A 57,671-nucleotide genomic window follows, 5' to 3' on the forward strand; every position below is an offset into this window, starting at 1 on the left:
TTGACGCTTTTAAAAGCCAAAGTGGGTGCGGATAAGGTGGCTATTTCATCAGCTTTCATCGGTCAGCATCCATCTACTTTTGCCGTAAGCCCTATCTATTTGTACAATGCGGGGCCACATGAGGCCTCTCTACAAGTTGCTTTAACGGATTTGAAAGGTAGTGCCGACGATTTGAAAGATGAGCTCCGTCAATATTACAAAAAGGAAATGCCTGAATTGCATATCGCTTTTGAACCGATTGAATTGACAGAGAAGATTCTTAGCCAAGGTGCTAACAGCCCTATCGAAGTACGTATTTCGGGCATGATGAAGAAGATGAACCGCATGTATGCCCATAAGCTGCTCGCGAAGTTGAAGGAAATCGATTACCTGCGTGATCAGCAGATTCCCCAATCTATGGACTATCCGGCGATGCAAATTACCATCGACCGTACCCGTGCGGCCCAGTTGGGACTCGACGCGCAAGATATTGCGAAGTCTTTGGTGGCAGCTACAGCATCAACACGCTATACAAACAAGAACTTCTGGGTCGGCGGTATGATGGGCATCGCCTACGATGTGCAGGTGCAAGTTCCGGCAATGAACCTGCGTAGTCAGGAAGAGCTGGCAAACCTGCCGTTGGCGAAGCATACAGACCGCCCTGTATTGGGCGATGTAGCTACTATTATGCCAACGAAAGAGCTGGGAGAGAGCTACAACCTCGGTACGATGGGCTATACGACGGTTACGGCTAATGTACATAAGCAAGATTTAGCGCAGGCAACGAAAGATGTTAAGGTGGCAATTGCCGCATTGGGAGAACTGCCTAAAGGGGTAAACATTGAATTAGCGGGTATGGCGCCCGTATTGGATGATACCCTGACTAATTTGGCCTTAGGTCTACTTATCGCCGTCTTTGTTATCTTTTTGATGCTGGCGGCTACTTTCCAGTCATTCGCAGTTTCTACGGTGATCCTTTCTACAGTTCCTTTTGTGGTGGTGGGCTCTTTACTGCTTTTAAAGCTTTGCGGGTCGACATTAAATCTGCAATCCTATATGGGCTTGATTATGTCTATTGGCGTATCGATTGCGAATGCCGTTTTGTTGGTGAGCAAGGCAGAGACAATACGCCTTTCGGGTGCTACAGCGCTGGATGCCGCCATAGCGGCCGCGAAATTGCGTATTCGCCCCATCATCATGACGACCCTCGCTATGGCGGCAGGTATGCTGCCTATGGCTATTGGTTTTGGTGAGGGAGGCGATCAGGTGTCGCCCCTAGGAAGAGCTGTTATTGGCGGGTTAATCTTTTCGACCCTGTCAGTATTGCTCATGCTGCCTATGGTTTTTGCTTTGGTGCAGCATAAGGCTAGCCGACAATCACGCTCTTTACATCCAGAAGATGAACACAGTATCCACTATGTACCTACAAAAGATTAAAAACATGAACACAAAAATAATCCTACTGGGCGCTGTTGCCCTTATAGCGGTGGCTTGTAGCCCAGCCGCAAAAGAAGAAAAACAAGAAACTAAGAAAGCGGAAGGGATGGCGGGAATGGCAATGGGGATGGGAGATCCCAAGGAAACCATCACTTTAACGCGTTCGAATCCAGCGGTTCAGCTGCAATTGGCTGGCGAGATTAAACCCGAGCAGCATACGGAGCTCTTTGCTAAGGTCAACAGTTATGTGAAAACCGTAGCTGTTGAAATAGGAGACCAAGTGCAAGCAGGGCAGGTTTTACTGCGTCTAGAGGCTCCGGAGATACAATCGCAGCTACGGAGCGCTAAAGCTAAATTAGCGGCGCAGGAGGCTTTATATGAAGCGACAAAGGCAACCTATGCGCGCATGATACAGGCGGATGAAACAAAAGGCGCTATCGCGAAGGATGCTTTGAGCCAGTTGAAGTCTCGTAAGGATGCCGATGAAGCCCAGCTACAGGCAGCACGCGCCGCCTATAATGAAATTAAGGATATGGATAGCTACCTGCTTATTCGTGCTCCGTTTAGCGGTACGATTACAGCTCGCCAGGTGGATGTTGGTGCTTATGTTGGCCCCATGAATAAAGAGCCTCTACTGGTGCTGGAGAACAATCAAAAGTTACGGTTGGCGCTAGCCATTCCCGAGGCCAGTACGGATTATATTCAGCTCGGTGATACCATTCATTTCTACGTGCGTTCACAACCTCAGGAGCGCTATGTAGCGCGCGTGAGCCGAAAGTCGGGTAGTCTCGATACACGCTTGCGAAGCGAACGTATTGAGGCTGATTTCAGCAATGTACATAAAGCATTGAAGCCACATATGATTGCGGAATCTACGCTAGCCTTGAAAGGACGAACGTCCACTTTCTTTGTTCCTAAAATGGCAATTGTTGAAAGTCCTATGGGGATGTATGTGATACGATTGGAAGAAGGGAAAACAAAGTTTGTACCAGTACGGAAGGGACGTTCCTTGCCGATGCAAGTAGAAATTTTTGGCGAATTGAAGGAGGGAGATCAGGTTCTTAAAATGGCGAATGAAGAAGTTCAAGAAGGAATTAATTTTTTATAATATTTTAATAATCAGGTTTTAAATTAATTTATATTATGTTTTTATTTAATAGTTTAAAGGTAGGGTTATTTATCCTTGGTAGTGTTCTGTGGCTAGGTTGCCAAAGTCCAAAAGCAGAAAATCCAGTAGCGACAGGCAGGGTAGAAAGTACGACAGCAGTTACAACGGGGAGTCCACAAAAGGGGGAGCAGGTGCCCAATCGTTTGGTCTGTATGGTCAATGACATGTATATGGGGAAAGAACAATTAGCAGTGCCTTTTGAAGGGAAGACGTACTACGGTTGTTGCGCTATGTGTCAAGAGCGTATTCCTAAGGATAAGTCAGTGCGCTATGCTATTGATCCTTTCAGCATGAAATCTATCAGTAAAGCAGATGCTTACATCGTATTGATTGGTAATGAAGGGGAGGTCGCTTATTTTGAAAATGAAAGTCATTATAGAGACTTTCTTAAAATGAATAGCCCTACTTAATCGTCGCGTATCATTATCCTATGAATCGGGTCAGTCGGAAGATTGACCCGTTTTTATGTTTAACCATTGTTTTGGAGCAGGTAGCGCATCAAGATACGTTTGGTGTCTTTGTTCGCTATTTTTGCTTCAATATAGGCTAATCTCTTTTTTGCTGGGGTCTTTATCGGGCAAAATCCAAAGCCTTTATAGCTCCCATTTTCAATATAAACTAATCCTTTTTCGTCCTCATTCCTGCCTGGGATTTCAATGAGTTGTGTGATTTTATGACTGGTGAATGGATTTATAAAACTTTCTACACGAGTGTTGTATGTTGCTGTATCTTCAGCTTGAATGCAAGCGCCTAAGCACTGTTTTATTTGATATTGAAAGCAAGGACCATTTGTCTTGTAGAGGCCATTAATCTTTTGGCACAGCTGATATTTCTCTGTGATACGGAACAAGGCTTCTTTACCTTCTCCTAGCGAGGAAAAGGTAGTTATCTCTTCTTTGTCTTTCTGAATCTTTTGGACGGTTAAACCTATGTAACCATTTACCAAATGCGTATACAGACCGTACTGAAAGAGGGTACGTCGCTGGGATCTATTGTAAAGCGGCTGGTACTGTTTTATGAGGTCCGACTCGTGCAATAGGGCAATAAGCTCGCTGCCCATCGGCTCGTAGCCTATAGTTTTTATGAACTGCTGAATCTTGAGCGATTTACGGTCTTTGCCAGCGAAGTGCTGAAGTACTCTTTTTTTGATATGGTTGCTCTTTCCGATATAACGAAGTTGGTCTTTTTCATCATAGAAGAAGTAAACGCCAGGTAGATTAGGCAGTTTGTTAATTTCCGTAAGGGGGATTTTCTCTTGGTGCATATGCCCTTTTCGTGCTTTTATAGCTTGTTAGCGTTCGTATGTTTTTGTTGTCTGACTTACTTGAATTTGCATATGTAAAATGCAAAAGATGAACCAAAATTACTAAAGAATCCTTATTTTGTGTAAAACAGATAATTGTAATGGGAGACTTTACTCCCTTTAAAAATGGTTTACTATGTTTAGAAAAAAGCTTTTACCCCTTGTAGCGGTTGTCCTTTGTTTGTCAATCACGCATGTTAATGCGCAGGCCAAGAATGATTTGCGCGAAGCGCTAAAAGAAGTGCTTGCCGACAAAAATGCGACCGTAGGCATTGCTATTAGCCGCGTTGATGGCACGGATACATTGAGCATACAGGGTGATGGCCATTTTCCAATGCAGAGTGTTTTTAAATTTCATATTGCCTTAGTGATGCTTGATGCTGTCGATCAGGGGAAGTTTACCCTGGATCAAAATATTGTTATTCCTAAGGCAAGAATGCAGAACGATTTATGGAGCCCTATTCGGGAGGAATATCCAGATGGTGTAGAATTAAAGCTATCGGAGATTATCGAGTATACGGTAGCGTTGAGTGATAATGTGGGCTGTGATGTTCTTTTAGAGCTTTTAGGTGGGCCAGCGCAGGTGGAAGGGTATCTGCACAAGAAAGGCTTTAATGATATTTCAATTAAGATTAATGAGGAGACGATGCAAAGTGCTTGGGACTTGCAGTTTCAAAACTGGACGACTCCTAAATGTGCTATTCAGGTGTTAAAAGCATTTTACAACAATGATAATAAACTACTCTCATCAGCTAGCTATGATTTTCTTTTAACGGTCATGAAAGGGACGCAGACAGGCAGGCAACAGTTGAAAGGGCTATTGCCAGAAGGTACGGTTGTCGCTCATAAAACAGGGAACTCTGGTAAAAATAAAAAGACGGGAGTTACCGCTGCGTTAAACGATATCGGGTTGGTTTTCCCGCCACAAGGACAGCCTTATAGTATTAGCGTTTTTGTAAGCCAGTCTAAGGAAGATACAAAAATCAATGAACGTATTATCGCAGAATTATCCAAACTTGTTTGGGATTATTATACGAAAAATCCTTAACCGTTTGGTTAAGGATTTGTTTATATTGTCTATTTTATTTTCTGGATACAAGTAGTTTATCGCAAACAGCATAACTGAGCATTTCCTTTTTTCGACCGTTATAGTTTACTTCCATCGATCGGTCATAAGGTTCTACCGTATCTATTTGAATGGCTGTTCCTAGAAGCAGCTCTCGGCTGTTTAGGAACTTCAAAAGATCTTCTGATGAAGGCTGTACAGCCATAAAAGTAACCTGGTCTCCCGCTTTACAATCACTCAATTTAATGAAGTCGTCTTTGGCGATATTACCATCAGCGTCCGGAATTGGTGAGCCGTGTGGGTCTACCGTTGGAAAGCCCAAAAGCTCGTCCATTTTGGCGAAAAATGCTGGCGATTGAATATGCTCAATTTGCTCGGCAATGGCATGTACCTCTTCCCATCCAAATCCCATTTTTTCAACCAAGTACATCTCTGTTAAGCGGTGCTTACGGATGATTAACGACGCTTCTTTTAAACCTTTGCTGGTTAGCTTTACGGGTTTATACGTCTCATAAACAACAAATTCCTTTTCAGAAAGACGTTTAATCATGCTATTTACGGTCGACATTTTAATGCCCAACTCTTTACTGAGTTCGTTGACCGTGGCTTCACCTTTGGCATTAGCCAATTTGAAAAGCGCCTTTAAATAGTTTTCTTCCGTTTGTGAGATCATGTACCAAATTTACCAATATTTCAGGATTTTGGATAATTGTCTGTTGAATTATTTTGTTAGATGGTTCTAACTTTGTAAATTTGAAGAACTAACTTTTGTTGGTGATTAAATAATTCTATAGTAAATTTAAGATAAGGAGAAACGGATGGATTATGTTTTACAGGTGTTAGAACAAGAGAAAAATACGCTAGAGAAAAAGATGCGCACGACAGATTTGATGCGTAAGGATATGCAGCAAGCGAGTGTCTGCATGAAGCATATCCATGAGCTGAAGCGTGCTATAAAGATGTTGAAAGGTAAAGGTCGCGATTAGCCAATAGGGGTTCATTAGCTTATGGAAAGGATAAAAATATGGTTGAAGTACAGGTTCAGGAAGGTTTGTGGAAAGATTTGATTGTTAGTGCTAATTCATTTTTTGAATCTAGCGATTGGCCTGCTGCATTGCAGGGCTATAAAAAGGCATTAGGACAGGCAGAGCGCCTAAATACGATGCAGGTAGCCTGTGAAAAAGAGAATATCCCATATGTGCAAATTTACATTGTCTCTTGTATGAATCTTGCTCATACCTACATGGAGCTGGCCGATTTTGAATCTGCCGAAAAGATGTTGAGACGTATTATTTACTACCTGCTACACCTACTCGAGGTCGGCTCTTTTTCGGATGTTAGCCTACTACAGGAGTTGAAACGTGCGACGCTCATTTTGATGAGTTTTCTTGCAAAACAAGGTAAGGCTGATGCGCAAGAGCTGCTCTTGCAGGAGTTGCCAGAGCAGCTCTCTACCCAGTTTAAGGCTAAGCCTCCTTTTTAATATTTTCCCGTTTATGTTGATGTATGAAATTCGCTAAATCTTGTGTTAGGGTTGCCGTTTCAGGTACGAAGCCTCCCATATGGAAGAATCCATGCGTCATGCCGAGGTACTCTTTACGTTCAACTTTTACCCCCTTGCTTTCTAGCTTATCAGCATAGTGGAGCGCTTCATCGCGTAGTGGATCATATTGCGCGACTGCGATAAAAGAAGGAGGTAGGTTATGGAGTTCCTCCGCTAAAAGCGGTATAGCATCTACATTGTTGCGATCTGCTTGGTTTGGAAGATACCAGTTCCAAGCTTGAATGCCACTTTCCAGGGTGATGAGTGGCCCTTCTTTATACGTTTCCCAAGAGGTCGTATCTAATGAATTGTCCGTTACAGGATAGATAAGCAGCTGACTAGCAATGTTTGCACGAAACTTACGTGTTAATGTAGCCACTAAGGCGGCTCCAGCGCTGTCGCCAGCGAGGCTAATTCGCTCTGGGTTGATTCCTAGATTTTTAGAGTTCGCAAGGATATAGGCTACGGCCGCTTCGGCATCCTCAAGACCCGCAGGAAAGGGATTTTCTGGCGCTAGTCGGTAATCTACCGAAATGATTATCGCTTGTGCACAATTGCTTAATTGGCGTAGTGGCTTATCATGGGTCTCTAGACTTCCAGCATTGAACCATCCGCCATGGAAATATAGTAATGCAGGCAGCTCCTCAGCGTCGTTAGGACGATATATACGTAGTTTGATAGCCTGCTCCTTGCTGGGAATGATTTTATCTTCTATTTGGTAGACAGGTTCCTCAGGACCGCTTAAAGCGGTGAATTTTTCGTAGAATGCTCTTCCTGTATCCCAAGCGGAAGCTTGGTTCTCTACTTCAATATGCTGGATATAGTGTAGCGCCTTTTGTATTCCTTCTGTCAGTTTCATCCGTATTCACTTTTATTTATGCGCAAATCTAAGGGGGAGTTTCTACTTTTGTGGTCTACTGTTTTAATTGTACGGTACATACAAAAAAGTAAGTTATGACAAATCGGAAGGAAAGCTCCACAAATCGTAAAAATGAACAATATATCACCAGTTGTGATCTTTCTTATGCGGTGTGTAAGATGGGAGGGCGCTGGAAGTTGCTTATCCTCTGTAAATTGGAGGATGGTAAACTCCGCTTTAGTGAGCTGCGTGATCGCATAGAGGGGATTACCGAAAGAATGCTTACCCTACAGTTGCGTGAGCTAGAAAAAGATGGCTTATTGAAGCGTACCGTATATGCGGAGGTACCACCCCGTGTAGATTACGAGCTAACGCCTATTGCTACAGAGCTTATTCCCATTTGGCGACAGCTGGAAGATTGGGGAGGTAAACTTAGGAAGTTGATAAGCGTAGAGGAGGAGGTGTAGGCTAAACGTTTTTTTAATCGTGTTTTGCAAAAGCTTATCGCTTTAGAAGCATAAGCTTTTGCAAAAGGCTGTGCTAGACTACATTAAAGCAGAACGATTGTTTATTTCTAGGATATCGTAAATTGTCTTTAGATGATATTTAACGGTATTCTCCGAGATAAACAGTTCAGCACCGATTTCTTTATTCGTTTTTCCCTCACGGATTAACTCCACTATTTTTAAGTGTCGAGGCTTTAGTTTTGATAAATCAATAGCGCACAGTATTTCTTCATTTTCTTCGCTTGACGACTTCGTGCCTTCATGCAGTAAGCGGAAGCGTAGAAGTCCGAGTTCTTTCTCTATGGATAGACGACGTAGCTTGTTTACTTTGTTTAAGCGCATAAGCGTGATGATTAATCCCGTTAGTAAGACGATGATGCTGATGTAGAGAATGATGAACTTTCCTTGTATTGCACTTTGCGCTGAATTACGCTTTTGCAATAGTTCATTTTCCAAGGCGTTTAATTGTCCACTACGATTCGCCGCGTCATATTGTCGACGTTCTTCACTTACCTTTTTTTGAACCTCATAAGCATTCTTATAATCGTTATTATCTACATAAAAGAAAATCATGCTTTCTAATAGCGATATTTTGTAAATATCTATCCCATATCGAGTGGCATAGTGCATCCCTTGATTAAAGGCCTCGAGTACCTTTTCTTTGTCCTTTAGCTTATTGTATAGCTGTATTTTAGCTTTATATAATACCGGTAGATGTTTCGGGTTATCATTTTGTAGCAGCTTTATACCTTCATCAAAATAGCGCTCCGCACCTAAATCATTATTCTTCTTAAGCTCTAAATGACCAAGGATACAGCTATAGAAAGCACGTGTCTCTTTATTAATGTAGTGAAGATTTTTTTGATCAACACGTTTTAATGATTCTGAAAGTTCCTTTTCATTTTTAAGGTCAAAATGGATAAATATACGCTCGATAAGCACACGTGTTGCTGCTTCCTCTTTATGCTTGCTGATTTGTCCTTCTTTATCAGCATTCTCTAAGTTCAATAAGGCACCCGTGTAGTTGTATAGCTGTTTGTAGGTAAGTGACTTTGCTAAATAGGCGTGATACTTATCATAAGCTGTAGACTTAGGGTTATTGATAATTTCCTCCAGCTTGATAAGCGATTTCTCGTTCTGATTTTGATCGTTCAGTTCGGAAATTTCTTCGTGGAGCTTAACATGGTCTATGGTCTGTCCAAGAAGTGGCTCCCCTAAAAGCGTTAAAAAGCTTAGGATAATAATAAATAGACAACGTAAAAACATGTTTTATTGTTCTTCGGTAAATGTGTTGTTAAGAAAGTTAATAAATTTGGTTCTACAAAGATAGATAAAACCATTTAATAACATCTTCAAGATTACCGTTTTTTATATTATTTAATCTTTAAGTCTTGTGTTTTGTTTAGTTATTTGTCTTTAAAGGAGCATTTGTTTTTTGTAGTTATTCTTAAATATAGCTGTCTTTTTGCTGTTTTATTTGGTTATAAATTAATGTTTTGTGGTTTTAATGTGCCAATGTTTCTTCATTTTGCCCCTTTTATAATCCATTTTTCTAGTTAACCGATGGTATTTATTGGAGAATGTCAATTTCTATATTTTATAACGTCTATAATTTTGTATTTTAGCTATCCGAAAATAATGCTAGCCTAATTACCATGTTTAAAGACAAAATCGCCTCTACCTTTAAAAAGTATTTTTCTGAATTTTTATTGATTTTTATTAGTGTTGTTCTTGCTTTTAGTTTAACGGAGTGGAGCAGCAATCAGAGTAGTAAAATCTCTGAAGTTAAGATTCTTACCGAAATTAGAAATGGTCTTGCCTCGGATACTAAAGATCTGCAAGCTAACGAAGATAACCATAAGATAAGTTTACGTGCCGTGTATCTGCTACGTGATTGGACTAATGGGAAGGCTATTCCGCAGGATTCTATTGCTTTGTTTTATTATGCTGTTTTTAGAAATTATACGCCTATTATTAATAAAACGGGCTATGAGTCGCTGAAGTCTAGTGGACTGAAAACGATCACAAACGATTCATTGCGTTTTCATATCATATCCCTTTATGAATTTGATTACAACATCATCCAAAAGTTGGAAGATGCTAATGAGGAAATGCAGGACTTTAAGAACTTCTTTGCTCCAGTAAATGCGCTGGTATCTCCTTTTCTTCAGTTTGATGAGGCAGGGAAGGTGGTTGCGCTTGAACCTGCAAAAAACCTTTCCAGCATACAGCGTAAAGAGTTACTTAGCTACCTGTGGCGCATGGAGCGCAATAAGCTCTTCAAAATTATGCGCTATGAGGGTGTCTTGAAGAAAATAGTTCTTTTAAAGGACGATTTGGAAAAGGGTATTAAGGAAATTGAATAAGCTAATTATTGTGTTTTGCATATAAGAAATGGATCTTTAGCCGATTTACGGCAAATCAAGGAGCTCGCTATCGCTGTGTGGACACAATTTAAAGATGAGCTAACACCCGAAAACTGGACTATTTTGCATAGCACATTAGTAAACGAGGGGACATATGTAGATTTACTAATGCAATCAGATTGTTTTGTTTGTGTAACTGACCAAAATGAAGTGATTGGTTTCGCTTTCTTGGTTGCAAGTGGGAACCCGACGGATATTTACAGCGATGAACAGGCTTATATCCGATTTGTAACGGTTTCAAAAAATCACGGTAAAAGACAGGTCGGTCAACGCTTAACGGAGCAATGTATACGCAAAGCTAGGGAGAATGGTGAGAAAATCTTGGCTTTACATACCTCCGAAATGATGCTTGCAGCACGGCATATTTATGCAAAATTAGAATTCCAGATTGTTCGTGAACTAGAACCTAGACTAGGGAAAAGATATTGGCTTTATGAATTGGTATTGTAGTTTTCAAGTAATTGATGATGTAGCTTCATTTTATCTGTTAGACAGATAGCTCCTCTATTTATGAGCATATCAAAAACCTCTGTAAGCGCATTGAGTTCTTTGGGCTTGTTTTGATACTTCTTGAAGTCCTTTTTAAATTGACTAGAGTAGGTTAATTTATAGTTGGCTATTATTCACTCACTAAATCGTTCAGTAAGCTTTGTGTGTTATCAAAATCTTTTTAAAGCTGACCTTTCTTCTTGGGCTACGTTTATCGCTTTTTCAGTCTCTTTGTTTGGGGCATAGAAACCTATCGCATTTGCCAGAACCGTCTCTATAAAATTATTAACGCTTCGATTTTCTTTTTTTACCATTTTTTCAATACATGCGTATAGGTCTTTATCAAGACGTAAGGATGTTGATTTTTTGATAGCAATTGTATTCATAATGATATCACTTTAAATACAAACATAACGTTCTTATATTGAGTTGTTTGTTGTTTTTTTTTTCTACATACGACCCCGCTGGGGTCGATTTACCTCATGTTTTATTGGCTATATAGATGTTACCCCTCCGGGGTAATGCCTTTATGCTTTAAATAGGGTTTTAAACAGGCTATTTGATATTTTTTCAATAGAATCAATCCGTGGGATTGACATCTGTAAAGCTTTAATGGTTGTAATAGATTTTACCCCTCCGGGGTAATGCCTTTATGCTTTAAATAGGGTTTTAAACAGGCTATTGGCTATTTTTTCAATACAATCAATCCGTGGGATTGACATCTGTAAAGCTTTAATGGTTAAACCCTCCGGGGTAATGCTTTTATCTTTTAAATAAGGTTTTAAACAGGCTATTGGCTATTTTTTCAAGACAATCAATCAGGAGGATTGACATATATGTATCGCTGAAAGGGGTTTAAGTATTCGACCCCAGCGGGGTCGTATGTTTATTCGTAAAGGTTTAATCCTTTTATCTTTTGAATTCAGCTAATTGGTGTGTTTTCATATTTCAACCTTACCAAAAAAGTCTTCATAAGTCTTTAGAAGGTCTAAATTCATTGCGTCGCAAAAGGATATAACTTCATAGGCCGTAGCTCTATTAGTTTGCGGATTTTTAAGTTTAGATATCTTGTTTTTAGGCATTCCAATGCTTTCTTCAAGCTTTTGTTTGGGTTGTGTGTACATAAAAAACAGTCTAGCACTAGGAGAAAGGTCCTTGAATTGACTCAATATTCCACCTTTCTTTCTGAAAGGAAAGATTGCGGAGATTGTTTCATCAAATTGTTCTAGCGGAATTCCGGCATAGCGATTCGCTAAATACAGAATAGGAAAGAGCTCATCCGCATAGGGTTTAGCTGTGTCATCGTTGCATAAATCATTCATTCTAGGAGCTTTTATATGAGCAACGCTAGCAATTTTTGATTTATTAGCCTTTATTTTATTTAAATACTCACCAAGAGGTGTCGCCATGAATTTTGTTTTTATTGATTTATGGTTGATATATTTCCATAAGTCATTTTTATTTTATATACTTGTATTATATTATCGAGTTGATACAGTAGGTTTTATAGAAGCTGTAGCGACATAACCTATTTAAAAAGACGATTCCTATTTTTATTTTAAATCTTTACCTAATCTTTTAAGACGATTATCCCTACTTTTTTTAGTATACAGATAGTACTTATCGCCCCAATAAAATAGAAAAGGATAACTAAGTAGGGGCATCTTGCAAGTTTTTGGCAAGTGTGTTTTACATCTAGAACATAGAACACGCGCTTCACGGAGTATCCTTACCGACCGCAGTATTAAGGCAGCGTTATAGCCATGAAAGGGTATAGACGAAGGTTAATAGACAGGTAGACATTTTTATTCTTAAGCAGCTTAAAAATAGCAAACTTTTCGATGACCAGCAAATTGTATCTACTAATGTGTGAAATGCTTATTGGTATTTGTGGTCGGTTATTTTATAAAAATAAGTAGTGAGCCATCTAGAGAGGAGTAGCAAGTATTAACGTGTAATTTCTCTAATTTTATATACGACCCCGCTGGGGTTGATTTACCTCATGTTTTATTGGCTATATGGATGTTACCCCTCCGGGGTAATGCTTTTATGCTTTAAATAGGCTATTTGATATTTTTTCAATACAATCAATCCGAAAGATTTACATATATGTATAGCTTAAAGGGTTTTGAAAATTCGACTCCAGCGGGGTTGAATGTTTATTTGTAAAGGTTTAATGGTTATCATAGACGTTACTACCCCCGGGGTAATGCTTTTATGCTTTAAATAGGGTTTTAAACAGGCTATTGGATATTTTTTCAATAGAATCAATCCGGAGGATTGACATCTGTATAGCTTAAAGGTTTTTAAGTATTCGACCCCAGCAGGGTCGAATGTCTGTTACACAAGAGAAAAGAAGTGTTTATACAAGAAGAGGGCGCCGTCCCTTGCGCCCTCTTTTATTGTGTTCCATCTAAGCATGCTACAGAGGTGGCCCCATGAATAAGCCATAGCTCGGTAACTATTATTGCTTAGAAGGTATACCTTACACCCAGCTGTACTTGTGCTCGAGAGTTGAAGTAGTCAACACTATAAGGTTTTCCTGGATCACTAAATGTGAATACAGGCCAGTTCCCCGGATTTTGTTGTGGAGGAAATAAACTTGGGGTCAACCCGACAGAACTGGTAGAATTGAAAGTGTTTGGAGAGAAGTATTGTACACCCCATTCTTTATAAAGCAGATTGGTTAAGTTGACCACATCAGCAGAAAGGGTAACGAATTGTTTCTTCTTGTTATTAACGAATATGTCATGTGCTACACGCAAGTCTGCCTGCACATTCCACGGGGTGCGCCCCATGTTACGTTCCGTAAAATCACCGCGACGTGAACTTAAGTAGGCATTTCCATCGATGTATCTATTGAAGGCTTCTGCTTGTTGCGCTGCCGTCTGTGCAGGTATGTCTTTGAAGTAGCGGATAGCCTCTTGCTGGGTCGGCACGTACACTAAGGATACCTGCTGTGGCAATCCTTGGATGCTGTTGTTCACGATACCGTAGCTAAATGGGGAACCTGATTGAGCTGATATAAACAACGTAACATTAGTACGGCCTCCGCGAGTCCATAACTGGTTGTAGCTGATGCTACTCACAATACGGTGTCGGATATCGAAGTTGCTATAGGCTAGTTTAGGATTATTTGGTACTAAAGACTGATTCAGCTGCCAGTTACTTTCCATTGAGTTACGCACGCCGTTACTTAAATCTTTAGATTCACCAAAGGTATAACTAGCTGTTACATTCAGTTGTTTATAGCTTTTGCTGATGGTTGTGCTTATATTATAGCGATATCCTTGGTTGGTATTGCTTAATAAGTAGATATTGGAGAATCGGCTATCCACAGTACCACTGTAAACTGGTTGTTGCTTTTTGCTGTCATAACCATACCATGTAGGGTTATCTTTGGTATTTAACTGTTGAAATAGCACGTCACTGATATTCTTGGTGTACGTTCCTTCAAGCGTAAATTTCCATCCATCGGTCGTTTCATAATCCATACCTAAACTGCTACGAAACACTTGGGGTAGGGTAAAGCCATTGTCTACTAAATCCACTTGTGTCTTTCCGCTATTCGGATCATTGACAACGGCTCCATTTTGAGCGATGAAGTCTGCCAATCCATTCGGGCTAGGCTTGATTGCATCCGATCCAGGAACAAAAGGCTTCTGGTCGGCACGTTGATCGAAGGACCCGTAACTCCCTCCAGTGTTGTAATAGGCATAAGCCAACCAAGCGAAAGGAATACGACCTGTGAAAAGACCTGCGCCACCGCGAAGCACTACGCGACGGTCTTCAGTAATCTCCCAGCGGAATCCTACACGAGGTGATAGCTGTACACGGTTTAAAAAATCATTTTTAATTCTATTTAACGGTGTGTACTGATAGGTGGTGCCAAAGTTGGGATCGGCAGCGATGGTTTGTAGCTTCTCGCTCAACACAGGCATATGGGGTAAGTAAGCCATATCGGCACGCAGCCCTGGTGTAATGCGTAAGCGATCATGGATACGAATCTCATCTTGTACATATACACTGTACATATTCACTTGGAAGTCTGCTGCGGGATTATTTCTGATATAATCACGGGTATTATTTACGTAGTTATAGTTGCCACGTACACGATACGGATTGTTTGTCGTAAAGTCTTCAATACTGTTATAGTCGACACGACCATTCCAGCTGTTTACAAAGCCATATCGGATGTTGTATAGCTCGTTATGTGTTCCGAACAGAAGTTTGTGGCGATTGATGTTCCAGTTAAGGTTGGCCGTAACTTCCCAGGTCTTTTGGCGCATATCAAAAATGCTGGCCTCGCGATCCGTACCGATGTATATAGTGGTACCAGGTGTACGTCCTTGGATTTGAACTTGCGGTAGTGTAGGGTCGGATAGGGGATCACGTTTGTCGTTCACTTGGGTAAAACCAACAACTAAGTTTCCCGATAGGTTATTGGTAAAGCGACTCTTCAATTCAGCTACAGTCGAGGTCTGGTTGTTTGTTTGCTCGAATGCCATGCTCGAAAAGCGGAAATCTTGCTGATCGCGATCCATGTGGGTAGCCTTACTGAAGATGGTGTTATTACGAATAGCCAATTGATGACGGTCATTAATATTCCAATCCAAACGGTTGAAAAATTTGGTGGATTTAGACCAATTGGTGTAAGCATCTGCGGTTCCGGCATCGAAGATATTACCATAGCGACTTTTTACTGTTTCAGAGATTTTGCTGGCATCCGCTTCATTCAGAATATGGAGCGTCTCTTTACTACCGATAATCAGCTGCGTAGGGTCTTGGCGTCGCGTTATTTCTTCATTAGAAAAGAAGAAAAGCTTGTCTTTAATGATTGGGAAACCAATGCGGAAACCAGCTTGATAATCATAGAAATCGCTATTCATCTTGCCTAGGGATCCTACACGATCACGTCCTGTTAGGGCTGCATTACGACCAAAGCCATAAACAGATCCTTCAACTTTATTCGTTCCTGAGCGAGTTACCGCATTGACCGAGCCACCAGTGAAGTTACCAATCTTCACGTCATAAGGAGCTAGGTAAACCTGTATATCCTGTATAGCATCTATGGATATGGGATTTGTACGCGTTGAGCTTCCCGCCATGCCGGAGGTACCCGTTTGTCCACCTAAGGAAGGAGAGAAGCCAATAGCATCGTTATTTACAGCCCCATCGACTGTTACGTTATTGTATCGGAAGTTGGTACCACCAAAGCTGTTGTCCCGGCTACCTTGTGGTGTCAGTCGGGTTAAATCTGTGATGGAGCGCGATACGGTGGGCATGTTACGCACCTGTTCGCCAGAAATATTCTTTCCCGTTCCAAAGGTATCGGCCCGTTGACCGCGTGCACGCCCCGTTACGGCTACCGCATCGATTGCTTGCATACCGCTGGTGAGGATAAATTGCAGTTGCTGTGCAGCGCCTAAGCGTACGTAAATTTCCTCTTGGCTATCACTTTGCTGACCAACCATGCTGGCAGACACTTTGTATGGTCCGCCAATACGCATGTTATTGATGGTGAAGCGACCATCATTATCTGTCGATAGGTTGTATTTCGTGCCCGATGGTGTATGTAATGCCTCTATTGAAGCACCAGGCATGGGCTTTCCATCGCCATCAACGACACGTCCTGTGAGGGAACCCGAAGTTTCTTGGGCGAAGGTAATGGTGGTAGAGAATAGCAGCAGTATAGCCATAATCATCCCTGACCAACGGTATAAATGGTTGATTGTTTTCATTTTCATGTTTTAACTATGCGTATAAACTATCTCAGTACTTGATTGATAATATGGATAACCCCATTTCCTGCAATCACATCTAGTTTAGTCGGTGTAATAATTGATGTACTGCCTATACCTTGAAGGGTAATCCCTGTGAAGCTGTTGGGTACATTGTATTGATCTAAAAGATTTATAGTTAGAACTTTCTCGTTCAGCATTTTCTCGCTATAGCTTTTTGTATTCATAGGCGTTAGTAGGAAGTAGTCTTGTGCGAATTTGCGTTCCTGTGCGATATGATAGCTTAACCAGCTTTTAAGTACGGCAGGATCTGCCTTCTCTATAGCTTCTAGATTGGGATATCCATAGTTTTTGACCGCCGTATTGTTGGGTGCAAACACAGTGAAGGTGTTGCTGTTGGCTAAAGGCTCCAATAAACCGGCTACTTTCAACGCTTCGTAAAACATACTCAGATTGGCATCGGCCGCTAAGGCCTGTTTTAAATTGCTATGTGTGTTTGGCGTTAATACGCGATCAAGCACCTGCATAATGCCATTCGACGCTTTGGTATCCGATTGCAGTAGGCGGCCACCATTGATCGTTGTCAAGGTATCTTGTCCACGTTTTACACGGCTCCAATAGATTTTTGTACCCAGTAGCGTCTCTTCCTCTTGGTTCATCTTTAGTGCTTTGCCAGAAAAAGGAACGAGGTTCTTAAGAATATGATAATTCCCTTGTTCTGCCAATTTGTTCGCCGGCTCCGCATAAAGCTCTGCCGGTTTTAGATAGCCAGCAATCTGGTATGCTGCATCCGAAGGTGCAATTAACGTGTAGTTACCCGTTTGGCTTAGCGTATTATTAAGTCCGCTTTTATAGAGAGACGTTGCGAGATAAGTTAAACCAAAGTTATCACGAACAAGGTCGTTCAACGTGTTCTTTTGTTTCCCTTGGTCAGGATTTTCGACATCCTTTGAACAAGAGAATAAGGACAATGCCAATAAACCCGCATAAAGGTATTTCGTAGATTTCATAAGTGTATTTTATGTCTAATCGTTTAAATCTTTATTATTTCTTGTGCCACATACTAAAATCCTTGGGAACGATAATTCGGTCTACCACATGCACAGGTCCTTGGATGGTATTAATATCTTCCTCAATGATAGTTGCATTTTGGTCCTTACTATTGATATGTCCTACTTTAATCTTATCACCTGTTCGGTTAAAGCGATGCTCTGGGTACCTGTATATCCAATTTCCAGAGCCCGTGTAGGACTGAATCATGTAGTTGGACAAGATTTTATCATTGAGCATATTGGTGTAAAAATCGATAGCATTGATTTCTTGTCCTACTTGCACATTGTATGAATACTCAAGGTATTCATCATCAAAATCGGATCCTGCTCTAGGTCTTGCTGTTTGGTGGTAGCGCAATAAGCTATCTATAGGTGTCCTTTGGTCTTGATCATAATAGTAGGGCGTAGGTATGCGGCTGTTAAGGGATTCCAAATCAGCGGTGTTATTGATGCCTAAAGCTTGAAATGCAGCATCCGTGGGTGCAAATAGGGTGAAACGGATGATATGTCTAGGACGATCCGGACGTGAATGAAACCCTGAAGGGAAGTAATAATTCCAGTCCGTTAAATAGCGCATCGGTGGGAAAAAATTGACAAACCAATTCAGAGCCAACTCGTTTTCATATTCCACATTGTTGAGCTCCATCGCTTTAAGAAATAAGGAGAAACGACCATCTTTGACTAAGAAGTCATACATCTGATCTTCAGGAGCGATGAATACTTTGTCGACAAGGAAAGCCTTGCCTTGTGCCACATCCAATTCTTTGTCGACAGCAACAGGCTTACCATTGATGACAAGTTTACCATCTCTGGTATTTAACTGATGTCGATAGCCATATGGGACATCCCTAAATAGGGTACGATCCTTGAGCTCGCCTTCTAAATATTTAGGATGCTTGAGCAGGGTTGTGAAAATTAAATCTACTCCAGCTACTTTTAGCTGTTCTATACTGATATTGCCATTAAGCACGTGATAACGCAATACTTTTTGTAAGCTAGCTTTATCGGCAGTTTGTATTTTTGCAGCCGTAAAGCCTGCCGCTTCCATTGCCGTGTTGTTGGGAACAAGAAAGGTTGTTTTCGCTTGGCCAAGTTCTGTTATTACGATTGTTTCCATCTCCGCTTTTTGCCAAGCAGTCTTAAATAAACTGGCTTGCTCAGGGAGGGCTTCAATCAAACTTTTGTAAGCAGGAGCAGGGAGTTCTTCACCTACTGGTGGCGGCATGAATTCGGCCTTTTGACAGGAGCCAAGTCCTATTAATAGCAAAGAATATAAAGCCCAGCTTGTTATTTTTAAGTATGAAATACGTTTCATCTGTTTATCTTTAGTCGTGTTCTTTATTTGATTTTAGCTTCTGTAGGTAGGACAAGCAGGCTGGTGATACCATGAAGAACACCATTGTCTGCTTTATAATCCGTGCGGTAGTCCGGTTGGAAATTACTTTTTCTTATGGGGATATCCGTAGACCTAGGATTCTTTTCAATTATGAATGGCTCTTTAGGGGTAGCAGCAGAAATACCAAAATAATAGTCTTCATCACCAATAATGGGTACTTTGTAGAAAGGTGCACCATAGTAACCCGAACCATCTAGCTGGCCATAGATTACCATATCCGAAAGAAAGATATGGTTGTCTACCCAGTAGACACGCCACAGTCTTTTTTGATACACTTTAGGGTCTAGTTTGTTAATTTGTTCCAGCGTAAATCCTGCTTTTTCGAAGGCCTGATTATCGGGCGCAAAAACAGTTGTAAATCTCGGTTGCGCTAACCGTTCCCAATCGCCGACACGTTTTAATAAGGCTACAAAGTAGCTGTATTCAGGTCTGTGTGTTAGTACATCCTGTAATGTTTTGTCGTATTTCAGCACTTTATCAATGACATGCAAGACACCATTGGCTAGTGCTATATTTTGTGTAGCGTATACCGACTTGGAACCATTTACATATATCTCGGATAGTACATTACATGAGGTACAGGAGTTTGAAAATCTATAACCGATAAATACTTCCTTATCCACCATATTCATATACTTATTGTCTATTGTGTAATTGGGAATATCACGATTGTATAAACGTCTTGGCAAAATATGGTAAAGTAACATCGCACGTAAGCTATCTTGATTCATGCTAGAAAAATCACTAGCACGAACAATACCTAAGGCATTGAAAGCATTATTGTCTGGAGCAAATAGGGTATAGGGCCCTTCTTGTTTTAACAGATCCAGTAGGTTAGCTTGTTTTAGTGCAGCATGAAATAAGCTTAAGCTGTAGTTATTTGCTAAAAAATCTGCAGCATTGCTGTAGTTCTCACTTTCCTCATATATATCTAGGTCCTCATGTTTGCAGGAGCTAAGGAGAAAAACGAATAATAGGATATATATTATTTTATCTCTCATGGTTAGTAGATTGGTTGTGGGTATTTACGTTGTACTGTCATCAAAAAGACGTTACCATTGACGATTTCGATACTATTTACGACACCGAAAGTTTTAGGATTATAAATGCCGGAATGAACGTTAATAGTCAGTCCAGGGAAAAAACTATTACGCGGCTCTGCCGGTGCATATTGTCCATTGTCCATTTTTAGCCAAGCAAAGGTTCTATTAAAATCAGGTAGCCCTTTCCCCTCTGTTGGAGGCTCTGGATATTGGGTTGAGTTTTTAGGGTCAATTCCTAAAGCCGCAAATTGGAGAAATTGCCAGGTATTGGAATAGATTTTATTATTCGCTTTTGGGAAAATTGGAAAACTATAGTAAGGCGTTACTTTAGCATCTTTAGTGTTACGAATTACCGTCCCCGCAAACTGATAGCTAAAAGCAGGAATGCGCGTATGCGTCGTGATTCCTTTATTATCTGTGTTAGGCTCAATATGAGTCATGAATATATTCATAGAATCGCGTACACCATTTTTGAATTGTATACTTGTTTGAGGGACACTGTTTTTGAGCGCACTAGGTGCATCGGAGAAACCCTTCGAACTTAGGTTGTAGAAGTTTACATAGCTTAAGGTATCCGAAAAAGATTGCTTCTGGAAAGTCTCTTGACGCACATACAAACCATTCTCTTTCGTGTTGAAATCTCGCTGCAATATATGTAAGGTATATACTTCCTGCGAAGAGAGGTCAATGATAGTGTCTAAGAATACTTTACGTTGCTGTTCATCGGGCAATTTTGAAAAAGCGATGTCACTAATAGGGCGGGACATAAATAGAAAACGACGTTTACCAGCCGGTATTTGTGCCCAATTTGTTAGATCAAACCCATTGAGGATAGGCCCCGTTGGTACCAGTTCTTTACCCGGATATTCCGGATTGAATTTAGAGGTGCTTAGTCCAGCATGTGCCGCATTGGGTGCTGCATATATGTTTCTCTTATCCAAAAAGTCACCTACAGCTAGTCCGCTAATAGGTTTGCCAGAAGAATCAAATTGGGGATCAATAAACATGCAGAAGAAAGGCTGAGCTTCTTCTTTATTTGCTAAAGATAGCGTATACGTTAAGTTATTAAATACGCGTATATAGGCAGGGTCGTCGACCTTACGGAATTCCGTTTTGGTACAGCCGACCAAAGAAAGTGCTAAAAGCAAAAAGTAAACGATACGTTTTGTTTTAGGCAGGATTGTGGTTAAAATGTTTACGTTCATCGCTAATCCTATTTAGTATGTTTAATCAACATGAATTTGGCCTTCTCGGCATCATTTGTTTTTTCTAGGTCACCAATAATGGCTATAGAATATACGCCTGGCTCATGGGCAGGTACTTTACGGCCCACATTGGTGTAGAGTTTCTTGTTGGCAACCAGTTGGGAGCTTGATAGCGTGCTGATCTGTTTTAACCAATCGCCAGGCACTCGGTTAGGAGCAGAACTATAGGCCATAAATTGATAGAAACCATCTTGGTCTATAGCGGTATCGTACCATAGCGAGCTGTAAGGCGCAAAGGTGTTGAGGACGCCCAATGTCATATTGATGCCGCTTGTGTTTCCATTAGCTAGGTTTCCATAGGGCACGCCAGAACCATTGGTGATGGTCGTGTATGGAATTTGTGGACAAAAGTTCAAGAAACGGAAGAAGAATGGGTAGGCCGATTTAGTACGGTCGATGGTCGCATTGTTGCCTTGATCATCTTTACCCGTATAGATTGTACCTGCCAAATTGTTAGCAGCTAAGAGCATGTTGACTTTTTTATCCTTATCTTGATATAGCCAGGCGGTATAGTTCTGTCCGCTTTGTAGCTCTACTTCTTGAGATAGAATTTGTTGTCCGTTTGCACTTGTTATTTCTACAGTTTGCTTGCCTGCTACAACACGTGTATAGTCGGAAGCAGAGCCATAGGCGGTGATTGCCGTACTTTGTCCTTTCACTTTGAGGAGGGCCTGTTGGCCGATTACGGTATTGGCAAGCTGGATTTGACTATATGTTTGATTTAAAGGCTCACTGATATCAGTAATAATTTGAAAGCTATTTTGTAGCTCACTGATATCGTCTCGGCCAGTGCTCCATGTAAACATGGAAGGGTGCACCACAATGGTATAAATACCACCCGGTTGAAAAGTTTGCATTGGCGTATAGGTAAGCCCAGAAGTGGCGTTGGAGTTTATTCCTGTGCTCATCTCCATCGTTGATGTTTGTCGGTCGATAAGGCGGTAGTAAACTTGCCCTTTACCAGGAATCTGACGTCCATTGGCTGTCAGAACTTTAAATTGGTAGGTGCCGTAAGGCAGCTCTATGTATTCAGACCATTGATTGCTAGCAATACTTTTTGTGGCATCACTCACTGAAGTCCCATCGGCATAAGTTAAGCTTATGGCTCCCGATATATCTTCCATAGAACTATAGGAAAGAAGTTTCTTCGAAAAGTTGATAATACGTATTTTAAAGTGATCAGGACGTGATGGTGCAGCTACGGCACGCGGCACTTCCACAAACTTATCCGGACTCGTAACACGTCCTTCATGATTAAGTAGCAGGTAATAATCCTTAGGTTTGCTGTAATCGTCACGTAGGTTCAACTCCACTTCATACGATACGATAGGCCTATTCGGAATGGGTTCGAAAGTTGTCTTTAAATTAGCAATACCATCTGTCTTAAATAGGTTTTGTGGTACAAACCAGCTTAATCCTAAACGTCCGTCTTTCGGAAAATAATGTGTCCCCGGAGGAGTTAATTGCTCTGGTGGGATATAGCCATTAGTTTGTGGAGGAACGAAAAAGTTCGTTAAACTATCGCCATTCGCTATTAACTGATTGTTCTCTGAAAGATTGATTAAACGTACGGATGATGCTTTTTGTGCATCTTGATTAGGTCTATAATCATAGGTGTAATCTAAGTTTTCTCGCTTACAGGAGAGCACAAAAATTCCGCATAACACCAATAGTATCTCTATAAAAAGAACCACACTGATGGTTTTTTTATTTTTGTGTAGCCTATCTTCTTGTTGATGTCTCATGCTTATAAAATGTTATAGGTAAAACCAAACATAAATTCTGCTCCTCTTTGGTAGCTGCGGTTTAAATATTCGCGACCATACCATTTGCCCCCCGTGTTTGGATTAGCATATACGGTTTTGATAGCTGGGTTAAGGATATTTTTTGCATAACCTTTAAAGAGTATTCTTTTGTTCAGCCTTTGGCTGAATACCAAATCTAATACGGAGAAGGGACGTGTATATAAGTCAGGCTCTCCCGTAAGGTTAATCTGTACCAAGCGCTCGCCGACATTATTATAGGTTGCTGTGATATCTGTACCCCACTTTTTGTTGGTGTAGTTTAGCCAACCGTTGATGCTGTAAGGGGCTTGTTCAAATAGTGGACTGTTCGTTGGTGCATTTCGGTCAATAGACCAGTTGGCGGCCAATCGTTCTTCTGTTTTTTTGATGTTACTCTGTGCCAATAGTAAGTTGGAACCCAAAAAGAAGTTAGATGCAGGTTCCCATAGGAAGCCTAAGTTCTTAACCAATTCCAACTCAATACCATATACACGACCTCGGTTAGGGTCGTTTTGAAACTGGATGATAGGAAACTCCGGGAATTTTGCGGCTAATCCTTCCGTCTGTAGGCTGAATACTTTTACCAATTGGTTGTTTATTTCCTTGCCAAAAGCGGAGATGGCAATTACTTCGCCTGTGTTTGGAAACCATTCCCAACGGAAATCAAGGTTCTTGGTAGACTGGTTTTTCAGGTTTCTATTTCCGACAACCAAGCCCATTTGGAAAGCGTCAAATTCATATACATTGGTGATCTCACGTAGCTCAGGACGCGCTAGCGTCGTATTAAAAGCGACACGGAAATTCATGTTGTCATGTAGGCTATAGGTGGCATTGGCCGAGTAGAATGGTTTGTATCCTTGTTTGTAAACAGAGTTTGGATTTTGGGGATTTAGATTTACCGTTCCGTCAGCATTGGCGGCAGAAAGCGAAGGGTCTAAATATACATTTACAGTATCTACCGAAGATTGAATATTTGTATTCTCAAAACGTAGACCACCAGCAATTCTGAAATCGTCTGTTAGTTTTAAGTCCAACATCCCATAAAAAGCATTGGTCTCATAGAAACCTTTGTAGTTATTAGGCGACTTCTGGATATTATATAAAAAGCCACCAACGGGAAAATCACCTTCGCCAACGGCAGCATTAGGTGTTCTGATACCAATAACTTCATCACTTACTAATCGGTTTAAATTACCTTCGACATTGTATAGTGGGAGAGAGGAGAACTGCCCTGGTCCATGTTGTCCATAGCTGGTGAAGTTAGAGCCTGGTAAGAACAACACATTCTCTCCAAATTTACGCTCCCGATTAAGGTAGTTAAATCCGGTTTTAAACTCTTGCTTGAAGCCAAACAGTTGAAACGGGAAAGCTAGGTCACCTTTGTAATTATAGTTTGTCTCGTCCAAGTTTCTCCAGCGACGACCGTTTGGATCGGCTTGTATAATTCCGAAAGGACCAAAGCCATTTACATAACCCGAGGTTAAGGCATAAAAACGCTCCGTGTATACGTAATTTGAATTGCCAGCACCGGGAGTATGGCTAATGGTCGGTACGAGTATAGAACCACCATGGCGCGGTTTATAGTCTACCATATTCGCAAAACGGTAGTCAGGGTCATTTTGATTGGAGGTAGACGACGCTAAATTGTAACTTAATCGTGGTGAATATGCTCCTTTTAGCAACTTGTGCTCCCCTTGGAAATTAAAGGTGTGTAGCGTACGGAAGGTTTGTTTTAAGGAGTAGGTTGTACTATTTACTTCTCCAGGTAATCCAGCATAGTAGTAGCCACCACGTAGGTTAGTAGCCTTATTTTCGCCTCCCCAGCTTCCTAAATATTGAAAGCTTATCTCATGTCTAGGACTAAATCGGTAGGTCAAACCGGCTAATGTACCGTAGTTTAAAGTTTCTACACCTGTATTTTCTTTATAGGTTTGGTATTTTCCCATCACGATGTTATTCGTCGTCGTGTAGTTAGGGATTTTACGTTGACTGTATATGTAAGGGCTTCCTGTAACAATACCTTGATAGATGCTATACTGTGTAAGATTCCCATCGTAGATGTTTGTCGTTCGGCGGTAGTAATTTCCGCCTAAGATAACACCCAGTTTATGTTTGTTGAATAGTGTGTAGCTATTCCCAAAGGTTACTGAATAGAGTTGGTTTAAAGGGGCTTTTTTACCTTGTGTAGTCAACACCGGATCGAAACCTTGCATAATGGAATTGATGCGAGTTACTTCTTGGCGAACTTCCGGATTGTAGCCGCTCGAGGCAATCATCCGCTGAATGGAACCTAGTCCATCGGGATATTGCTTCGAGAGGTTTAGAAAGTCTTGGGATAAATTCTTTTTATTGATAGCAGATCCGAAAACACCCATCTCGCTGTTCCAAAAGCTGTTGTAATTGCCTCCAATACCAATATTGGAGTTGAAGCCCGTTTGTGCAATAACCTCAAATGTCATCTTTTCGGGTACAGATTTAGTCTTCAATTCCACAATACCTGATGCCGCATCTGCGGGCTTGTCGGGCGTTACTGTTTTATAAACAGTAATGTTATCTAGCAATGATGCAGGAACTAAATCTAAAGGAATGGCACTGCGGTCGGGATCGGAGGAAGCTAAACGTGCTCCATTCAACTGGCCAATAACCGAGCGATCACCCAAGCCCCGAACGGCCACATATTTGTCGTCTGTTATCGTTACTCCCGTTACGCGCTGTAGCGCTTGTGTGGTCGTGATGCTTCCTGTGCGTTCGATTAATTCGGCGGAGATGGCATCTTGAACGATGGCCGATTTGCGGCGTTCTTCCAATACGCTTGCTTCAGTATTGGCTTTCGTACGAGCCTGTACTTTTACTTCTAAAGCCTCAATAGTAGAGGCTGCTTGATGCATACGTATGGTTACAGGACGTTGACTTCCGTCGACACGAATCTCTTGTGTGCCTAAGCCCAGAAAAGTAAATACTAACGTTGCGCCACCAGCGGGCACAGGGATGGTGAACTGTCCGTTGCCATCTGTGGATGTGGAGGTTTGTGTGCCTTTGACACGGACGGAAACACCAGCAATAGCGCTGCCATTGCTAGCTTGGACGACTTGCCCTTTTATGGGTGTCGTTTGCTGCTCTCGAGTTCTTTCACTAGTCCGTGATGCTTCATCGGGCAAAATAAAAACTCGACTCCGCCTTAATGATATAGGTGAATGGCTGATTCAAGAAGCAAGCTTTTAATACTTGTTCAATGGTGGCAGCCTTCACGTTTACATTAACGGGTTGCGCATTTTTAAATACGTTCACATCATAAGAGAAATCATATTTTGTTTGCTTTCTGATTTCTTCTAAGACAACATGAATAGGACTGTTTTTAAGGTTCATTGTGACGCGCTGCGCATAGGTGCTCGCGCTGACCTGAACCAAAAAACAGGTTATGATGACCATGGTGATTTTCATAACACGCATGATTTGATAAAAATTCATACTTTTGTTAGCGTTAGTATTATTTGATTGTGTTTATCCAGCATTATCTTCAATAAGCTTAACATCTAGGCCAGAGGTGTTGCAGCACTTCTGGTCTTCTTGCTAAACTTTCATTTTTATAAATAGTAAGCTTAGTCTTTCACCGTCAACCTCCTTCCATTTAATACGATTTTTATTTTATTTTTATGTGTTGTTTCGATGATATCAATCAGGGTACTTATCGGCTTGGAGCGTGATAGCATCGCATTGAATCGTAGTTGCCCTAAATGTGGAGGACAGTCTACTTCTATATTGTACCAGCGTGCCACCTGACGTAGGGCACTATTTAAGTCATCACCACGGAAGATAAAATCGCCATTTTTCCACGCTAGCTGCTGTTCAATATCGGCACCTTCTACCCGCAATTGACTGCTCAGGGTAGCCTGCTGCCCAGGTTTAAGTAAAATAGTTTGTCCGTTGTTTAAAGCCGTAACCTTCACACTACCTTCTACTAAAGTTGTTCGTGTATAGTCTTCGTCTGTATAGGCATTAACATTAAATTGGGTGCCCAGTACTTGAATGCGTTGCTTTTCGGTATCTACTATAAAAGGAACATTCCCTTTACCCTGTGGCAATGATAGTTTTGCAACTTCAAAGTAGACTTCACCCGTCATCTTTACCTGTCGTAAATTCTCCTTAAACTGCACGGGGTAGGTGAGGGTGGAACCTGCATTTAGCCATGCTTTACTACCGTCAGGAAGGACAACGCTATATTGTCCGCCATGAGGAGTGCTAACACTATTGAAGGTGTTAGTCAAATCTTCAGTTGCTTGGCTGGCATATACAATCTCACCATCCTTTGTTTTCTTAATTTTTACACCTTCCTGATTTGCAATCTGACCGGTTGAGGCATCTGATAAGGATATCGTTTTTCCATTTGATAGCGTAAGAACCGCTTGGTCATCTCCTGGTGCAATAACCACCATTTGTTGTGCTATTTGTTCTTTCTGTTGTTGCTGAAGATACCATACTCCTGTTGCTAAAAAGGTGAAGCCAATGAAGATGGCCGCATAGCGTAACCATAGCTGTTTCCTAAAACTGCTTCTGTGGCTTATCATTTGGTTGCTATGCTGTGCATTCTGTATACGCTGTTGTAGTTTCTCTTGAAACGTAGCTACTTGCACATCATCTAGCGCTGTAGTTTCTGAAGATTGACCCCATAATGCTGTCGTTTCCGTTTCCATAATGCGCTGCAGTGTAGCACGATGGATAGGCTGATCCAGTAGATTAGTCAGTTTTTCTTTTTCTTCTATTGTACATTTTCCGTGGAGATATTTTCTCCATAAGTCATCGTTGACCTCTTGTTCCTCCATGAGTAATATGCTTACATCTATATAGGCGCAAGAATCTAGGTTTACCACCTATGGAAAATGAAAAAAAATAGAGTTTTTTGAAAAAAAGAATAGAATGTCGGTTTTTGGAGTGCTAAAGGAGGCTTCTACTAGTTGCAGAAACCTTTCCTTAATCTTCAGGTCGAACAAAGCGAAGCGTTGAGACGGGTATAGGAAGTAGCAGCGATGAAAAAAAAATTATCTAATTCCATATACGATTCCGCGGGGACGATTTTACAAATTGTTTATTGGCTATAAATATCTTACTCTCCGGGGAAATACAGCTATGTTTTAATCAGGTTAGTGTGTGTGTAAGATAATCAATCCAGCAGATTGACATATATATAGCTTAAGTGGATTTTAAGCATTCGACCCCAACGGGGTTATATTTATTAGGAAAGTATAGTTCTTGCTTTTATGAGGATAACCCTAAAGACGAGCCTAAGGAAATTAAAAAAAGAAGCAGCTAAGAAATGCGAAAGGTATAGAAACAAGTCCTTTGCGGAAGTGTTTTAGGGCGGAGCCGATATAATTTTCTATGGTATTGACCGATAGGTTGGTCTGTTGCGCTATTTCTTTATGGCTAAGGCCATATTCACGTCGTAGTACAAATACATGCTGTTGTTTAGGGCCTAAACCCGCTAATAGTTTATCGTATTGTTCTTCCCCCTCTTGAGACAATAGACCGTAGTCAGCCATACGTTGATCTAGTAGTTCATGGTCGCTATAATTCTCCTGTAAGGTTAGCTTATTTTTACTTTGCTTCCGATATTGGCTAATGACAGCGTTGCGCGCTGCACGATGGAGGTAGGCAGAAAGGTTTGTGCGTATTTGAACTACTTCTCGCTTTTGCCATAACCAAAATAGGATATCCAAGGATAATTCCTCCGCTAGGAAGTTATCTTTAAGGTATAGGTTACAGACGCTATACAGCTTAGGAGCATAGCGTGCGACCAGCTCATTGTAAGCTTTTAGATTATCATCTTGGCAGCAACTATCCCATAAAACAGTATCTGATGCGTTTTTGTAATCCATCCTTGGTTAAAATTGACGCTACTAAAGTCTTAAAGAGATATGTGGCTATTGTTTGGTCTATGTTACCTTTTTATTAAATCGCTATAAGTGTGGTTTTAAGATGCTTTAGGGGCTGATTCTAAAGTCCTTTTTTCACGTTTTCTGAAATAGTAGTCTTATTGTTTTTTCTGGAAGGCCTCACCTAGGGGCGAAAATATTACTTTCGCAGTGCATTCATTTTCGTATTTTTAGCCTATGAAACACTACTTATTTCTAGCGGCGGCGATCATTTTTGAGGTGATTGGTACTTCTTTTTTAAAGAAGACTGAACAGTTTACGAAGCTTGTTCCTTCTTTAATCTTTGTTATAGCGCTGGCTTCCTCTTTTTATATGTTGACATTTGCCTTAAAAGGTATTCCTATCGGGATTGCTTACGCCATTTGGTCGGCCGTAGGGATTGTCGTAATATCATTAGTTGGGTATTTGGTGTATAAAGAACCGCTAGATTTACCGGCTATTTTGGGTATTGGTTGTATCGTTGCTGGGGTGGTTATTATCAATTTATTTTCGAAAGCAAATGTGCATTAGTGCCATCAACTTAAAGAGGTGCAAGAATTGCTTCTATGCTGTGTTGATGATAAATTTTTGAAAGTAGTACGTTTCAGAAAATTTTCCAGAATGTAAGGAGATAAGCTATGTTACGGGATTTTAAACATTAAGCAGGAGCAAAGCCTATAGCTTACAACAAGAAGGCATAAGCGAAGAATATCATAAACAAGGGAGCCAATTGGCTCCCTTGTTTATGATGTATATTATTTTCGTAGAAATATAAGTGTTTTTCCAAAAGCAGGACTCCCGATGTAGCCACGCACTTCCAGTCTATCACCTTTTAGTGTCATTTGTCCACTGTATGATCTCCCTGATTTGGGATCGTAGATTTCACCGTTCACCCATTTACCGTCTTTAAATACAAAGTTGCTGAACAGCACCATATCTACCAAGGTGCGATCCCTAAGGTTGGCATCTTTATTATTGCGGTCTTTGCGCGGTGTTTTTCCATCAGCTTCGTTAGGTGATTTTAACCATACCAGCTTGGCGTAAAACTTACCTGCTTGCTCATACATTTCAATCTTGCCATCTTTTTCAGGATTTATCCATTGGCCATTTATGCTATTGGCCGATTGAGCTTTAGCAACAATAGTACAGCAAACGAAACTAAATAGTACTAAGAGATTCTTCATTTTTTACTTCGGGTTCAATATGTGGAGGTATTAATTTATAAACAACAGGCGTTACGATACGTGATAGAATAGTCGAGCTAATCAATCCACCAATCATGACGATGGCTAGTGGTGAAATCAATGGGTTTGACGACCATGCGATTGGCGTAAGTCCACCAATAGCCGTTAGCGAGGTCAATACGATAGGGAGAAAGCGTGTCTCGCCGGCCTTCTCAATAGCCTCGTTGAGCTCCATACCTTCTTTACGTAGGTGGTTGGTGAAGTCAACCAAAAGAATGGTGTTTTTCACTTCGATACCTGCTAGGGCAACAATACCAATAGTGGCTACGAAAGAAAGCGTGTTTCCCGTAACAAGAAGGGCCAAGACGGCACCAACAATACCTAGAGGAATCACCGATAGTACAATTAACGTACTCTTGAAGGTCTTAAACTCTAGGATTAGGACAGCAATAAATAGGAATACGGTAATCAAGATAATCGAGCCAAATCCGCCAAAAGCCGTTTCGCGACTTTCTACAGCACCGCCCATTTTATAACGGTAGCCTGCTGGTAGCTCAAGTTTATCCATTGCTTTAATGACATCTTGTATAACCTTATCATCGTTAAAACCTTTCTTAACAAAAGAATTCACGGCGACCATACGTTCCTTATCATAGCGGTACACATTGGATGGTGATGCCTCAAATTCTAGCGTCGCTAGCTGTGCCAAAGGGATGGCCGTACCTGCCACATTATTGACAAATAGATTCTCCAAAGATTTAATCTGTGGCGTTGGTCCACCAGGCGTGGTCACGATGATACTGTAGTCGTCATTGTCATGACGAGGGTCGGAGAAAGTACCCGCTTTGTAGCCTGATAAGGCTACACGAACGGCTTGGTCTATCGCTGTTGGCGAAACGCCCAGAGCCATCGCTTTCTCGCGATTGATCTGTACTTTTAAATCTGTCTTATTGTTTTTAATCGGATTGTTGATGTATTCAGCCCCCGCTGTATTGCTCAAAATAGCCTCTACTTTAGCCGCCAAGGTTTGTAGCGTATCCAAGTTTTCTCCAAATACACGTACTTCAACTGGCGATATGACAGGAACTCCTTGTTCGAAGTTGCGTACCTCCACTTTAGCACCAAGGAATGGGCTCCATTTTTTGCGAAGTTCCTCAATCAGGTGCATCTTATCTTTCGATTTAACATCATCCTGAAGCTGCACAAAGATGTCGGCACTGGATACATTTTCCGCCGTCTGCGGCATGTTGTAATAGATGCGTGGATTACCTTTTCCCACATTGCTGGTGAAATATTTAACCTCTTTTATCTGTGATAGATCTTTCTCCACCAGTCTTGTGATGCTATCCGTCGTGTTCAAGCTCCCTTGCAGTGGGCTGGATACGACCACCATAAATTGAGGCTTTTCGGATGGTGGAAATAAGCTGAAACCAATAACAGGAATTAACGTTAATGAACCTACAAAAACAGCTAAAGCAATCAGAATAGTGCGTTTCGGGTGTTTCAAAGCTTTATCTAAGAATACACCGTAGCTTTTATGAATGACATTTTGCATACCACGCAACAAGGCATTGCCGCCAGCATGTGCATGTGGTTTCAATAGTTTACTCGCTAAGAAAGGTACGATGAGTAAGGCTACAACCATAGATCCCAATACGGAGGTGATAACAGCTATCGGAAGACTACGGATAAAATCGCCCGACATTTCTGGCATGTATACTAAAGGTACAAAGGCAATGACAAGTGTCGCTGTACAGCCAACAACGGCCCACGCAATTTGCTCAGTACCTTTGATGGAAGCCTCGAGTCGTGTATAGCCCTCGCGCATCCAGCGTTCGATATTCTCGACGACGACAATACTATCATCAACCACCAAGCCCAAGGCAACGACGAAACCTACAATACTCAACTGGTTTAAAGAATAGCCTAGCGCGTTGACCGCAATAATCCCTAGGCCCAAAGATAGTGGGATGGCAATCATCACGACCGAAGAGGCACGTAGGCCTAAGGGTAGCAGCGTGATGAGTACGAGTGCAATAGCGATACCAAAGTCAAGGCCTAATCCGCTGATCCGTTTGTTAACATTCTGAGCCTGATCAAAGCTAACCACCAGATCTACATTTGGAGGTAGTTTCTTTTTAAAGGTTGCCAACGTTTCATTGTATTGTTCTTGCGTTTTCGCAATATTTAATCCTCCTTTTTGGGCAGCATTAACGAGTAAGCACTGGTAACTATTGAAACGCGTGATGTGGTTTTTCTCTCCAAAGGAAGGAAACACTTTAGCTACATCTTTAAGGAATATATTTTTACCATCAGCACTAGAAATAATGCTCTGCTGAATCTGATCTATACTTTGGTAGTTACCACTGGTTTTTACACTAAACGATTTCTCTCCAGCATTCAGTCGTCCGCCAGGAATATTTTGCGCATCACCCTGCACGACTTGTATAAGACGGCTCATCGGTATTTTTAATTCCGCGAGCTTAGCTTGATCGACTTCTATACGTACCTGCTGGTCGGCTAAACCTGATATTTTAACCTCTTTTAGGGCTTTTATTTTCTCTAAATCCTGCTTCAAATCATCAGCTACTTTTTTCATTGTGGCTTGAGAAGCATTTTCGGAGATCAGCGCTATTTGCAATACATTTACATTGGTAGGGTCAAATTTAAGAACCTCCATGCTGTATATGTTTTCGGGGAGCTCCGGACGAGCGCTGCTCATCTCGCGAATAATCTCTTGGTACTTATCGTCATAATCAGCACCATAGTCAAACTCCACAATGATGGAAGCAACGCTATTGTTGATGGTAGATTTAATATGTTTTACCTTGTCTAAAGCGTAGAAGCGTGCTTCTAGCGGTTTTACCACCAGCTGCTCCATATCTTTCGGGTTGGCACCCGGATAGACAACGACCACAGGGAAGTGGGCCGGTTTTGTTTCCGGATCCTCCGCACGAGGCATGTTTCGTAAAGTAGTGAAAGCTAATCCCAAGATCATGAGCAACATAATCAAGGTGAACTGATAGTTCTTGATTGGATATTTTATGAGTTGCATAGACCTATTTTTTAGGGGTAGACTTTACATGAATAGGAGAGCCGTCTACGAGGTAGGCACTTCCTGTTGCGATAATAGCTTTAACGTTTTCAAGTCCGCTTGACACAATGGCGTAGTCATTATCTACACGTGAAAGTTGCACTTTTACTTTCTTGGCTATCTTTCCATCTTCGGTAGCGAAGACAAAGCCCTCTGTACCGTTGCCATCGAGGATAGCACCGTAAGGGATGCTCCATTCACCCTTTTGGTTGGCTGCCTGCTGTAGCTGAATCGTTGACTTTCCGAAAATACCAGAAGCGAGCTTGCTATTTTTGTTTCTCAGTTTAAGGTAGATAGCAAATGTGCCGCTGCGAGGATCTAAACCTTGCGATTTTTTGTAGACAAAGGCCGCTAAGTTTTCATTGGGCAAGGCATCCGTTTGGATCGTCGCATTGTCACCCACTTGAATCTGCGTCCATTGGTTATCGCTGACACCCACTTTTAATATCCATTCCGTATCGGCAGCACCATTTACTTGTAGGATTGGTGTACCAGGACCGACAACTTGGCCTTCGTTGGCAAGTTTGGCAAGCACATAACCATTACTTGGCGCTACAATTTTACTATACTCCTGGTTAAAGGAAACCGATTTTTGGTCTTGTTTCGCTAACTCTAAGGCTGTTTTTGCATTTTGTACCTGCTCTAAAGTCGCTACGCTATCGAGGTATAGTCGATGTGCACGGTCGTAGTCGCGCTTAGCCTTTTCGATGGATAGGTTGACCTGTCCTGCTTTAGCATTGATTTCGGTCTCCTGAACACTCGCTAGCAGCTGTCCTTTACGAACCATATCTCCTTCTTTAACAAAAATACGCGCGATGACACCACCATTTTTAAAGCTTAGTACTGTTTCATCCTCCGTGGTAAATACGCCTGTAGCCTCAATACTACCATCCTGAAGTACCGGATTTAAGTTGAGCAAGGTAACAGGGATGGTGTCCATCCGATTTGGGGTATTTTGTTTTTCTTCCGTATGTCCACAGCTCGCCAGGGATAGTACCGTGCTGGCCAGTAGGGCTGTATATAAGGTTGTTTTCATGATGATTAATTGCTGATTATAAAGGATAAGATGAGGTTTCTCTTTCTAGTTTAGCTGCCGCCAGTAGTACCTTGTATCCCGCTATGTTATAGGCAAGTTGGGCATTGGTATATTGGGAGCGTGCGTCTACCGTTTCTATATAGCTGTTGCTACCTTCGCTAAATCCACGCTGAATAAGGCGTTGGTAGCTTGCCGCCGCCTCCAGCTGCACTTTGGCACTTTCATAGCTCTTCATGCTGCTGAGTACATCATTTTCCGCTACGTGAACAGCAAGGCTTAGTTGCTGCTTAGCTTGTGCTAGACTGTTCTGTGCTTGGCTAACGGCGATTTTACTTTCTTCAATTTTCAGTTTGTTTTTGTTTGCAGAAAAAATAGGAAAGCTCAGCTGTAGGCCTACCATATAATAGGCAGAGTTTTTGTTGACGCGCATGCCTTCAGCCTGCGAGCCAAGGTCTACAAAGCCGCTTAATTTAGGTAGATAAACTTGCTTGTACATTTTTTCCATTGTTTCCTGTAGCTGGATATGCATGGCGAGAGATTTTAGCTCTTCGCGCTCGTCACTGCTGTTGTTCAGCAACTTTTCGTCGGTAGCAGGCACTTTACTGTCTTCTTCTACGCGGATAGGGCTATCTTCATCTCTATTGAGTAGCGCATTGAAATAAAACTGCGCATTCTTACTTTTTTGTTTGGCTTCCGTAAGTTTGGCTTCTACATCGGCAATCTCCGCATTTGAGCGTAATACATAGGCCGGTAGTCCTTTGCCTGCTGCCAATAGTTTTTCATTGACACGCTTACCTTCTTTGGCGAGCAATAAGCTACTTTCATAAATCTTGATGCTTTCCAGCACGCTCAGATAGGTGTAGTAGGCCGATTTTATCTCCTTCACCAATTCCCTTTTGTAGATGATTACTTCTGCTTCACTCATCTGCACCAATTGATCTTGCATGGTTTTGTTGTGCTTGATATCTGTATTAATCAAGGGCATGCTTGTGCGCAATTTCGCATCATAGTAATTACGTGGTAGAAAACGTATTTTCTCGTTCTCTATCTGCGGAAAGTTTTGCGATTGCGTTAGTTGGTTAAGAGTTTGATAAACCGGATTGATTAAATCCCCGACAGGGAGATCAATAGAGCGACCACCATTGGCTGTAGAATACAGCATATCAAAGGAAACACTAGGGAGGTATAAGCTTTTGGCTACTTCCAAGGCATTCATTGATTTCTGTAGCGAAAGGTTCTTTTGTGCGACAATAAGGTTTTCGGTTAAACCTTGTTGCACATAGGCTGCTAAAGGACGCTCCTGTGCTTTACTTTGTGCCAGCGGAAGCAGGCCAAAAAGCAAGAGGTAGGGGATAAGGGATTTGGGCTTCATATATCCTGTTGTTTTTTTTATTATTCTATGTATACTGTTTTTAATATTAACAGTGTTAACCATTAGGGTAAAAAAATTATTTCGTTCGTTCTAAATACGTTGAGAATAGTTGAAAGGCTTGATCAGTTACGACCTGCATATCGTAATTTAAGCCTAAGGTTTCATTGAGTTTAAACAAATGTTGACTAATGTATAGGCTGACAATACCATGTACCGCAGTCCATGCTTGAAGCGCTACGAGCTTAACCGGTAGGTTGGTGAAATAGCCTTTAGTCTGGCATTCCGTAATGGTTTGCTCAAGGATTCCAAATACCTTTTCGCCATCTTCCCACTTGTCATCCATACAGCTGTTGCCAATAAAGTCCATAGGCTCTTTCATCATAAACATCACTTCGTAGAACTCTGGGTTGGTACGTCCAAATTCGATATAGGTCTTTCCGATAGCTTTGAGACGCTCAAAAGGGTTTTCTACAAGCATAAGCGTGCTAAATTTTTCGCGCAACATATTAAATCCCTCTTGATGAAGGGCATAAATAATATCATTTTTATCTTTGTAGTAGATATAAATTGTGGTTGGGCTAAACTCAATCTCTTTCGCAATCTTCCGGATGGAGGTTGCTTCATAGCCTTGCTGGACAAAGAGTTTTTTCGCTGCCTCTAATATGCGGTTACGTAAATCTTCTTTATGTCTCTGTTTGCGTTCTGTAATTCCCATGGTGATACAAAAGTAATGAACAGTGTTAACCTAATAAAATTTTTTTTCAAATAAAATAGATTAATTTATCATATCACTTCTATTTCGGGTGGTTTTGAATAACTGTAGTCCGTAATTATCGCCGTTTCCTGCTTAAAAAAGGTCATATGTCTTTTTTATACCAGTTAACAGGTTGCTAGACAGTTGTTATTCTGCATTTTGTTTATTTTTGACTTTTAAATATCCTATTAAAGATGAACGACGCAGCGGCTGTTTTCGAATCGAACCATAAGAAGTTAAGTTTGATTTCTTTTAATTCCGGGACAATCAATTTGATTAATGAAGGAGCCTTACAGTATTATATTAAAGTATTGTTCGTCCCGGCAGGCTATACGTTAACGGTGGATTTCAATCGGTATGAGACGCAACAGGCGACATTATTCTTTGTCAATAGCAATCAATATCTTCAAGTTGATGTAGCGGGAGAGGAGGATGCTTTTCTAATCAATTACAATAGGGATTTTTACTGTATTCAGATTCATGATGAAGAAGTGGCGTGCGACGGTCTCCTGTTCAACAATATTTTTGAAATTCCGAAGGTTGATTTGTTTGCTGCCGAGCTAGATGTTATTTCTATGCTATTTAAGCAGGTTCGTGACGAGTTGTCGCTTCAAGATAGTTCCTCTGAAGAGATGATACGCATCTATTTAAAGCAGATTATTATTCGTGCCACACGCACATGGAAAAAGCAAAATCTAGAAAATGAAAAGGTGCATATGCAAGGGGTTGATCAAGATTTTCTACGGAACTTCGGTCGATTGGTTGACATTCATTATCGCGAAAAGCATGCTGTAGCAGATTATGCAGCGATGTTACACCTAGCGCCTAAGACACTCACCCAAAAATTCCATAAACTGAATTTAGAAAGTCCCAACGAGTTTATTAAAAACCGGATTATCTTGGAAGCTAAAAGATTGTTATTGTATACTGGTTTGAGTATTAAAGAAATCGCATTTAAGTTAGGCTATGATGATCCTGCTTATTTTAATCGGCTGTTTACCCAAAAGTGCCTAACATCGCCTGCGAGTTTTCGAAGAAAAATATCCGAATAACCATATAATATCCCTGCTAGGGAAAAAAGTACAATTATATTCGACTTTATGCTCTTTATTGGCTTTAAAGAAGGGTGTACCTTTGTTTCATCAAGTTTAAACATTTAAAAATAAAACGATGAAACGCAACGCAACAGCCGTTTGGAGCGGCACAATCAAAGAAGGAAGTGGACACCTAACTACCCAAAGTTCGGTGCTAGACAAAACACAATATGCATTCAAAAGCCGCTTTGAAGATGGTGTAGGTACTAATCCAGAGGAGTTATTGGCGGCAGCACATGCCGGATGTTTTACGATGAAACTAAGCTTAGACTTAACACAGGCGGGCTTTATTCCAGAGCGCTTGGAGACCACATCGGTCATCACGCTGGAGAATGGCAAAATCACCCAATCAGCCTTAACGCTACATGCTAAAGTGGATGGAATTTCTGCCGAAGCATTTGCTGAAATTGCGAAAAATGCAGAAAGAACGTGTCCGGTGAGTGGGGCCTTCAATTTCGAAATTACACTCGCTATTCATCTTCAAAGTTAAAAGTCATGAAAACTATATCAAAAGGAGTTTGTTTTATAGGTAGTTGTATTCTTTTAAATTTTAATGTTATGGCACAATCTATTATTCCTGCCGCCAAAGACCCGAATATTGGTAGGGAAACAAGGGCATTTTTAAAGGATTTGAATAGTGGTGACGGAAAACCATTAGAGACGCTACCTCCTGAAGAGGCGCGCCAGGTTCTTGTTGGCGCACAAAAATCGGTGAAGTTTGATTATTCCGACATCGAAGAATCCGAAAAGACAATTACCCAAGACGGAATTAGCGTGAAAATCCATATTGTAAAACCGAAAGGAGCAAAGGCAGGTCTTCCTGTGTTTATGTTCTTCCATGGTGGAGGGTGGGTTTTAGGAGATTTTCCTACACATAAAAGACTTGTTCGTGACCTCGTGGTACACAGCGGTGCAGTAGCTGTTTTTCCAGACTATACACCATCACCCGAAGCGCGCTTTCCAGTCGCTATAAATGAAGCATACGCTGCCACAAAATGGGTAGCGGAGCATGGTAAGGAAATCGGTGTCGATGGCAGTAAACTTGCTGTTGCAGGAAATAGCGTAGGCGGAAATATGGCTACCGTAGTAGCACTGATGGCAAAAGATAAGAAAGGGCCCCATTTGGTTCAGCAAATATTGTTATGGCCGGTGACGGATTCAGATTTCAGCAGAGCATCGTATACTAAGTTTGCGCAAGAAAGATTTTTAACAACACCGCTTATGAAGTGGATGTGGGATAATTATCTGCCTGACCTTGCTGAGCGTAACAACAAATATGCTTCACCACTTAAGGCATCGGTAGAAGAATTAAAAGGGCTGCCTCCAGCGCTCGTGCAAGTAGCGGAAAATGATATCCTGCACGACGAAGGTGTTGCTTACGGACGAAAATTGGATGATGCAGGTGTTGTCACTACACTTACAGAGTATAAAGGATTTATCCATGATTATGGAATGCTTAATCCTTTGGCGCATATTCCTGCGGTACAAGCGTCTGTTCTTGATGCTGCGACAGCCTTGAAAAAAGCCTTGTTCTCCAAATAGTACGAAGTGATAAAAGATAAAATCCTGCTGCTGAATGATGAGTAGCAGGATTTTTTTTGTTTTCAAGGGTAGCATATACTTATAAATATTTCTTTTTCGGAATAGCATAGTAAATTAATTGCTTTTAAATAACTATATTTAATCGATTGTGAACCAAAGCGGCCGTAGGATTAACATGTCTATGCGGGTAATTAGCTTTCTTTATGGAGGATATGCCTCTAGTTTCTTATTTTTTATAGTAGCCTACTTTTTAGTCATTGTATGATAAGGGAGCGGCTTATTCTTTCGGTAGAATTGCTACGTAGTGTATTTCTTACTACAGGCAGAGCACTGAAAGCTTAATATTAACTTAAAGATGTATTCATGTTGGGTTGATGCATCATTACGTACTTTAGGGTCGAGTTTGGTATTTATTGGAGGACATGAGGCAACAACTAGATTTAGATATAGCAGAGGCAGAATTTCAGCGTTTTCTCGCAGGAGAAGAGCTTGGATTTCGTCAGGTATTTGATCGTTATCAACAGATCTTGTACCGGTATGCTGTGTCGGTAGCACGTTGTGATTTTGAAGCCGAAGAAGTCGTGCAGGAAGCTTTTATTCAGCTTTTTAAAGGACGCCGTCAACTGAATACGCATGCGCAAATATATCCTTATCTATTTGTAATTGTTAAGCGTATGTTGATTGCTAACTTCCGCAAGAAAGTTGTGCAGGCGAAATATCAAAAATATCTTGGTCAAGATTGGGATGAAGGTTGCATGGCTACACAGCAAGGGCTTGAGCTTAACGAACTTAATGGTCTTTTGCAGACAGCGATGGATAATTTGTCGCCAAAGGAGCAGGAAGCATTTCGGCTTAATAAGCTTCAAGGATTAAGCTATGACGACATATCTGCTCATACAGGAACTTCGCGCCATACTGTTAAAAACCAGATAATCGCCGCCTCCAAGAAAATCCGTCTACAATTGGAAAAGTACTATTTTTTGCTCTCTTTCTTCTTTTTATTATTTTAGCCGAAGGCTGACTCTTAACCTTTCACTTTAGGCATAGTTACCCGTTGGATTCTTAATGGATATTGATATATTCGTGCTTTAAATGTTATTTACCATAATTTTTGATGATGAGAAGTCTTGTTTTATTTTTTCTCTTATTTACTCTTTTTATTTTTGGACAAAATGATGTTGATCGGGTAACAATGCCTACAAAAAATGGTAAAATATTTTACGAAGATGTGGTTGCGGTGGATGCTAATCTATCAAAAGATGTATTGTTTCTTCGTGGACTAAAATGGTCGGCAGGCACCACGAAAGATCTGCAGGCACCGAATTGGGTACACGATAAAGAGGCTGGTAGGATTATTGGTAATGTTATTTTTAATGACCTCGCGAATGGTATTCCTGATGCCTTTAGACATTATTCTTTTATGGTTGATATTACGGTTAAAGACGGGAAGTACCGCGTGCAGCTTTATGATGTTAAGTATCAGCTTTGGGAAGGTAAAAATTTTCTAGGGAAACAATATTATTTTGCGGAAGAAGAATACGAAAAACAATTAAATCAGAATCGTTATTTGTATCGTGGCACTTCTTTAAAGCGTCTTCGTGCGCTGGAAGAAAAATTAAAAGCAACTTTAGTGGAGCTCAACGAACTGATGAAGGAGCCAGCTACTGCAGACGATTTTTAAAATGCTTAATTTTTTATAAAAGCCCCTAAGTGATTTACTTAGGGGCTTTTTTTTGTGAATTAAACAATTGGTATATAGTGGTTTGAGTTGTTTTTGAAGAAAAATGTGTTTTCCTTTAGTCCGCTAGTATATGCTTAAGCTATTATAAAAGTACAAGCAATATATAGACGTTGACTAAAGAACAATTATTTCGATTATTTATCGCTTTTCATGATGGTACAATCAGTGAAGCGGATTTACATACTTTAAAAACCTTTGTTAGTCAGGAGTCTGCCGAACCGTGGCTGGATGAACTGATGGACCAGTTGGCCGACGAAGAGTCGAAAGCTAGCCTGTCTACCTTACGCTCGAATCAACTGTTTAATCGTATCCTATTTGCTGTGCGTGCCGATGAAGAGCTTGCCAAACCGAAGTCTAGTAGAGGGCTTTGGTATGCTGTTGCTTCCGCGGCGGCTGTATTGCTATTTGCCTTTCTTTTTTTACAAACCTATAAAACAGAACAATCAATCGATGAACTTGCTTACCAATCGGATAAAGTAATGCCCGGTAAGGCAAAAGGAAACCTATTGCTCGACAATGGGGAACAGATTGATCTGGAGAAGTTAAACGCTAATTCACGCATTGTACAAGATGGCTACATCATTGTTAAAGATAAAAATGGAGGTATTTCCTATGAGCTAACGGGCAAAAATCCAAGCCATACGCTTTACAATACAATTGTGACCCCTAAGGGTGGCGAATATCAGTTGTGTCTGCCCGACGGAACAAAAATTTGGGTTAATGCATCATCGAAGCTTCGTTATCCTTTGAATTTTGGGAAGGTGAAGCGGGAGGTGGAGCTCGAGGGTGAGGCGCTGTTTGAAGTGGCTAAGCTTAAAATCGAACAACGTAGCATACCTTTTATAGTGAAGACCGGCAAGCAGTCGTTGGAAGTATTGGGAACTACGTTTAATATAAACAGTTACGACCCTATGATTCGTACCACCTTGGTAGAAGGCTCCGTACGCTTGACATTTGATGGGAAGAAAGTGCAGGAATTGAAGCCTAATGAGCAAGCTAGTTATAACCCCGAGAAGGGACAGGTTTCGGTAAAAGCGATTGATCCTTTTTATACTATAGCTTGGCGTAATGGTTCTTTTGCTTTCGACAATGCTAACCTATACGATGTGATGGCAGCTATTGCACGTTGGTATGCCATAGATGTAGATTATAATGGAAATTTTGAAGGCGTACGTTTCTCAGGAACGATAGCTAGAAATGCAGATATACAGAAATTATTAGACCTTATCGCCCTAACGGGAGGTGTTCATTTTGAGTTAAAAGAAAGGAGGGTAACTGTGATTAAATAAGCACAAAATGGATAGGTGAAAGATTCAGGAGCGTTGCGACCGCCCCTGAAGTTTAGTCCTATAAAAGACAAACGATTGACTATTAACGAATAAATTATCAACCAGATGCAAAGTAACAAAAAAAATCTGGTAGGGCATTCTATTATTGTGCGTGAATGTACTACCAAAATCCCAATAGCTATGAAATTGTCGTTGGCAATACCTCTTTTATTGGCTGCTACTATACAAGTTAACGCGTTAACCTATGGTCAACGTGTTACTTTGGAGAAGAAAAACGTAAAGCTCGAGTCCGTATTTAAGGATTTACAGCGTCAAAGTGGATACAATATTTTTTATGCCGAATCGCTCTTAGCGAATAAGAAAAGAGTAGATGTAAACTATAAAAATATGCCTTTGCAAACGGTTCTTAAAGAACTCTTGTCCGAGCAGCAGTTAGGTTTCCAGATTATTGATAAAGATATTATTCTTACCAAAGCGAATAGCAATACCTTGGTGACAGTTGTGCCAGGTGGTCCAAATGCTACGGCAGCCATGCAGCAACGTCAGCTTATTGGTCAAGTTACAGATGGCAAGGGGCAGCCTTTAGCCAATGTGACGGTGACGGAAAAGGGAAGGAGCAACCGTACATCTACGAATGAGAATGGCCAGTTTGAGTTGCGCTCAACAGCAACGAATGCTATTTTGCAGTTTACCATCGTTGGTTTTCAGCCTAAAGAAGTGTCGGTGACAGCAGGTAGGTCGCAACGTGTGGTACTCGATGAGTCTATTTTTGATGTCGATGAAGTCGTTATTGTCGGGTATGGGAAGCAGAAAAAGCTGAACCTTACGGGAGCAGTAGACCAAGTGACATCGGAAGTTTTTGAGAACAGACCAATCACAAACGTAGCCCAAGGATTAGTAGGGGTGATTCCCAACTTGAATATCCAGATGTTGGATGGAAAGCCTAACCAATCACCGGGATTCAACGTGCGTGGTGCTACTTCCATAGGTCAGAAAGGCGATGCCTTGGTGCTTATCGATGGGGTACAAGGCGATCCGATGATGCTGAATCCGAATGATATCGAAACGATAACGGTCTTGAAAGATGCCGCTTCAGCGTCTATTTATGGTGCTCGTGCAGCTTTTGGTGTAGTTCTAATTACGACGAAGTCGGCAAAAGAAGGAAAAACATCCATCAACTATTCGACCAACTATTCCATCAAGTCGCCAACGACGGTTCCCGATAACATCACGGAGTCTTACCCTTGGGCGCAAGGTTTTAGTGATGCATGGTCGCGTTGGAATGATAGTGGAAGTACGCCTACAGCCATTAATAAGACATTACCTTTTTCACCTGCTTACCTAGCGGAAATTAAGCGTCGCTGGGAAGACCCTTCTTTACCGCGCGTAGATGTCAATCCGACGACCGGAGAATACGAATATTATTATAGTACTGACTGGTATAAAGAGCTGTACAAGAATAACTTTATGGCGCAAGATCATAACGTCTCTTTATCCGGGGGTAATGATAAGGCAGTCTTCTATTTAAGTGGGCGTTACAATGGTCAGGGAGGTTTATTCCGTTACAACGGTGATAAATATGATATGTATAACCTACGTGCCAAAGGGTCTATTAAATTAAACTCTTGGTTGCAAGTTGATAACAATACGGAGTATTCTAAGATGCAGTATTTCCAACCTATAAACGTGGGTGAGGGAAGTGGTATTTGGCGTAATATTGCCGACGAGGGGCATCCTTTAGCACCGCTATTAAACCCGGATGGAACCTTATCTTTCTCGGCAGCCTATACGGTAGGAGATCATTATTATGGTAAAAATGGTATCGATACCGATCATCGTTTCTTGAAAAATAGAACCGGATTGGTGGCGAGCTTTTTAGAGAAAAAGTTGAACTTTAGAGCCGATTTCACTTTCCAAACGACGGACATCAACTCGCTGCAAACGCGTGTTCAAGTACCTTATAGCCGCTACCAAGGGGTTACAGGTTTTACAGGTACTGACACCAACGATTTGCAAGAGCGTCGTCGCACAACGGAATATATAGCGACCAACATTTTTGGAGATTATAAAACAACAGTGGCGGACAACCATAATATCGGTGTCTTGTTGGGATACAACTATGAACAATCGCGCTATAAAAACTTAACGGCACAGCGTAATGGTATCGTTTATCCAGATGCTAAAGATGTAAACTTAGCCTTAGGACAGCGTATCGTTACGGCTGGAGGTAATGAGAAATGGGCTATCGCTGGGGGCTTCTTCCGCGTGAACTACGACTTTAAAGAGCGCTATTTATTGGAGGTCAATGGCCGTTATGACGGATCGTCGAAATTCCCTACCGACCAGCAATGGGCCTTCTTTCCTTCGGCTTCCGCCGGATGGAGAATCTCCGAAGAGGATTTCTGGAAAGTAGATAAAAAATATATGTCCAACCTAAAGTTAAGAGCATCCTACGGTATGTTGGGTAATGGTAATATCAACCCATACACCTTTACGGAAAACTTTAGAATTGTACAGTCAGGACGTATTATCAACGGAGCACGTCCACAAAAGACCGAACAACCTAATGTGGTGCCTAGTGGCTTGACATGGGAGAAATCGACAACGACAAACGTAGGTTTAGAGTTTGGCTCCATGAACGATCGTTTACAGTTTGTATTGGATTATTATAAGCGTGCGACAACAGATATGTTTACCCAAGGGCCAACACTTCCAGCTGTTTTTGGTACCGATGTGCCTAAAGGAAACTTCGCCGATATGGAAACCAAAGGGTGGGAACTTAGTGTAACCTGGAGAGACCAGTTCAGCATGAACAATAAGCCTTTCAAGTATGATGTGCGCGTAGTGCTAGCCGACAATCAGGCAAAAATTACCAAGTATAACAATGCCGACAAGCTATTGACAGACTATTATGTTGGACAGAAGCTAGGTGAAATTTGGGGCTACCGCGTGGATGGTCTTTTCCGCTCGGACGAGGAGATTCGCAACTCTGCCAATCAGTCTAATATTCCGAATACCAATACCCGCAAAAACTATGTCGGTGACTTAAAATTTAAAGATTTGGATGGCGATGGGGTGATCTATCAAGGATTAAACCAAGCGGATAATTCGGGCGATAAAACAATCATCGGTAACTCGACGAGCCGTTATTCTTTTGGCGTGAACTTAGGTGGCGAGTGGAACGGCTTCTTTATGTCAGCCTTTTTCCAAGGTATCTTGAAACAAGATTGGTATCCATCACCAGAATCACGTTTCTGGGGTCAGTACAACCGTCCATACAATGCATATCCAAAATGGCATGAAGCAAATATGTTCCGTGAGGAGCTTGGTAACTTCGACGCTTACCTTCCTCGTTTAGTAGGTTACATCTCGCAAGGGTCGGGCAGAACCTTAAACGTGGCCAATGACCGTTACTTGCAGAACGCTGCTTTTGTACGTTTACGCAACTTCCAGTTGGGTTACAACTTACCGCAAAAGCTAATCTCTAAGATTAATGCTGCGAATGTAAAGGTATATATGTCTGCCGAGAATATTTGGACATGGTCGCCTATGTATAAATGGACCAAAGATACCGATGTAACGAACATCTATGGTTCAGATAGAGACCTTAGTGGTGGTAACTCGGGTGATGGTTATAACTATCCGATGTTGAAATCAGTTTCTTTTGGTTTAATGGTTGGATTTTAATTAAGGAATACAATGAAAAAAATTAACTACATTTTAATAGCAATCACGCTTTGCTTCACGGTTTCCTGTGATTTAAATGAGCTTCCTGTTGATACAGCGACCAACGATGCGATTTTCCAATCGCCAGGAGGAATGCAACTGTATGCAAATTCTTTCTATGATATTTTACCGAATACGGATAATGGGGTTTTTCAGAAGGATGACTTATCAGATTTTGTAGCCCGTAATGGCGTTGATAATTTATTAGCACCAAATGCGCTTAGCCCTATTACAAGTAGTGGATGGGACTGGAGAGAACTACGTAACATCAACTATTTTATTGAAAATGCGAGCAAGAGTACGGTAAAGAATAAAGATCACTTTATTGGTCTAGCGCGCTTCTTCCGTGCCTTATTCTACTTCGAAAAAGTTAAGCGTTTCGGTAATGTGCCTTGGATTGAAAGCACCATCGGCATCGACGATGAGAAAACATTGTACGCTGGTCGCGATGATCGTTTTGAAGTGATGGACAAAGTGTTGGCCGATCTAAATTACGCTATTGAGCATATCGAATTGACGAAAGATGCGTCGGGTTCGCAGATTACCAAGAATGTAGCGAGAGCCTATAAAACACGTATCGCTTTGTTTGAGGCGTCATTCAGGAAGTACCATACGAAGTATAACAAGCAAAGTACGGCCGAGCAATGGTACCGTGAGGTCATCAAAGAAGCGGATCAAATCGCTGGTTTAAGCCTACACAAAGCAACAGCAACGGATCGTTCATACCGCGAGCTTTTTATCACCAAAACTCCTTTTATGGATGAGACGATATTGGCCGTCGTATTGGATGCCAACCTACAGGTATTCAGCTCCGCGAATAGACGCTTTATCAGTCCGACTTATGGTAACAGACCGAGCTTAACGCGTGATTTTGTGAAGATGTACTTGAACCTTGATGGTTCACGTTTCACAGACTTACCAAACCATGCTACAAAGACCTTTGTGGACGAAGTGCAAAATAGAGATCTACGCTTGAAGCAGACTATTCGCTCGGGCAACTATGCACGTACGGAGAACGGTGTTCCTGTAATCTCACCGCCTAACTTTACACAAACATATACCGGTTATCAAATCATTAAGTGGTGTTATGACGAGCGTTTTCCATACGATGACGAAAGCCGTAATGACAATGCACACATCATTATGCGTTGGGGTGAGGTATTGTTGAACAAAGCGGAAGCACTAGCCGAAATTGGGGCGATGAATAATGGGGAATGGACCAAAACAATTGGTGCTTTGCGTGAGCGTGCTGGTATTCCTACTTCGGCGGCCAATCAGTTACCTACTGTGGCCGACCCGTACTTGGTGAGCTACTATAAAGGAAAGTTTACAGACCCTATTCTGTTGGAGGTCATTCGTGAGCGTGCTGTAGAGATGATATTTGAAGGCTTACGTACCGACGATTTAATACGTTGGCACTTGGGCGACCTGTTGCAAACATCAAATATGAACGGTATGTATGTACCTGGATTGGGCGAGTACGACTTGAATGGCGATGGTAAAAACGATGTGTACTTCTACCAAGGTCAACGACCTACATCTACTACGCCAGGAATTGCTTTTGTCAATGTGAATACAACAAACGGCGTTGGTCAGCTAAAATTATCCAATGGTACTTCGGGTGAAATTCAGTGGAATCCGGGTGAACGCAAATGGGAAGATAAAAAATACTTATTCCCAATTCCAGAATCGGCATTGATTAGAAATGGGAATTTAGGACAAAACGACGGTTGGAAATAAAAATATGAGAAAGATAATACTAACAATGGCTTTGCTTATCGGCATAACGATAGCGGCCTCAGCACAGAAAAATGCGGTTAATGAATACCGTGTAGCCTCTTTTAATATCCGTATGGATACGCCTCATGATAGCTTGGATGCGTGGGGGCATCGTAAGGATATGGTGAATGCTTTATTGAAATACCATGAACTCGATATCATTGGTGTGCAGGAAGGTTTCATCCATCAGCTCCATGATATAGCACGCGTAGATTACTTGAAGTATGTCGGTCTGGGACGTGATGATGGTAAAGAAGGCGGTGAGCATTCTGCTATTTTCTATAATACGCATAAGTTTGATGTATTGGATAAGGGTGATTTTTGGTTTAGCGAAACGCCTACTGTTCCAGGTAAAGGTTGGGATGCCAAATGTTGCAACCGTATCTGTTCCTGGGTGAAGCTGAAAGATAAGAAAAGTGGAAAGCAGTTTTTTGTATTCAACTCGCATTTTGATCATGAAGGTAAAGTGGCTCGTATAGAGTCGTCTAAATTGCTCTTGAAAAAGATTAAAGAGATTGCGAAAGATGCGCCTGTTATCGCTACGGGCGACTTAAATTCGACGCCAGATATGGAGTTGATTAAAGAGATAAAAACGACGTTGTTGGATAGTTATGACGTGACAAAGATGCCTCCTTACGGCCCTGTAGGTACCTTTAATGGCTTCAAGTGGAACCGTCCAGCAAAAAACCGTATCGACTACATTTTTGTGAGCAAAGGAATTGAGGTTTTAACGTATGCTACATTGAGCGATGCTGTAGATATGCATTATCCTTCGGATCATTTTCCGATTGTAGCTAAAGTGAGAATCAAGTAAAATATGGGTTGATTAATGCTTGGGAGGTGCTCGAAAGGGTGCCTCCTTTTTTTTATGTTTTATTTTTTGTCTAGGGCGTATGATATGTTTATCTTGATAGCATCAAATATTTTATTTTAAAAGATGTCGATAACTCAACAGTTTGATGAAGTTCTTAAAGAAGTAATTACTCCACAACTAAAGTCTTTAGGATTTAAGAAAAGTGGAAATAATTTTTATCGTGATTTAGGAGATATAGGTCAATGTTTTAATGTGCAACAGAGTCGTTGGAACACTGCGGATGCAAAGACTTTCTGTTTTAATATCGGGCTTATCCATAAAGAGATTTATAAGGATTTGATTAATTGTGATTTTCCTAAATTCCCAAAGGAATATGATTGCCAAGTTTGGGGGCGATTGGGGCCTTTGAAATTTGAGAAAGATGAATGGTATGAGCTTTCTAGTCAAACAGATCTCGAAACTTTAAAAGCCACCATTGCTTATGATTTGATAACCTATGTAAATCCCTTTTTCTTAAAGTATGCAGTGTGGGAGCATTGGTATACTTTAATTCAAGAAGATGAATATAAAATTTACGGGCCTTTTTTTCGATTTCTTTTGCTATTGAAGCTTGGGAAAAAAGAAGAAGCCCAGATTTATTGGAATAACTATTATAATGAATGTCTCATTCCTGAGTGTTCGAAGAGTTCCTGCGTTTATCCTAATGGAATAGTACATGTGGTTTTCGAGAAAGCTAAAGTGAATTGGGAAAGGATAGAACTTATCAAGGTGTATGCAGCTCAATATGGTATTGATTTGAAGTAATAAGGGATTTTTAGCCTTAAGCAAGACGGTAATATTTCGTAAAAAGTATAGCTAAATAAAAGGCAGCTCTTCAGAGCTGCCTTTTCATATTTTTATGTTTCGGTACTACCAATCTTTACTATAGCTTTGACTTTCATCGAAAATGAGGTCATCGTCGAAGAGGTATTTTGCTAGATTTTGCAAGGCTGGTCTTTGGACATTATTGAAGTTAGCACGCTTTGGGTCGAGTGCAAAAATCATATGAGCTCCAAATCCACCGTTACGGATTGTATTTAGTGCGGTAACTGAAGGCACTCTACCTTGTGCATATTCAGCAGAGTTCATGCCCCAGCGTGATTTCGGTAAGCCAGGATAACGCGATGCTAAGTCGAAACTACCACCATAGTCATGCAGCGCATAATCTACATATTGGCCTGCTGTTGCTTCCGCAATTGCATTGACACCACCGAAATTACCGGTTCTTGAGTATACATACACCATCGTTAGCTTATTCGGCATGGCCATTTTTGTTTCATAGACTAAGCGTGCCGCTGCTTTATTCGATGGCGATACGAAGCCTGGAGGCACAGGGTTTTGATAAGACGAGTACTCATCATCAAAAAACACACCATCTAGGTTGTAAGCCTCACATACGGCTTTCAGCTCCTGAGCAAATACTTTTGCTGCTGCATCGGATAGATTCGCTACACCCGAACGGTCATGATTACCTAATACACTTAAAATTACCTTCATGCCTTTATCTTGCAAAGGCTTGATGTATTTATCTCTGTTGGCTAGAATATGCGTTACATTCGGGTTGTGTGTAACTTTAACCTTTCCTGTTGCCGCATCATAGTTGATATTTGAAGAGAACAAAATTACCATGTCAACCAAGTATTTATCACTATTTTTAAGCTTTAAACTTAAGTTGCTTAAGGGATTAGTGTCGTTCACTTCCATGCAGCTAATGATTTTTATGCCTGTGCTTTTATCCGTAGATGGCACTTTGGAAAGGTCGGTCACGAAAAGCAACAAATCGCTTGAGCCAGACGGTACAGCACCAGAAGTTAGATTCGCGCTTAGCGGAATAACATAGGTTTCTTTGCCATCCAACTCATTGCTTGTGCGCACCGATACTTTAAGTGCTTCCGAAGTGTTTGCATTCGCTTTTACTTCCACTTGCCCATTTGCTGAAAGGCTTACAAGTGCCTTCGGGAAAAGTTTGAAGGTCGCTCCATTTTTCTTATTATAGGCATCCAATACCTCTTCATTATACGTAATAGTTCCTTTAACGCCTTGTGCATTGGGTTTAGAAAGCTGTAGAAGTACCTCATAGCTTCCTTCATTGCGGAAGCCTAAGTTCGCCTGATTTACTTTACCATCCGTACCGGCCAAAAAGCCAATAGATTCCCCATGGACGTCAAACTTCGATTCATCGATAGACTTCACCGTGATGGCTTCATCCTTACACGATTGTAAGAAGGCGATGGAGAAGAGTATGCCTAATCCCCAAAGTAGGATACTGTATTTTTTCATTATATATATCATAATCAGTTTTATTATATAATTAGTGGCTATTATTTAGCAGGCAGAGAAACTTGCGTCCATTTGACAGCTTTCTTCGCGGTAAGGTCGTTACCATTGGCGGTATAATCTTTCGCGATACTACCGCTACCTTCATTACATTTCCAGTAAGCTACTAGGCCAGTACTGGTCGGACTAACTTCGTATGGGTTATTTGCAATTTGCTCGGCTGTACGCTCCACATTCCAAATACGACATTCGGAAATATCACCCGCCATATAGCGATCGTCAGCATAGGATCGGCCGATGTAGAAACCATCTTTACCATTGACACCGAAGCTTACAGTGCTAAGGTTACTATTGCCTTCCGATTGCTGCTTACCATTCACGTAGACACGTATTTTCTTGTCTTTCGCATTGAACGTTACCGCTACATGTACCCATTGATTGGCAGACAACCCTTTTGTAGCGTCGGAACCCGGTAGGTTTCCTGCCGATGTAGCCACTTGAATCTGGTTAGGAGGGAAGTTTGCATCGCCTAAGCGGATTAAGAATCGACCTTCAATACCCATAATGCTGCTAATCATGCGGTCAAAATTGCGGACACGCACCAGCGATTCTAAGGTGAATTCGGATAAATTGTTGAGTGGTGCTGGCGTCTTCCATTGATCGATATGTAGGTAGTTATCTTCCATATCGGCTACTACATCGATAAGTGCGCCACCTTTAATCACGTAGTAAACGGTTCTTTGACTTTCTAAGATAGCAAGGTCGCCTTGCGAAATAGAGATTGGCAATACGTAAATTATGTCGCGATCAAGCGTATTAATTTTGTCGAATTTTACCGTTACAGGGCTAGATTCTACGGTTCCTTGGTTTATCTGTGCTTTCGTACTCGAAAGGCTGTAGAAGGTGCTTGGTAGCATCTCTACGGTTTCTTTGTACACCTTTGTATAGGCGTCAATCTTCGACTGGTCAACAGATAGCTCTACGGCAACTGGAGCGGACTCCATGTTAGACATTGCTATCTTAATGGCAAACTCAGCACTTGTTACCGAAGGTTTGTTAATAATACGTTCTAGTTTCTCAGTGGAAATAAAGACCTTATTGTCGAAGGACTCTTTGTCTTTACAAGCACTAAATAAGGTGAGTACCATTAATACCAACCCTAAAGAATAAAAATGTTGCTTTCTCATGGTCTTTATTTTACTTTCATTGCTGGATTAGTGATTTGTATGGCTTGCCTGCTATATTGGTAGCTCTTCAATACGTTGAAATAGTCGTACGGAAGGTTTTTGTAGCCTACACCTTGGATTTGCACACCACTTTGTAAGGAGGCTGCCCATTGTGCTGTAGATATTGCTGCACGTGTGCCGTCAGCAAAGTAACCCAATTTAGCTTCGTCGGCTTTGTAGGATGTCATGCTCGCCAAAATAATGAACTTATCGGTTGGCACATCCGCTACTTTAGCAGCTAATAACGCATAGTTTAGTCCACCAAGATCTACCGAATTCTCCGTCGGCAGGATAATAGATTTAACTTGTTTCAGTATATCCTTTTTGATGAGGAACTGCGGACTCCCTTTGAAGAAGATAGCTTTTCCTGTATTTTTACTTAACCATGGCGTTAAAAGGTCGAAGAAAAGATTTTCCTCGGTTTCCACCTGTGTACGTTCTGCCGCAGTTAAGTGGGTGAGATCTTTCCCGATGTAGGAAAGAACAGCCCCTTGATATGGAAATTTATCCGTCTCCGCGAGGATGCTGTTCACCGTATCCTTCACAAAGTCTGCAAACACCAATGTTTTACTATCCTTTTTTATAAAGGCTGTCTTGATGCTGTTGAAGTCAATTTCAAAAACAACTTTGGTGCTTTTCTTCTCCAAAAGGTCGCTCATTTCGCTAACTTCTCGCTCAACTAAAGCCAAGGGCGATTCTAACACAATAAAATCTAGGCTGTCGGGCACTTTTGAAAAGTGGTCTCCTTGGCTTGTTGGATTCTTCTTACTGTTGTTAAACCAGCCCATATTTAGCTTATGGCTGTTACTTTTAAATGCACGGAGATCTTCTAAATATTTGGCATATAGTGCAGGATTCTGCTGTTCCAAATCTTGGCTTTCGATGTCCAAAGGCTTCGCTTCGGTCCATTTTTTACACGCCGTGACATTAGCCAATACTGCGCCTAGCAGCATGACCATGCTTAATCTTTTTATAGTGAAAATAGATAAATTCATCGTTGCATATTATTTTTTAACCCACCATAGATCGGTACCCATATTATCAGCACCTTTCAATAAATTGTTTACCGCATCGGTCACATTAGCTCGGTTTTCGTTATACTCCTCCTGTGGATAAGGAAGACGTCGCGCCATACGTTTGCTATCGACACGGCCACCGCTGTTGTTCACCATAACTTCCATTAATTTAGGGTAGCCGGTACGACGATATTCCGTCCATGCTTCGATACCGAGTGGGAAATTGGCAATCCATTTCTGCGTGATAATACGTTCAAGTTTCTGTGCAGTCGTTCCTGTCTCTAACCACTTAACGGTAATCGTGCTTGGAAGGCCAGCGTACGAGAATGCTCCTTTAGGGTCAACGTAGGCGTCAGGTTTGTTGATGCTGTTGTTGAGATAAGCATCGGCACCATTAACGTTCCACTGCTCAAAGGATAAACGAATACCTTGGTTGTAGAGTGTCTCTGCTGTTGATCCCATATTCCAGCCTTTCAAAGCGCCTTCCGCTTGTAGGAATGCTGTTTCAGCAGCATTTAGCCAAAGGAGCTTATCGCTCTCTGTTACATTCATGTTGGTATATTCCTTAGGTGCATTTCCGCTAGGAATCTGAATACCCGAGCGCAAGCCAAAGTAGCCATTGGCTGTGCCTCCTGTAAAGGTCGATGGTGTAAAGTATTTTTCTCTACGTGGGTCGGCGTAGCCGTTCATATAGGAGGTGATATCAGCCGATACGCGCGAATCTCCATTATTGTATTCATACATGATTACGCGGAATGGATTTCTATTTATCGGTTTGATAAAAGCATTGTCAGCATTGGTACGGATGACACCAATTTCATGGTTCACCGCTTCTTCAGCTTTCTGACGTGCCTTAACCGGGCTTACATCAGAGATGTGAATCGCTAAACGTAGTTTTAACGAATTGGCAAGTTTGATCCATTGCAATACATTTCCGCTATATACCATATCCGCCTTGGCCGAGAAATTCTGTGTTCTACGTTCGGTCAGCGTTTTTATTGCCGCATCCAGTTGCGTAAACATAAGATCGTATACTTCCTCCTGCGAGTCATAAGGTGTTTCTAATGCACCATTTTCGCCCACTTTCGAGTAAGGAATAGGACCGTAGATATCGGTCACCCTAGAGGCCGCCATAGCCTTGATGATATCCGCTACCGCATGTACAGATTCATCCTGAGATACTTGTTTAATGGTTTTCGTTTGTACAAACAACTTCGGTAAGATATCGTTGAAAGGTACGCGCGACCAACCATTCTCCGGATTGTAGGTAGCAAAGTTTTTGCCATTAAACCCATTGTTGGAATCCGCCAAATAGCCCCCTAAAGAACCACCAAGTAGACATTCTATAAATTGATTGGAGTTTACATCCAAAGGTACCACCCATGCTTGTAGCCCAATCATTGCCGATGATAATACATAAGCATCACGCTCTACTTCTTCTGGTGTAGCACCAGCAGGGTCGGTATTATATTTCTCGAAGTTCTTCGTGCAAGAGAGTAGCGTTGTAGACGACACCATTGCTCCCCAAAATAAAATCTTATATAGTTTCATAATTAGTTTAGAATTTAAGACGTACATTAAAACCAATATTCCGTGTGCTCGGCGTCATAAAATAATCTATGCCTTGGTAGTAGTTGCCTGTCGTTGCTGTAGACTCTGGATCAAAAGGAGCCTTATTGTAGATCATCCATAGGTTACGACCAACCACGTTAACGCTTAATGCGCCTTTATTGCCCAAGAATGCTTTCGGGAAAGTATAGCCGATTGTTGCCTCTTGCAAGCGTACGTTGGTAGCGCTGTAGGTGTAAAACTGAGGAATACCAGAGTTTAAGCCTACCACATTGTAGTATGCTTCTGCATCCACCAGGTCGGTACCATTGATAAGTACGCCACCTTGGTCTCGTGCTGCAGCGGAGGCTTCCGATACGCCATAATGATCCATGTAGGCTTGTGTAGCCGAATAGACAACACCACCGAAACGAGCCGCAATAGTGAAATCAGCCATCCAGTTTTTATATTGGAAGCTATTTCTTATGGCCATGTTCGATTTCGGGAAGATGCTACCTAAGTAGATATCACCAACGTTGTTGTTGTTAATCACTCTACCATCAGGCGTCACATATACTTTTCCATTATCGTCGCGTTGCAAATCCGAAAGAGAGTATAGGTCGCCTAATGTACCGCCTTCTTTCAAGATAAATTTAGCTTGTGACAAACCTCCCACGTCTAAACGGTTTTTGTTGATCACAGCGCCAGTCTCTGGGTGTACGTAGTCGCGCACAAGTTCTTTGATCTCGTTGCGGTTGATAGTTAATGTATAGTTCGAACTCCAACGGAAGTCGTTCCATTTTTTATCATAACCTAAGCCTACTTCGATACCTTTGTTTACCACTTTACCTGTTTGTACATACAGGCGGTTGTAGCCAGAAGATACTGATATCTGTGAGTTGAAGGTCTGGTTTAAAGTTGTCGCGTGGTATAGGGTCAAATCTAAGTTGAAGCCATTTAAGAATTTAGCATTCAAACCTACCTCTGCCGAGTTCGTGCGCTCAGGCTTCAAGTCGGTAATCGGGTAGTTGGAAAGCCCTTTATACTGCTGCGTGGCAACATCCCATTCATAAACTGGCACAGCCAAGTTTTTAGGGAATGGTCTACCGATGGAAGCATACGAAGACCTTACTTTCAAGTATTGGAATACCGATGAAAGGTCCATCATTTGCGATAATACTGCGGTAGCACCAATGGAAGGGTAGAAGAAAGACGGTTGTTTTGATTTTGGTCCCGCTAGGTTAGAATCCCAGTCATTTCTTCCTGTTGCTGTCAGGAAGTAGGTGTTTTTATAGCCTAGCTCCACACTTGCAAATAGCGATTGCGATTCTCTGTCTGCGTCCGTCATCGGGGTCTTTTTACGGTCGTCGATTTGTGTAATATCAAATTTATTGGTCAATCCGTTTTCTAAGATTGGCCCACGAATAGGTAAGGAGCTATTTTTATCATGCAAGATGATAGCACCCACATTGGCTTGTAGGGTGAAATCGTTAAATGTCTTGTTGATATTCGCCATTACGTCTCCGTAATATTGGGTAGACTTCTGCTCGTCAAGGCCAAAGAAGCCATTTTTCGAACCTTCGGTGATGGTGGTATTGGTGCTAGCATATAGCTTCTCCGTATAACGGCCTGCTATATTATCCATACGTCCACGTGCCGATAGGCTTAACCAATCGTTCACCTTGTAGGTTAAACTAGCGTTAATCATGTAACGGTCTTTCTTGGATTCGCGTAGGTTACGGTAGTTTATCCAGTAGGGGTTTTGTCCAGAAATCTCATTCAAGCCTTGAGGCCAGTATTGCTCGCTAATTTTGCGTGATACATTGTAGCGCTCATACATACGGATAGCATCCCAATCATCACCACGCGGGAATAAATAGGCCGTCGTCAGCGGGTTGGAATAGATACCTTGGTTTACCATATTCAAATCGCGTTGCTTGATATAGTTTAAACCCGCATCTAAGGTCAATTTATCGTCTAAAAATTTAGCCGTATTACGGAAGGTAAAATTGTAACGGTCGTATTTGTTGTTTGGAACAATACCGCCCGAGTTTACGGCTCCCGCCGAAACGTAGGTTTGGTTTTTATCTGTTCCCGTAGATAAAGAAACACCCTCAATAGCGACGATACCCGTCTGTAGGTAGTCCTTGGAAGGAGAGTAGTGGTAGTTGTTGACATCCGTCAAGGGAGCGCCCCAGCTTTTGTCGTTTACCCCTGATGCCAAGCCCGATCCTGTGCCGTATCTATTTTGGAAAGAGGGTAGAACGAGGGCGTTATGGAACTGTGTATTTTGTGTTAGCGTCAATACCGTTGTACCAGCCGTACCTTTGCGGGTGTTGATTACGATAGCACCATTTGCTGCTTCATAGCCGTAAAGTGCCGCCGCTGCTGCCCCTGTCAATACGGTCATCGACTCGATATCTTCAGGGTTTAAATCAGCAATGCCTTCAGATGATCCTGTAGAAGCAAACTCAGAGCCTTCCTTCGATCTTTTATTAGACATTGGAATACCATCGATAACGTATAAAACGTTGTTATCTTGCTCGATAGTTTTCGCTCCACGCATTACTACTTTAGCGGCACCACCTACACCGCCGGAACTGCTGTTGATTGTTACACCAGCGATTTTACCGCTTAAGGAGTTAATCATATTGGCATCGCGAACTTGTGTTAAGTCGTCGCCTTTTACTTGTTGTACATTATAACTTAATGCTCTTTCAGAACGCTTGATACCAAGAGCGGTAACCACGACATTCTCAATGTTAGCTTCAGCTGGTGCCAGCTGGATTCGAAGTTCTCTATTTAGGTTTTCTACCACTACATTTTGCGGTAAATACCCCACAAAGCGAACACTTAGGATGTCGCCTGCTTTCACATCGGTGAGGTTAAAAACCCCCTCAGCATTGGTGCTACTTCCTTTATTGCTCCCTTTTACCGTTACGCTGGCGCCCGACAAAGGCTTCCCCGTTTCGTCTACAATAACCCCTCTAATTGGTTGTTGAGTTGCTTTTGCAGCCATCACTGTAGCCACGGAGTTCCCTTGGCTTGGCAGTGCGGTGATCAGCAGCGTTTGGTCTTTGGTGTCATAAGAAAGATCTTGATCTTTGAGCAAGGTTTTCATGACCTCTTGAAGGCTAGCATCCTTAAACTCTACCTGGAGAAAACGATTGTCGT

The 57,671-nt window shown here is 41.5% G+C and carries 47 protein-coding genes (2 of these 47 running past the window's edge); 20 read left to right on the top strand and 27 right to left on the bottom strand.

The window, feature by feature from the left end; all coding sequences use genetic code 11:
* The 3 genes in view from WH223_RS16845 to WH223_RS16855 are tightly spaced (at most 35 nt apart) and all read left to right on the top strand, a layout consistent with a single transcriptional unit that may run on beyond the window.
* Positions 1–1,416 carry the 3' portion of an efflux RND transporter permease subunit gene (locus WH223_RS16845; protein ID WP_340048970.1) on the top strand. Its footprint begins 1,743 nt before the window's first position, so 1,416 of the gene's 3,159 nt are visible here — the last part of the coding sequence; its start codon lies beyond the left edge, outside the window; the stop codon is at positions 1,414–1,416.
* A gap of 4 nt (positions 1,417–1,420) precedes the next feature.
* A complete protein-coding gene (locus WH223_RS16850) occupies positions 1,421–2,524 on the top strand; it encodes an efflux RND transporter periplasmic adaptor subunit (protein WP_340048971.1) in 1,104 nt (367 codons plus the stop codon).
* A 35-nt stretch (positions 2,525–2,559) separates the two neighbouring features.
* Positions 2,560–2,994, top strand: coding sequence for a hypothetical protein (locus WH223_RS16855; RefSeq protein ID WP_340048973.1), 435 nt, complete (start codon positions 2,560–2,562; stop codon positions 2,992–2,994).
* 59 nt (positions 2,995–3,053) lie between these two features.
* On the opposite strand, the gene WH223_RS16860 is transcribed toward WH223_RS16855, so the two are convergent.
* On the bottom strand, positions 3,054–3,848 hold the full coding sequence (locus WH223_RS16860) for a GIY-YIG nuclease family protein (RefSeq protein WP_340048974.1): 795 nt from the start codon (positions 3,846–3,848) through the stop codon (positions 3,054–3,056).
* A 175-nt stretch (positions 3,849–4,023) separates the two neighbouring features.
* On the opposite strand from WH223_RS16860, the gene bla reads away from it, so the two are divergent.
* Positions 4,024–4,935 (top strand): class A beta-lactamase, subclass A2, encoded by a 912-nt coding sequence (bla, locus tag WH223_RS16865; protein WP_340048975.1) that lies wholly within the window; start codon positions 4,024–4,026, stop codon positions 4,933–4,935.
* Between the two features lie 34 nt (positions 4,936–4,969).
* Here bla and WH223_RS16870 read toward each other — a convergent pair whose 3' ends face one another.
* Positions 4,970–5,626: a metal-dependent transcriptional regulator gene (locus WH223_RS16870; RefSeq protein WP_340048976.1), complete on the bottom strand. Its 657-nt coding sequence runs from the start codon at positions 5,624–5,626 to the stop codon at positions 4,970–4,972.
* A gap of 145 nt (positions 5,627–5,771) precedes the next feature.
* Between WH223_RS16870 and WH223_RS16875 the strand changes: the two genes are divergently transcribed.
* Both WH223_RS16875 and WH223_RS16880 read left to right on the top strand, forming a co-directional pair.
* On the top strand, positions 5,772–5,939 hold the full coding sequence (locus tag WH223_RS16875) for a hypothetical protein (protein WP_340048978.1): 168 nt from the start codon (positions 5,772–5,774) through the stop codon (positions 5,937–5,939).
* A gap of 38 nt (positions 5,940–5,977) precedes the next feature.
* Positions 5,978–6,436: a hypothetical protein gene (locus WH223_RS16880; protein WP_340048980.1), complete on the top strand. Its 459-nt coding sequence runs from the start codon at positions 5,978–5,980 to the stop codon at positions 6,434–6,436.
* Here the strand turns inward: WH223_RS16880 and WH223_RS16885 are convergent.
* Positions 6,420–7,355: an alpha/beta hydrolase gene (locus WH223_RS16885; protein ID WP_340048981.1), complete on the bottom strand. Its 936-nt coding sequence runs from the start codon at positions 7,353–7,355 to the stop codon at positions 6,420–6,422. The genes WH223_RS16880 and WH223_RS16885 overlap by 17 nt on opposite strands.
* A 95-nt stretch (positions 7,356–7,450) precedes the next feature.
* Here WH223_RS16885 and WH223_RS16890 point away from each other — a divergent pair, with 95 nt between their 5' ends.
* Positions 7,451–7,822, top strand: coding sequence for a winged helix-turn-helix transcriptional regulator (locus WH223_RS16890; RefSeq protein WP_340048982.1), 372 nt, complete (start codon positions 7,451–7,453; stop codon positions 7,820–7,822).
* A 78-nt stretch (positions 7,823–7,900) separates the two neighbouring features.
* On the opposite strand, the gene WH223_RS16895 is transcribed toward WH223_RS16890, so the two are convergent.
* Entirely contained in the window at positions 7,901–9,127 is a 1,227-nt protein-coding gene (locus WH223_RS16895; protein ID WP_340048983.1) for a helix-turn-helix transcriptional regulator, read from the bottom strand.
* Between the two features lie 389 nt (positions 9,128–9,516).
* On the opposite strand from WH223_RS16895, the gene WH223_RS16900 reads away from it, so the two are divergent.
* Positions 9,517–10,227: a hypothetical protein gene (locus WH223_RS16900; RefSeq protein WP_340048984.1), complete on the top strand. Its 711-nt coding sequence runs from the start codon at positions 9,517–9,519 to the stop codon at positions 10,225–10,227.
* 15 nt (positions 10,228–10,242) lie between these two features.
* Positions 10,243–10,737, top strand: coding sequence for a GNAT family N-acetyltransferase (locus WH223_RS16905; RefSeq protein WP_340048986.1), 495 nt, complete (start codon positions 10,243–10,245; stop codon positions 10,735–10,737).
* Here the strand turns inward: WH223_RS16905 and WH223_RS20140 are convergent.
* The 13 genes from WH223_RS20140 to WH223_RS16965 all read right to left on the bottom strand — a co-directional run bounded on the left by WH223_RS20140 (position 10,719) and on the right by WH223_RS16965 (position 28,930).
* Positions 10,719–10,910, bottom strand: a complete 192-nt coding sequence (locus WH223_RS20140) for a type II toxin-antitoxin system YafQ family toxin (protein ID WP_445265626.1) — start codon at positions 10,908–10,910, stop codon at positions 10,719–10,721. The two genes, WH223_RS16905 and WH223_RS20140, sit on opposite strands and share 19 nt — an antisense overlap.
* A gap of 36 nt (positions 10,911–10,946) precedes the next feature.
* Positions 10,947–11,162 carry a ribbon-helix-helix protein, CopG family gene (locus WH223_RS16910; RefSeq protein WP_340048988.1) on the bottom strand — a complete coding sequence of 72 codons (216 nt, stop codon included), beginning with the start codon at positions 11,160–11,162 and terminating at the stop codon, positions 10,947–10,949.
* 555 nt (positions 11,163–11,717) lie between these two features.
* Positions 11,718–12,185, bottom strand: coding sequence for a hypothetical protein (locus tag WH223_RS16915; protein WP_340048989.1), 468 nt, complete (start codon positions 12,183–12,185; stop codon positions 11,718–11,720).
* Positions 12,186–13,247: 1,062 nt separating this feature from the next.
* The gene (locus tag WH223_RS16920) at positions 13,248–16,523 is read right to left on the bottom strand and encodes a TonB-dependent receptor (RefSeq protein ID WP_340048990.1); all 3,276 of its coding nucleotides are present in this window, start codon (positions 16,521–16,523) and stop codon (positions 13,248–13,250) included.
* Between the two features lie 20 nt (positions 16,524–16,543).
* Positions 16,544–17,527: a fasciclin domain-containing protein gene (locus WH223_RS16925; RefSeq protein ID WP_340048992.1), complete on the bottom strand. Its 984-nt coding sequence runs from the start codon at positions 17,525–17,527 to the stop codon at positions 16,544–16,546.
* A 34-nt stretch (positions 17,528–17,561) separates the two neighbouring features.
* On the bottom strand, positions 17,562–18,884 hold the full coding sequence (locus WH223_RS16930; RefSeq protein WP_340048993.1) for a fasciclin domain-containing protein: 1,323 nt from the start codon (positions 18,882–18,884) through the stop codon (positions 17,562–17,564).
* 23 nt (positions 18,885–18,907) lie between these two features.
* Positions 18,908–19,966 (bottom strand): fasciclin domain-containing protein, encoded by a 1,059-nt coding sequence (locus WH223_RS16935; protein WP_340048994.1) that lies wholly within the window; start codon positions 19,964–19,966, stop codon positions 18,908–18,910.
* Between the two features lie 2 nt (positions 19,967–19,968).
* Positions 19,969–21,213 carry a hypothetical protein gene (locus tag WH223_RS16940; protein WP_340048996.1) on the bottom strand — a complete coding sequence of 415 codons (1,245 nt, stop codon included), beginning with the start codon at positions 21,211–21,213 and terminating at the stop codon, positions 19,969–19,971.
* An 8-nt stretch (positions 21,214–21,221) separates the two neighbouring features.
* Positions 21,222–23,018 carry a hypothetical protein gene (locus tag WH223_RS16945; protein ID WP_340048998.1) on the bottom strand — a complete coding sequence of 599 codons (1,797 nt, stop codon included), beginning with the start codon at positions 23,016–23,018 and terminating at the stop codon, positions 21,222–21,224.
* A gap of 2 nt (positions 23,019–23,020) precedes the next feature.
* A complete protein-coding gene (locus tag WH223_RS16950) occupies positions 23,021–26,215 on the bottom strand; it encodes a TonB-dependent receptor (protein ID WP_340049000.1) in 3,195 nt (1,064 codons plus the stop codon).
* On the bottom strand, positions 26,205–26,525 hold the full coding sequence (locus WH223_RS16955) for an STN domain-containing protein (protein WP_340049001.1): 321 nt from the start codon (positions 26,523–26,525) through the stop codon (positions 26,205–26,207). The genes WH223_RS16950 and WH223_RS16955 overlap by 11 nt, the downstream gene beginning before the upstream one ends.
* Before the next feature lie 131 nt (positions 26,526–26,656).
* The gene (locus tag WH223_RS16960; RefSeq protein ID WP_340049003.1) at positions 26,657–27,877 is read right to left on the bottom strand and encodes a FecR family protein; all 1,221 of its coding nucleotides are present in this window, start codon (positions 27,875–27,877) and stop codon (positions 26,657–26,659) included.
* A gap of 468 nt (positions 27,878–28,345) precedes the next feature.
* Positions 28,346–28,930, bottom strand: coding sequence for a sigma-70 family RNA polymerase sigma factor (locus tag WH223_RS16965; protein WP_340049004.1), 585 nt, complete (start codon positions 28,928–28,930; stop codon positions 28,346–28,348).
* A gap of 234 nt (positions 28,931–29,164) precedes the next feature.
* Between WH223_RS16965 and WH223_RS16970 the strand changes: the two genes are divergently transcribed.
* Positions 29,165–29,497: a DMT family transporter gene (locus tag WH223_RS16970; protein ID WP_340049005.1), complete on the top strand. Its 333-nt coding sequence runs from the start codon at positions 29,165–29,167 to the stop codon at positions 29,495–29,497.
* 224 nt (positions 29,498–29,721) lie between these two features.
* On the opposite strand, the gene WH223_RS16975 is transcribed toward WH223_RS16970, so the two are convergent.
* From WH223_RS16975 to WH223_RS16995, 5 genes are all read right to left on the bottom strand, one after another.
* Entirely contained in the window at positions 29,722–30,150 is a 429-nt protein-coding gene (locus tag WH223_RS16975; protein ID WP_340049006.1) for a DUF2147 domain-containing protein, read from the bottom strand.
* Positions 30,125–33,205, bottom strand: coding sequence for an efflux RND transporter permease subunit (locus WH223_RS16980; RefSeq protein ID WP_340049007.1), 3,081 nt, complete (start codon positions 33,203–33,205; stop codon positions 30,125–30,127). Before WH223_RS16980 ends, WH223_RS16975 begins: the two co-directional genes overlap by 26 nt.
* A gap of 4 nt (positions 33,206–33,209) precedes the next feature.
* Positions 33,210–34,280 (bottom strand): efflux RND transporter periplasmic adaptor subunit, encoded by a 1,071-nt coding sequence (locus tag WH223_RS16985; protein WP_340049008.1) that lies wholly within the window; start codon positions 34,278–34,280, stop codon positions 33,210–33,212.
* Positions 34,281–34,296: 16 nt separating this feature from the next.
* Positions 34,297–35,652, bottom strand: coding sequence for a TolC family protein (locus WH223_RS16990; protein ID WP_340049010.1), 1,356 nt, complete (start codon positions 35,650–35,652; stop codon positions 34,297–34,299).
* A 76-nt stretch (positions 35,653–35,728) separates the two neighbouring features.
* Positions 35,729–36,367: a TetR/AcrR family transcriptional regulator gene (locus WH223_RS16995; RefSeq protein WP_340049011.1), complete on the bottom strand. Its 639-nt coding sequence runs from the start codon at positions 36,365–36,367 to the stop codon at positions 35,729–35,731.
* 233 nt (positions 36,368–36,600) lie between these two features.
* Between WH223_RS16995 and WH223_RS17000 the strand changes: the two genes are divergently transcribed.
* The 10 genes from WH223_RS17000 to WH223_RS17045 all read left to right on the top strand — a co-directional run bounded on the left by WH223_RS17000 (position 36,601) and on the right by WH223_RS17045 (position 49,195).
* Positions 36,601–37,458: a helix-turn-helix domain-containing protein gene (locus WH223_RS17000; protein WP_340049012.1), complete on the top strand. Its 858-nt coding sequence runs from the start codon at positions 36,601–36,603 to the stop codon at positions 37,456–37,458.
* 118 nt (positions 37,459–37,576) lie between these two features.
* Positions 37,577–37,990 (top strand): OsmC family protein, encoded by a 414-nt coding sequence (locus WH223_RS17005; protein WP_340049014.1) that lies wholly within the window; start codon positions 37,577–37,579, stop codon positions 37,988–37,990.
* Positions 37,991–38,058: 68 nt separating this feature from the next.
* Positions 38,059–39,042, top strand: a complete 984-nt coding sequence (locus tag WH223_RS17010; RefSeq protein ID WP_340049016.1) for an alpha/beta hydrolase — start codon at positions 38,059–38,061, stop codon at positions 39,040–39,042.
* 422 nt (positions 39,043–39,464) lie between these two features.
* Positions 39,465–40,052, top strand: coding sequence for an RNA polymerase sigma factor (locus WH223_RS17015; protein ID WP_340049018.1), 588 nt, complete (start codon positions 39,465–39,467; stop codon positions 40,050–40,052).
* A gap of 104 nt (positions 40,053–40,156) precedes the next feature.
* A complete protein-coding gene (locus WH223_RS17020; RefSeq protein WP_340049019.1) occupies positions 40,157–40,723 on the top strand; it encodes a DUF4468 domain-containing protein in 567 nt (188 codons plus the stop codon).
* Positions 40,724–40,893: 170 nt separating this feature from the next.
* Complete coding sequence (locus tag WH223_RS17025) at positions 40,894–42,072, top strand: FecR family protein (protein WP_340049020.1); 1,179 nt, start codon at positions 40,894–40,896, stop codon at positions 42,070–42,072.
* Positions 42,073–42,177: 105 nt separating this feature from the next.
* Positions 42,178–45,759 (top strand): TonB-dependent receptor, encoded by a 3,582-nt coding sequence (locus tag WH223_RS17030; RefSeq protein ID WP_340049021.1) that lies wholly within the window; start codon positions 42,178–42,180, stop codon positions 45,757–45,759.
* Between the two features lie 12 nt (positions 45,760–45,771).
* Complete coding sequence (locus WH223_RS17035) at positions 45,772–47,538, top strand: RagB/SusD family nutrient uptake outer membrane protein (protein ID WP_340049023.1); 1,767 nt, start codon at positions 45,772–45,774, stop codon at positions 47,536–47,538.
* Positions 47,539–47,542: 4 nt separating this feature from the next.
* A complete protein-coding gene (locus tag WH223_RS17040) occupies positions 47,543–48,391 on the top strand; it encodes an endonuclease/exonuclease/phosphatase family protein (protein WP_340049025.1) in 849 nt (282 codons plus the stop codon).
* Positions 48,392–48,514: 123 nt separating this feature from the next.
* A complete protein-coding gene (locus WH223_RS17045; protein WP_340049027.1) occupies positions 48,515–49,195 on the top strand; it encodes a DUF4304 domain-containing protein in 681 nt (226 codons plus the stop codon).
* A 105-nt stretch (positions 49,196–49,300) separates the two neighbouring features.
* Here WH223_RS17045 and WH223_RS17050 read toward each other — a convergent pair whose 3' ends face one another.
* The 5 genes in view from WH223_RS17050 to WH223_RS17070 are tightly spaced (at most 41 nt apart) and all read right to left on the bottom strand, a layout consistent with a single transcriptional unit that may run on beyond the window.
* On the bottom strand, positions 49,301–50,710 hold the full coding sequence (locus WH223_RS17050) for a BT_3987 domain-containing protein (RefSeq protein ID WP_340049029.1): 1,410 nt from the start codon (positions 50,708–50,710) through the stop codon (positions 49,301–49,303).
* A 41-nt stretch (positions 50,711–50,751) separates the two neighbouring features.
* Positions 50,752–51,894: a DUF1735 and LamG domain-containing protein gene (locus WH223_RS17055; RefSeq protein ID WP_340049030.1), complete on the bottom strand. Its 1,143-nt coding sequence runs from the start codon at positions 51,892–51,894 to the stop codon at positions 50,752–50,754.
* A gap of 5 nt (positions 51,895–51,899) precedes the next feature.
* Positions 51,900–52,928, bottom strand: a complete 1,029-nt coding sequence (locus tag WH223_RS17060; RefSeq protein WP_340049031.1) for a glycoside hydrolase family 18 — start codon at positions 52,926–52,928, stop codon at positions 51,900–51,902.
* Positions 52,929–52,937: 9 nt separating this feature from the next.
* On the bottom strand, positions 52,938–54,500 hold the full coding sequence (locus WH223_RS17065; RefSeq protein WP_340049032.1) for a RagB/SusD family nutrient uptake outer membrane protein: 1,563 nt from the start codon (positions 54,498–54,500) through the stop codon (positions 52,938–52,940).
* Positions 54,501–54,507: 7 nt separating this feature from the next.
* On the bottom strand, positions 54,508–57,671 hold the 3' portion of the coding sequence (locus WH223_RS17070) for a SusC/RagA family TonB-linked outer membrane protein (protein WP_340049034.1). Its footprint extends 166 nt past the window's final position; only the last 3,164 of its 3,330 coding nucleotides appear in the window; its start codon lies beyond the right edge, outside the window; its stop codon occupies positions 54,508–54,510.

It is taken from the genome of Sphingobacterium sp. MYb382 (genome assembly GCF_037572665.1).
Classification (GTDB): domain Bacteria; phylum Bacteroidota; class Bacteroidia; order Sphingobacteriales; family Sphingobacteriaceae; genus Sphingobacterium.

Coding starts and splice junctions, on each gene's coding strand:
- WH223_RS16930 (WP_340048993.1), bottom strand. CDS start 18,884: ATGAAACGTATTTCATACTTAAAAATAACAAGCTGGGCTTTATATTCT.
- WH223_RS16900 (WP_340048984.1), top strand. CDS start 9,517: ATGTTTAAAGACAAAATCGCCTCTACCTTTAAAAAGTATTTTTCTGAA.
- WH223_RS17065 (WP_340049032.1), bottom strand. CDS start 54,500: ATGAAACTATATAAGATTTTATTTTGGGGAGCAATGGTGTCGTCTACA.
- WH223_RS17045 (WP_340049027.1), top strand. CDS start 48,515: ATGTCGATAACTCAACAGTTTGATGAAGTTCTTAAAGAAGTAATTACT.
- WH223_RS17040 (WP_340049025.1), top strand. CDS start 47,543: ATGAGAAAGATAATACTAACAATGGCTTTGCTTATCGGCATAACGATA.
- WH223_RS16990 (WP_340049010.1), bottom strand. CDS start 35,652: ATGAAGCCCAAATCCCTTATCCCCTACCTCTTGCTTTTTGGCCTGCTT.
- WH223_RS16920 (WP_340048990.1), bottom strand. CDS start 16,523: ATGAAAATGAAAACAATCAACCATTTATACCGTTGGTCAGGGATGATT.
- WH223_RS16870 (WP_340048976.1), bottom strand. CDS start 5,626: ATGATCTCACAAACGGAAGAAAACTATTTAAAGGCGCTTTTCAAATTG.
- WH223_RS16935 (WP_340048994.1), bottom strand. CDS start 19,966: ATGAGAGATAAAATAATATATATCCTATTATTCGTTTTTCTCCTTAGC.
- WH223_RS17015 (WP_340049018.1), top strand. CDS start 39,465: ATGAGGCAACAACTAGATTTAGATATAGCAGAGGCAGAATTTCAGCGT.
- WH223_RS16850 (WP_340048971.1), top strand. CDS start 1,421: ATGAACACAAAAATAATCCTACTGGGCGCTGTTGCCCTTATAGCGGTG.
- WH223_RS17005 (WP_340049014.1), top strand. CDS start 37,577: ATGAAACGCAACGCAACAGCCGTTTGGAGCGGCACAATCAAAGAAGGA.
- WH223_RS17020 (WP_340049019.1), top strand. CDS start 40,157: ATGATGAGAAGTCTTGTTTTATTTTTTCTCTTATTTACTCTTTTTATT.
- WH223_RS17055 (WP_340049030.1), bottom strand. CDS start 51,894: ATGAGAAAGCAACATTTTTATTCTTTAGGGTTGGTATTAATGGTACTC.
- WH223_RS16855 (WP_340048973.1), top strand. CDS start 2,560: ATGTTTTTATTTAATAGTTTAAAGGTAGGGTTATTTATCCTTGGTAGT.
- WH223_RS16915 (WP_340048989.1), bottom strand. CDS start 12,185: ATGGCGACACCTCTTGGTGAGTATTTAAATAAAATAAAGGCTAATAAA.
- WH223_RS16940 (WP_340048996.1), bottom strand. CDS start 21,213: ATGAACGTAAACATTTTAACCACAATCCTGCCTAAAACAAAACGTATC.
- WH223_RS16985 (WP_340049008.1), bottom strand. CDS start 34,280: ATGAAAACAACCTTATATACAGCCCTACTGGCCAGCACGGTACTATCC.
- WH223_RS16970 (WP_340049005.1), top strand. CDS start 29,165: ATGAAACACTACTTATTTCTAGCGGCGGCGATCATTTTTGAGGTGATT.
- WH223_RS17000 (WP_340049012.1), top strand. CDS start 36,601: ATGAACGACGCAGCGGCTGTTTTCGAATCGAACCATAAGAAGTTAAGT.
- WH223_RS17035 (WP_340049023.1), top strand. CDS start 45,772: ATGAAAAAAATTAACTACATTTTAATAGCAATCACGCTTTGCTTCACG.
- WH223_RS16975 (WP_340049006.1), bottom strand. CDS start 30,150: ATGAAGAATCTCTTAGTACTATTTAGTTTCGTTTGCTGTACTATTGTT.
- WH223_RS16880 (WP_340048980.1), top strand. CDS start 5,978: ATGGTTGAAGTACAGGTTCAGGAAGGTTTGTGGAAAGATTTGATTGTT.
- WH223_RS16875 (WP_340048978.1), top strand. CDS start 5,772: ATGGATTATGTTTTACAGGTGTTAGAACAAGAGAAAAATACGCTAGAG.
- WH223_RS17010 (WP_340049016.1), top strand. CDS start 38,059: ATGGCACAATCTATTATTCCTGCCGCCAAAGACCCGAATATTGGTAGG.
- WH223_RS17030 (WP_340049021.1), top strand. CDS start 42,178: ATGCAAAGTAACAAAAAAAATCTGGTAGGGCATTCTATTATTGTGCGT.
- WH223_RS16860 (WP_340048974.1), bottom strand. CDS start 3,848: ATGCACCAAGAGAAAATCCCCCTTACGGAAATTAACAAACTGCCTAAT.
- WH223_RS16960 (WP_340049003.1), bottom strand. CDS start 27,877: ATGGAGGAACAAGAGGTCAACGATGACTTATGGAGAAAATATCTCCAC.
- bla (WP_340048975.1), top strand. CDS start 4,024: ATGTTTAGAAAAAAGCTTTTACCCCTTGTAGCGGTTGTCCTTTGTTTG.
- WH223_RS16945 (WP_340048998.1), bottom strand. CDS start 23,018: ATGAGACATCAACAAGAAGATAGGCTACACAAAAATAAAAAAACCATC.
- WH223_RS16890 (WP_340048982.1), top strand. CDS start 7,451: ATGACAAATCGGAAGGAAAGCTCCACAAATCGTAAAAATGAACAATAT.
- WH223_RS16895 (WP_340048983.1), bottom strand. CDS start 9,127: ATGTTTTTACGTTGTCTATTTATTATTATCCTAAGCTTTTTAACGCTT.
- WH223_RS16995 (WP_340049011.1), bottom strand. CDS start 36,367: ATGGGAATTACAGAACGCAAACAGAGACATAAAGAAGATTTACGTAAC.
- WH223_RS16910 (WP_340048988.1), bottom strand. CDS start 11,162: ATGAATACAATTGCTATCAAAAAATCAACATCCTTACGTCTTGATAAA.
- WH223_RS16980 (WP_340049007.1), bottom strand. CDS start 33,205: ATGCAACTCATAAAATATCCAATCAAGAACTATCAGTTCACCTTGATT.
- WH223_RS16955 (WP_340049001.1), bottom strand. CDS start 26,525: ATGAATTTTTATCAAATCATGCGTGTTATGAAAATCACCATGGTCATC.
- WH223_RS16885 (WP_340048981.1), bottom strand. CDS start 7,355: ATGAAACTGACAGAAGGAATACAAAAGGCGCTACACTATATCCAGCAT.
- WH223_RS17050 (WP_340049029.1), bottom strand. CDS start 50,710: ATGAAAAAATACAGTATCCTACTTTGGGGATTAGGCATACTCTTCTCC.
- WH223_RS16965 (WP_340049004.1), bottom strand. CDS start 28,930: ATGGATTACAAAAACGCATCAGATACTGTTTTATGGGATAGTTGCTGC.
- WH223_RS16925 (WP_340048992.1), bottom strand. CDS start 17,527: ATGAAATCTACGAAATACCTTTATGCGGGTTTATTGGCATTGTCCTTA.
- WH223_RS17060 (WP_340049031.1), bottom strand. CDS start 52,928: ATGAATTTATCTATTTTCACTATAAAAAGATTAAGCATGGTCATGCTG.